Raw genomic sequence first — 57,671 nt, 5'->3', positions numbered from 1 at the left:
GATGACCCCGAAGGCCCGGGCCCGGTTGAGCTGCTCCAGCACGGCCTCGGCAATAGCGCCGCCCAGGCTGGGCTCGGTGCCCGTACCAAACTCGTCAATCAGCACCAGGCTGCGCTTGTTGGCCAGGGTCACGAACTGCTTCATGCTGAGCAGGTGCGAGGAATACGTGCTCAGGTCATTTTCCAGGCTCTGCTCGTCGCCGATGTCCAGAAAGATATCATCGAACACGCCCGCTTCCGACTCTTCACCGGCCGGAATCAGCAAGCCGCACTGCAGCATGTACTGCACTAGCCCTACCGTCTTCATGCTCACCGACTTACCGCCGGCATTCGGCCCTGAAATCAGCAGAATGCGCTGCTCATGGGTTAATTCAATATCGAGGGGCACTACCTCGCGCGGGTCGTCCTTGGCCTGGGCCTGGAACGTGAGGTAAAGCAACGGGTGCCGCACCCGGTGCCACCGAATAAGGGGGCGCGGGCTGAGGGTAGGCCGGGTGGCTTCCAGCTGGCGGGCCAACTGGGCCTTGGCCCGGATGAAATCAAGCAGACCCAGGTACTGGTAGGCCTTGCGCAGGTCCGGAATGTGGGGACGCAACTGGGCCGTGAGCTGGGTCAGGATGCGCACCAACTCGCGCTGGTAGGCGTTTTCCAGGTCTTTGATGTCGTTGTTCAGCTCGAAAACTGCTTCCGGCTCAATGAACACCGTCTGGCCCGTCGCCGATTCATCGTGAATCAGACCTTTCACCCGGCGCTTATGCTCCACAATGACGGGCAGCACGAGGCGCCCGCCCCGGATAGTAGGCTCGGCGCCTTCGGGCACCCAGCCCTCCTGACGGGCGTGGCGCAGGATGCCGGCAATCTGCTTGCGCAGCTGCACCTGGCGGTTGATCAGTTCCTGCCGGATCTGGCGCAGCAGCGGTGAGGCGTCCTCGCGTACGTGGCCTTCGTCGTCGACTACCTTGTCCAGATTGGCCAGCAGATTCCGGTCGACCTGCACGCCGATGCCCAACAGGCGCAACGTGGGGTAGAGGCTCTCCTCGGCCCGGGTAAAGAAAGACAGCGCCTCGCGGATGGTGCGCAAACTCATCTTCACGGCGTAAAAAGCCGCTACATCCAGGTAGGAGCCCGGCAGGTTGGCGCGCACCAGATGCTGGTGCACATCGTGGTAATGCTGGCTGGGAAAATCGGCGCCGCTGTTAAGCAGCTGGCGGAACTCATCGGTTTGCAGCAGGAGCTTCTCCAGCTGGTCGGCCTTGGCCTGAAACGACATCTTGGCCACAAACTGCCGGCCCAGCGCGCTCAGGCACAACTGGTCCAGCATTTCACGTAACTGCGTGAAACCTATTTTTTGCTCAAAATTCTGAGGAAGAATCAAACTAGAAAGGTGCTAGAGAGTATGCGTATGTGCTACGCAGAAAAGGAATGCAAAAGTAAACAGTCGGAACCCCGGGAAAGATTCAATTTATTTAATGTAAAGTGTAGGGTACAGGCTCCTAATTTTTTTGTGCACTACCCCTGCCCTCTGGGAAGCAGAGCCGCTGGCAAGGGGCCCGGCAGCGTCCTCGCTAGCGGCTCCGGGGCCAGGCTGCTCGGAAGCGAATTTGCGGAAAGCTCTGGATCGGCCTCTCTTACTCCGCCCTACATCTCCCCTTCTACCCCCAGCCCGAACAAGGCAAAATCATACTTGGTGGGGTCAGTAGGATCGAAGGCACGCAGGTGACCGGTCAGCTCTTCGGCGGCCAGCCAATCTACCTGCTTACGCGCCAGCAGGCCCAGGCGGCGGGCCACACGCTCCACGTGCACGTCGCAGGGGCAAACGAGGTCGGCAGGTGAGAGGCGCGTCCAGAGGCCAAAATCCACTCCGTGCGCATCAAGACGGACCATCCAGCGCAGAAACATATTTACGCGCTTGCAGGCCGAGCCGCGGGCCGGGGTAGCCACATGCTTGCGCGTACGCTGGGGCGCATCGGGCAAACTAAAAAACAGGGTATGAAAGTTTTCCAGCCGCTCCTTCTGCGTGTTTCCTACCAGGAAAGCGTCCTCTAGGGTTTCGTGTTCTTGGTAAAACCAGCGGAGCCAGTGCACAAAGTACAGCAGGTCGGTGTCGCAGAAAGTTCGGTGGCAGAAGCCCAGCAGGCCCTTCAGGTCGTCGTCGTGGTGCTGGGTGATGAACTGGTGGGGCGCATTGTCCATGCGGTGCAGCAACTCCCGGCACTTGCTGATGATGGTGGGGCGGCGCCCCCAGGCCAGCAAGGCCGCAAACAAGCCGCTAATTTCAATATCGGGGCGCCGGGTGAAGCGGTGCGGGATGCTAACCGGGTCGGCCGCAATAAAGGCGGGCTGGTCGTAGTGACGGTATTTTTCTTCGAGCAAAGCCCGAACCTGGGCGTGATTCACGGGGGCGAAGGAGAATTAGGCAGCTGCTAGTCCCAGGCGGAAGGAGCCGGAACTGCTGATGTGGACTTGACGCGGGCCAGGGCCTGCGCAAGTTGGGGAAGGCGCCGTAGTTTCCGGTTACCAACGGCTTCGGCCCGGCGAAGCGCTTCTGCACGTTGGGCCGGGGTTAGCTGCTCGTGCAACACAGCAACTTTTCGCATGGCTTCACTCCAAAGGATATGGGTGCTGGTTGTGCGCATTTCGTTCATCAGCAGGTACCAGCAGTAGCTTTCCACCGGGTTTGCCTTCAGCCGGTACCCTTTCTGGTACCAGGTGCCCAGCCGGAGGGCCTGCTGCAAGATGGTAGCACTATCAGCCGGGGTAGCAGCCGATGCGCGCGCCGCTATCTGCTTGCTGAGCTGCAAGGGGTAGGCGGCCACGGGTGGGGCGGGGTTGTCAGCATACGTACTGTCGCAGTGGTGTTGCAGGTACACCAAGCTGGGAAAGTCGCCGGCAGTGGCACTGGCCTGCAGCCAGGCGAGCACCTGCTGTTTGCTGATTAGCCCTGAGTACCACAACTCACTGGCCAGGGCCACGTGCGCCGGGGCATACTGCTGCCGGGCTGCCTTGCTTAGCCACGCAACAGCGAGGGTGTCGTTGCGGCTCGTGCCCTGGCCGGCGCGGTAGGCTACTCCCAGCTCGTACTGGGCTTGCGCGCTACCCAGAGTGGCGGCTTGCTCTAGAAGGGGCAACGCCCGTACAAACTCGCCGGCCTGCTGGTAGCGGCGGTCTAGCTCCAGAGGACTGCTGCCCGGCTGGGCCTGGCACCAGGAGGAAGCCAGCGCCAGCAGCACGAGCATACTACCAACACAACGCATTCGTTACGGGACGTAGCTGGTTTCTACCCGGAAGCGCTGGTCGGGGGTAGCCAGGCGCTGCACCGCTTTCTTGGAGAGACGGACCAGAATGTTGGTATTCTCGCCCGTATCGGGCAGGGGCCCAATCACGCGCACGTACACCGACTGCCCGTTCATGATGTTGCGTACCTGCATAATAGTGCCTACGGGGGCGGTTTTGTGCAGGGCCAGGTACTTATCGGAAGCGTCCGTCTGGATAGCGGTGGCAAGGCCGCTTTCCGATACGCGGCGTACAATTTCGCTGGCGCGGGCAGGGGCCCGATCCTTTTCCGCAGCCGTCTCATCTACCGCGCTGGTCGGCGGCGTAGTTGCAGAGTCACGCGCCCGTTCGCGAGTGGCTCGTTCCCGGGCTTCCCGCTCCCGGGTTTCGCGGGCTTCCCGTTCGGCTTCCTCGTCGCGCTCCGGGCGGGCCGTGGGAGCGGGGCGAGCAGCCGCTACCGGGGCTGGAGTGGGACGGGCGGCGCCGGCAGCACTGCCTGTCCCGGCGGCCACAATAACTGTTTCCCCTACGCGCACATTGTAGTTGGCGGGAAAGCCGTTCAGGCGGGCGAGTTCAGCGGGGGTGGTCTGGAAGCGGCGAGCAATGGCAAACAGCGTCACGCCGGGCTCTACTTTGTAGAGGCGGTTGCCGCGGGCGTCAGTTGGCAGGCTGCGCGTGGTGGCCGCGGCGGCGGGCGCGGGAGTAGCCGGGCGACTAAGTACCACCCGGTTGCGGGGCACGAGCACAATCTGGCCCGTTACCAGCGCCCCTTTCTGCCCGGCGTTAGCTTCCACAATCTGCTCCACGGGCACTTTGTAGCGCCGAGCTACCCCGTAAAGGGTTTCGCCGGGAGTTACGCGGTGCTTAATCAGCATTACGTTGTTGCGGTACTCTACCCCAATCGAATCGGGCGGTGCCACTGGCCGGGGGCCGGCCGTAGCCGTGAAACCAATAAGGGCAAGCGCGGTGGTCAGCAACGAAAATCGGAACATACAAGGGGTAGGCAGAAAAGCAGTAAGCAGGGGCGTTACACGACGAGAGAACCTGCTTACATAAAGTTTGCCGAAAGTTACGGATTCGCCCGCAAGCAACCGCTACTATATGACGGCAAGGGTTTTTTGTTGGTCGATTTCAGGACAAACGGCCCGCCCAGTACTTCGTACGGGGTACTACTTCGGGGTTGGCTGGGCAACGCCAGAGCTTTGGGCCGCACCTTCACGGCCGATGTTGCGGCAACGCCAACGACCAAACCTGCCGGTTTTTCCCGTTGTTTGCGACTTGCATCAACTGCTCGTCTTGCTATGCACGCCATCGGCATTATTCCCGCCCGCTACGCCTCCACCCGCCTGGTGGGTAAACCCCTGGTTGACTTAGGCGGCCAGTCCATGATTCAGCGGGTCGTCGGGCAGGCCCGCCAGTCGGGCTTGAGCCGGGTGGTAGTAGCCACTGACGACCAGCGGATTCTGAACCACGTGCACGGATTTGGGGGCGAGGCCGTGCTAACTTCCCCCGACCATCCCAGCGGCACCGACCGGGTCTGGGAGGCCTACCAGCAGCTGGGCACTACCGCCGACTGCATCATCAACATCCAGGGCGACGAGCCATTCATTCACCCCGCCCAGATTGACGCCCTGCTGCGGCTTTTCGACGGTGCTGAACCGCCCCAGCTGGCCACGCTGGTGAAGCCGGTGCTGTCGGCAGAAGAGCTTTTCAGCCCTCACTTGCCCAAGGTAGTCCGCGACGCAGCCGGCTACGCTTTGTACTTCAGCCGCCACCCCCTGCCCTACCAGCGCCAGCACGCCCCGGCCGAGTGGCTACCCCACCACCGCTACCTGCGCCACATTGGCCTGTATGCCTACCGCCCCGATGTGCTGGCCGCCATCACGCAGCTTTCGCCTTCCCCCCTGGAGCTGGCCGAGAGCTTGGAGCAGCTGCGCTGGCTGGAAAATGGCTACCGTATTCTCACGGCCGAAACCGAACTGGAAACCATTGGAATTGATACGCCTGAGGACGTAGAGCGGGCCCTGGCGCACCTGGCCCGGCAGTAGGGCTGGCGCCGGCTTTACTGGTTTGCGGCGCGCTGGGCTACGTGCTGCTCGGCGGCACTCCGGCGCTCATCCTTCATTTCCCGGGACAAAAAGAAGTTCAGAGCGGTGCGGATAACGGCAATGGCCCCAAGCTTGCCGATCTGCTCCCAGCTAGGGGCAATGGCCGTGGACAGAATATCAGCGCCGAGCTGAAACTCCAGGGCCAAAGCCAGGTAGCGGGCCAGCGTCAGGCGGATGGCCGTAAAGTCGGCGGTGCGGCGCGTCAGCAGGGCCCGCAGAAAGAGGCTGCCTGCTACCCCAATGCCCAGCGCGATAATGCAGGCGCCCACCGTTTCCACGCCTAGTTTCAGCCACTGCACGGCGGCAATGACCCATTCTTCGGCCAGGGAGTGAACCGTAGCAACTTCGGGAGCGGGCATAGTTAGCGGGAAAGTGAAGTGGGAGAAAGAGAGGCAGGAGTAAGCCGCGTCAGCAGGTAAGCCGAGCCGCGCTGCAAGCCTACCAGCCCCTCAGCCAACCCAAACCGCAGCAGATTACCCGCCCCGCTACTAGTACTCACCCAAAACACGAAACTACGGGTGGTGGCTACGGCCGGGGGCATAGCAGCCGAACGGTAACGACTATAGCCAGGGCGGGCTCTGAGCTGGCTGGAGCACCTGCCCTAGCGGCGCCCAGTGGCTCGAGGGAAAGTAGAAGGGTGCTGGAAGCCAGAGCCCCGGAGCAGCGTCAGCAGCAGTTTCGGGCGGGGTGGCACGCGACGCCGGCCACTCGCTGGGAAGGTACACGCGGCTCTAACCTGAAGCAACTTATGTAGCTCCGGTTATGCAGTTCCGGGCCGGCAGGGTGCCGGGCATGGCATTAGCCGCCGGCTTTCTTAGCTTTATAGCCCTTTTCCAGCAGCACGGCCAGTACCTTGTCGCGGAAGTCGCCCTGGATCAGGATTTCGCCGTCCTTGACGTTTCCGCCCACGGCGCACTTGGTTTTTAGCAGCTTGCCCAGCTCCTGCAAATCAGCCTCCTGGCCCACAAAGCCGGTAATGAGCGTGACCTGCTTGCCACCGCGCGCCTTTTTATCCAGCTGAACGCGCAGGTTCTGCTGCTGCGGGGGCAGGGTCGTCACGTCGTCACCACCAGACTCCTGGTAGTCGAAATCGGGGTCAGTGGAGTATACCACGCCTTCCCGGCGGTTTTTATTGGCTTTCATGGCAGTGTGAACTTGTGAAATGGGGAGTTTGACGGGCTACCAGCACAAAGAGAACAGCAAACTTCTTATTTCACAAGTTCACTGTTTCCTCCTTATTACACGGCTACCTCCAAAGCCAGCGGAGTAAGCTCCACCTCAAACTCAGCGGCATCACCGACGTAGTCCCCATCGGCGTGGAAGCCCAAGCGGTGCGGGGTCCGGACGCGGATGTGGTGGCTGGTGTGGTACACAGCCCCGCCGGACGTGGGCAGCGTCCCCAGGGCCAGCCCTACCCCTACCCACACGGCTCGCAGCAGCGGTAGCGCGTCGATCAGACACACGTCCAGCAGGCCATCCTGAATGTTAGCTCGGGGCGCGATGTAGGCGTTGTTGCCGTACTGGGCGGCATTGGCAAAGGCCAGCACATAGCAGTTGGTAGCCAGCACCTGCCCGTTCAGCTCCACCTGTACGGGCACGGGGCGGTAGTGGCGGTATTCGCGCAGCGCTACCTTCACGTAGGTACGCAGCCCCCGGGTGCCGGCCTGGGCAAACATCTTACTCACGTGGGCATCAAACCCCAGCCCGGCCGTACAGAAAAACCAGTGCCCATTGATGCGGCCGGCATCAATGCGCTGAAACGTAGGGTGGCAGGCCCGGCGCACGGCTCCCGGCAAATCGAGGGGTAGGCGTAGGTGGCGGGCCAGGCCGTTGCCCGAGCCGCGGGGCACGATGCCCAGGGCCGCCGTACTACCCAGCAGCCCGCGCGCTACCTCATTCACCGTGCCGTCGCCGCCCACGGCCACTACCACCCGGCACCCGTCCGCGGCCGCCTGGCGGGCCAGCTCCTCTCCGTGCCCGGCGTACTGCGTAGCGCGTATCTCAAAATCGGCCCCGGCCGCCGTGGCGTAGCGCGTGAGCAGCGCAGGCACATCCTGGGTGCGGTTAGTGCCGGAAGTCGGGTTCAGAATAAAGCAGATGCGCACGAGCGGTGAGATGGTGAACTAGTGAAATGCGGAGCTAAAGATAGGGCAGCCGTGCTGAGCAGAATAAAACGGGTAGACACGGGCGCGGCCAAAGCATCCGGCGGGGTAGCCCCGGGTGGTAGCCCATCGGTTCAACCCAGATGCTTCGTTCCCGGCTCGGCAGACTACCTTTTACACGTCATCTGTTTACCCCCAAGAAAAACCGCCTGCCCGGTTTCCCAGGCAGGCGGCTTTAATCAGCAGAAAGCCCGAAAGCTTAGCCGTTCATTTTCTCGCCCAGCTTCTGAATGAGGTCGGCGGTGCGGGTAGAGTAGCCGGTTTCGTTGTCGTACCAGCCTACTACCTTGGCCAGCGTGCCGTTTACCGAGGTCAGTTGCGAGTCGAAGATGCAGGAGTGCGTGTTTCCTACAATGTCGATGCTTACCAGCGGATCGGTGCTGTACTCCAGGATGCCTTTCAGTGCGCCTTCGCTGGCCGCCTTCTGGATGGCCTCGTTGATTTGCTCTTTGGTAGCTTCCGTTTTCAGGATTACGGTCAAGTCCGTCGTCGAGCCGTCTGGAATGGGCACGCGCATGGCAATACCGTCCAGTTTGCCCTTCAGCTGGGGCAGCACCAGACCCACGGCCTTAGCGGCACCGGTGCTGGTTGGGATGATGCTGTAGGCGGCGGCGCGGGCGCGGCGCAGGTCTTTGTGGGGCGCGTCCTGCAGGTTCTGGTCGGAGGTATAGGCATGCACCGTAGTGATGTAGCCCTTCTCGATGCCAAAGGCATCGTCCAGCACCTTGGCCATGGGAGCCAGGCAGTTGGTGGTGCACGATGCGTTGGAGAGGATGGTTTCCTCGCCGGTCAGGATGTCTTCGTTCACGCCCAGTACTACCGTCGGGATGTTGCCGGTAGCGGGAGCCGAAATAACCACCTTCTTGGCACCAGCCGTCAGGTGCTGACCAGCCCCGGCCTCATCCACGAAGCGGCCGGTTGATTCCAGTACCACGTCAACGCCCATCTGGCCCCAGGGCAACAGCTTGGGGTCGCGCTCCGCCAGGGCGGCAATGCGCTGGCCATTTACGGTCAGGCTTTCTTCGTCGTAGGCTACAGTGCCATCGAAGCGGCCGTGCACGGAGTCGTACTTGAGCAGGTGAGCCAGCGTCTTGTTATCGGTGAGGTCGTTGATAGCCACGACTTCCACGTTCTCACGCTGTAGCAGCGACTTGAACGTCAGGCGGCCAATGCGGCCGAAGCCGTTAATGGCAACTTTGATTTTAGCCATAGTAGTATGGGGAAATGGGAGGTTTATCGGTCCCGAGGGGCCGGGTAAAAACGCGGAGCGAAGGTAACGGGCTGGGGGTATTCCGCCAAATCAAACCAAAATACCGTACTACCGGCGGCTCCGCCACGGGCAGTACGGCACAAACTACCCGCCCGACTGAACCTAGTGGTAAAAAATTTCCGCTTGACAATCAGCCTATTTGTTCAGCACTGCTGGTTTTTTTCAAAACCAGGTATTGCGCTGAATGTTCGTCTGCCTATCTTTGCATCATCAAAACGGAACAAGGCCGCGTAATCTGGTCCGTTCGTCTAGGGGTTAGGACTGCAGATTTTCATTCTGCCAACAGGGGTTCGATTCCCCTACGGACTACAAGCCCTCCGTTTTGGCTCTCTTCCTTAAAACCCGCTTATCCTCCCCGGTAAGCGGGTTTTTCTTTTACCTCCCCGCCAATAGCCTCTCCCTGAACCCAGCGCCTGCCTTGCGGATGCACAAGGTGTATTCCGAGCGTTTCTCCGGTGCCGGGCCGGGGATGCATCGCGGCAGTGACTCTTGCGCGCCCCTGCATGTACGGGGCCGCTGGTGCTTCCTACCAACGAGCCAGCAGCTAAAGGCCACAGCAATGAAACCCGCCTGTGGGCAGCCCCTGGAGGCGCTCTGGTCGGGCCTGGGCCTGAAGACGCGGCCGGCGGCCAAGGGTGCATTCTCAAGAAACTGTTGATCAGGAATTTGCTTTCTCGGCTGCGGTGCCAGCCGCCCTTTACGGCCGAGTTTACGGCTGTTCCGTAAGCTCTACACTAGGTGCGCAACCCGAAAAAATAATGGCTACCTGCCGTTTTCTCCCGTAAGCAGAGAGTATTCATCATTCTGTAACGGCTCATGTCCCGCACAATTATTGTCTCAAATCGTCTTCCTACCAAAGTCCAGCGCACCGAAGAAAGTCTTACGTTTCAGCCCAGCGAAGGCGGGCTCGCAACGGGGTTAGGCTCCATCTACCGGCAGGAGGGCAACGTGTGGGTGGGGTGGCCGGGGCTTTTTGTGGAGGAAGAGGCCGACGAGCAGCATATCCGCCAAGAGCTAAGCGCTGACAGCATGGCGCCCGTGTTTTTGACGGAGGCAGAAATTCATGATTTCTACGAAGGCTTCAGCAACTCCACTCTCTGGCCTACCTTCCACTACTTCCCGCAGTACGCCACCTATGCGCAAACCCACTGGGATGCCTACGTGGCGGTAAACGAGAAATTCTGCCGCGCGGTGCTGGAGCTGGCTGGCCCCGAGGATACTATCTGGGTGCACGACTACCAGTTGCTACTGCTGCCGGAAATGCTGCGCAAGGCGCGCCCGGAGTGTACCATCGGCTTTTTCCTGCACATTCCTTTCCCTTCCTATGAGCTGATTCGGGCGCTGCCGTGGCGTACGGAGCTGCTGCGCGGCATGCTCGGCGCCGACCTTATCGGCTTCCACACGTTTGGCTACATGCGCCACTTTCTCAGCTCGGTGTCGCAACTGCTAGGGTTGTCCTCGCACAATGGGCAGATTGAAACGACCAACCGCACGGTGCTCGTCGACGCCTTCCCCATGGGCATCGACTATGAGCGCTACGAGCAGGCTGCGGCCTCGGAGCAGGCCCAGCGCCACGAGGCGGAGTACCGCGAGGCCCTGCGCGATACGCGTGTTATTCTTTCCATTGACCGGCTCGACTACTCCAAAGGCATTGCCGAGCGCCTGCGGGCCTTCGAAGTCCTGATTCAGCGCTACCCGGAGTGGCGCGAGCAGGTTAGCCTGATTATGGTGGTGGTGCCCTCCCGCGACCAGGTAGCGCAGTACGCTACCCTTAAGGAGGAAATTGACGAGTTGGTAGGCCGCATTAACGCCCAGTACCGCACCATTAGCTGGACGCCCATTCACTATTTCTACCGCTCCTTTCCCCTGGAAGAGCTGGCGGCCCTCTACCGCTTGGCGGAGGTGGCCCTGGTGACGCCCATGCGCGACGGAATGAACCTGGTGTCAAAGGAGTTTGTGGCCAGCAAGGCCGATAACCGGGGGGTGTTGATTCTGAGCGAGCGAGCCGGGGCGGCCCGGGAGCTGTCCGACGCGCTGATTATCAACCCCACCGATACTGGCCAGCTAGCCGAAGCCATGCACGATGCCCTGGTGATGCCGGCCGAGGAGCAGGTTCACCGCATGGGGGCCATGCGCGCATTGGTGCGCCAGTACAACGTATTTGCCTGGACCAAGCTGTTCATGGACCGGCTGGCTTACAGCAAAATCAAGCAGCTGACCCTGGCCACCGAGATGCTGACGCCTGAGGTTAGTGAGCAACTGGCCGACGACTTCCGCGCCGCCGGACAACGCCTGCTTCTGCTTGACTACGACGGCACGCTCATGCCCTTCCACAACCTGCCCCAGCGGGCCCAGCCCGACCAAGAGCTGCAGCTGCTTCTGCAGGCCCTGACGGCCGACCCACAGAACCACGTGGTCATCATCAGCGGCCGCGACCGAACGACCCTGCAAAACTGGCTTGGTCACCTACCCCTCGATTTCATTGCCGAACATGGCGTGTGGCTGCGGCCTGCCAGTGAGGACTGGCAGCTGTTTCAGCCCCTGAATAACAATTGGAAGCAGGATATCCGGCCTATTATAGAAATGTACGTGACCCGCACGGCCGGTTCCTTTATCGAAGACAAAGAGTACTCGCTCGTGTGGCACTACCGGCGCGCCGATAGTGAACTGGGCGAGGTGCGGGCCCGCGAGCTACTCAATCACCTCACGTTTATGACTTCCAATACGGAGTTGCAGGTGATGGAAGGCAACAAGGTAATTGAAGTGAAAACGGCCGGCATCAATAAAGGAACTGCCGCGGCCCGGTGGCTGACGCAGTATAACCCCACCTTTATCCTGGCCCTCGGCGACGACCGTACCGACGAGGACACGTTCCGCGCCCTACCCCCCGAAGCCTACACCGTTAAGGTTGGCACCGGCGCCCGCTCCCTGGCCCGCTATCATCTCAGGTCTCCTACTGAAGTCCGCAACCTGCTGCGGAGCCTGCTGTAAGTTACGCGGCCGGGCAGGGCGGAGCCGATACCTATCCTGCCCACCGTGGAAAGTAAAGAAAGAAGCCCTTGACGTGTAGTAGCGTCAAGGGCTTCTTTCTTTTTAGGCTTGTCACAGCAGGACGGACGGATGGTGTCGTCTCTGCGTCCTGGCTATGCCACTGTTTTGCGCATGGCTCACCTACCTACTTACTAGATGAAATTGGGCTTCGCCATTTTCTGAGCAATGCGGTAGGCAGCATTCACCAGGCCTACGTGGCTGTAGGCCTGGGGAAAGTTGCCCCACTGCGAGCCGGTTTTGGCATCCACATCCTCGGAAAGCAAGCCCAGGTGGTTGGTGTAGGTAGTCAGCTTTTCAAACTCCTGGATGGCTTCTTCTACCCGGCCCACGCTGGCCAGGGCCTCCACGTACCAGAAGGAGCAAATCAGGAAGGTGGTTTCGGGCGTGCCGAAGTCGTCGGCGTGCCGGTAGCGGTAGAACAGGCCCTCCGGGGTTTTCAGCTCCTTCTCCAGCGCCTGCAAGTGGGTGCGGGCCCGCTCGGAGGCGGGGTCAAGGTAGCCCATCAGGATGAGCTGCATGGAGCTGGCATCGAGGTGGGGAGAGCCAATGGCATTGGTGTAGGCGCCCAGCTCCGGGCTGTAACACTGCTCAATGTGGTCGGCGGCCTGCTGCATGAGCCGCTCGGCCCGGGCCTCCATTTCCCGGTTGCCCAGGGAGCGGGCCACCTTGCGGGCGGCATGGCTGCCGGCCCAGTGAAACAGGTAGGTGTAGCAGTGGTACTGGGCCAGGTTCCGGAACTCCCAGAGCCCGGCATCGGGCTGGTCCATGGTAGCTTCAATCAGGCTTAGCGTCTCAAATACCAGCTTCTCCGGGTTGGGTCGCTCGGGGTCCAGGAAGCGGCAATCGACGTAGAGGGGTAGCAGGGCCACCAGCACCTGCCCGTACACGTCGTTCTGAATGTGCGTGTAAGCGTCGTTGCCGATGCGCACGGGCTGGTTGCCCAGGTAGCCGGCCAGGGGCAGCTCCTGCTCCACCAGCTCCGATTTGCCGCTGATGCCATAAAGCGGCTGGTACTTGCCCTTAATCTTAGTGGAAATGTTGGCGATGTAGTGGAAATAGCGCTCCATCTCCTCGAAGTGGCCGATGTTGTTAAAGGCCGTCAGGATGTAGTACGTGTCGCGCATCCAGCAGTAGCGGTAGTCCCAGTTGCGGGTGCTGCCAGGGGCCTCGGGTAGGGAGGTGGTGCTGGCCGCAATGATGGCTCCCGTATCCTCGTACTGGTGGATCTTCAGGGCCAGGGCCGAGCGAATCACCTGGTCCTGGCGGAAATTACTGATGCTGGTGCTCTTCACCCAAATGCGCCAGTAGTCGATGGTAGAGCGCAAAAACCGCTCGGCGGTGCTTTCCAAGGGTGCTTCCAACGGAGCACCGTAGGTCATCACCAGATACTTCGGCTCGTTAAGCACAAAGTCTTCCTCGTCCAGGACGTAGGTCAGCGGAATGTTGGTGGTGAGCCGGATTTCCTCCTCCAGGCCCAGAAAGGCAATGTGGTTGGAGCTACGGCGGCGGCTTAGTGCCAGCTCCCCGTACTGGCCCACCGGCCGGCAGGCTACGCGCACGCGCGGTGTACCCTCCAGGGGCTCTACCTTCCGGATAAACATCAGGGGCTTGTAGTACCGCTCATACTGCTGAAAGCGCGGGGCAAAATCCGTGACGCGGTAGCGGCCATCGGGGGTGGTGATTTCCGTGCACAGCACATTGGTGTTGGTACGGTAGTACTGCCGCGAGCTGCTGGCCGCGGCCGGGTCGGCGGGGCGGATGCTGTACTCGCCGCCCTTCTGCTCGTCAAGCAGGGAGCCAAATACAAAGCTGCTGTCAAAGCGGGGCCAGCAGAGCCAGCGCACGGCCGTGTCGGTGCCAATCAGGCCCAGGAAGGCACAGTTACCAATCAGGCCGAAGTCATACGTATGTTTTGTCATTGAGCAGGAAGAGAGGTTGCCGGCCATGACGCGCTAGCTGGCCGGATAGGGAGTGTCTAGGAGTAGTACCGCGCTTGCGCCGCTGGGGTTGCCGCAGCTTTTCGGCGGCGGGCTGCGTACGTGTTGTTTCGGGCTCCTCGCCCTTCCCACTTCTTACCTGCTCTGCCCTTGTCAACTGCCGCATTCCCTACCTCCGCCTCACCGGCTAAGCGGGCCAACCATGTGCCGCTCTACCTATCCTTGGGCTTGCTGCTGGGTCTGCTGGCCTGCTGGTTTCTCTGGCCCGAATTTCAGAGGACCGCCCGCGAAGGCTGGGAGGTGCTGCGCAGTGGTGAGCAGCCGCGCATTGCGGCCTGGATGCAGCAGTTTGGCTACTGGGGTCCGGTGGTGGTAGTGGCGGCTATGGTGGCCCAGATGTTCCTGTTCGTGGTGAACGTAGTGCTGCTGATTCTGGTAGCTATTTTGGCTTACGGGCCGTGGTGGGGCTCCCTGCTGGCCCTGGCCGGCATCATGGTGGCCTCCTCGGTGGGCTATGGGCTGGGCCACGCCCTCGGCGAGTCGTTCGTGGCGCGGGTACTGGGCCCGAAGAATGAGCAGAAGGTTCTGGCCATGGTGAAGCGCTACGGCGTCTGGGCCGTCATCATTGCCCGGCTCTCCCCTGCCCTCTCCGACGACGCCATTAGCTTTGTGGCCGGCCTGGCACGCATGGGCTACCTGAAGTTTATGGCTGCCACGGTAGCCGGCGTAGTGCCCCTGATTGCCTTGCTGGCCTACCTGGGCGAAGACAGTGCCCGGCTGAAATCGGGGTTGCTCTGGGTGACGGGCATCAGCTTGGTGCTGTTCGGGGCCTACGTATGGTGGGACCGGAAGCACAATCCGCAAAAAAAACCCACTGATTCTGGTGCAGTTACCGCCTGACGCCAGTTTTTTTCTTTCTTAAGTGTTGCCTTGTATACAGCAGCTATTATCTTTGCACCACCAAAACGGAAAACACTCCGCTACTAGCTGGTCCGTTCGTCTAGGGGTTAGGACTGCAGATTTTCATTCTGCCAACAGGGGTTCGATTCCCCTACGGACTACTAAACGCCTTCTGCATTGCGCAGAAGGCGTTTTTGTTTTGAGGCGTTTCGCCTCTCCTGCGAGCAGCTAATCGAAAAAAACGCACTACGGTAGTGCTACCGCCCTACCCCAGGTCCTACCTTTGCAGGGCTTCCGGTGGGTCGGGAGCAGTTTTCCCTTTTTCTTGCCGTGTTGAACTTCTTCGGGTTCCGCAGGCTGCCGGGCGCGTGGGGCCTGGGCCTGCTGCTGCTCCTCTGTGGCCTGACTGCGCAGGCCCAACAAGCCTCCCTGCTGGTACGCGACCTTAGCCTGCGCACCGATACTACCCGCTACAGCCTCAGCCGCCATACGGTGGCTGTGCAGGGTGAACCCCACCTCTATTTCTTCTACCGGCAGGACGACGAAGCCGCCGAGTTGCTGGTGTACCCCGAAGTAGCTTCCCGCGCCGCGGCCCTGCGCCTGCAACGCTCCGCCGACTTCACCCTGGTTGACTCGCTCACGGCCGTGGACGGCGGGCAATACTACCGGGCCAAGCTGCGGTTTAAAGACCTAGGAGGCAGCAAGTTCCTAAGCCTAACTTTCCGCCAGCCCAATGACTCGGTGGGGCGCCCCGCGCTTACACAGACCATCAAGCTGCTGCCCGTTACGCACACGACCCTGGAGTTCCGGCCCGCGGATACGGAGCTGTTCGTGGGAGAGGAGAAGGTGTTTGACCTGACCAGCAACAACCCGAAGAATATCCGGGTGACGCCGGAGTGGACCCGCGGCCAGGACATCGACTACCGCCTGGAGCAGGAAAAAGGCGTGCTACGCCTGCACGTGCTGCCCAACGCCCTGGGCACCCGCCAGCTTACCCTGCGCCCCCAAACCGAGCGGCCCTTCCTCACCGACAACAACCGGCGCGTTACTTATAGCCTGCCACCGGTGCGCCAGGAGTTTACCGTGAAAGCCTCGCGCCTGCGCTTTCTCAGCGTCGACAAAAAGGAAATTACCTTGGATGAAGCCTCGCGCCGCCGGGGAGTAGAGCTGATTCTGGACAACGGCCGCACCTTTGAGCTGAAGCGCACCTACCGCATTGAGGACCAGGAGGAAGCCGGCGGGGCCCTGATTGCCGAGCTCTTTACCCGTCAGTATCTCACCAATGACCGGGTGCTGTGCTGGCTGCGCGTGTACAACACCCACCGCCAGACGGAAAGCTACCTCTACATCAAGGAAAACGACCAGGCCAAGTACGTTACCAACTTCAACATCTCCCCCAAAACGGCCATCAGCGCGGTGAGCGTGCGCCACCGCGGCGGCGACTGGAGCACGAATACCACCGTGAACCCCGGCGAAACCGTGGACGTGCGCCTGGAGGGCGAGTCGCTGACCCGGGCCCGGTTCCACTTCGAGGACGTGCAGATTATTCCCTCGGACTCCAGCATCCGCTCCGACGCGGCCGTGGTGTACCGCGTGCAGGTGCCCCTGACCATTGACAAGAAGCGCATCACCATCTTCAACTCCGGGCAGCCCACGGGCTATGGCCTCTCGGTACGGGAGTTTCAGCGGCCCCACCCGCTCGACTTTGTGGGGGTCACCTTCGGGGAGGCGCCCCGCCCCCTGACGCGCCTGAACGGGCCGGTGCTTTACAACCGCACCATCAGCGACGTGGTGTTCAGTTTCAACACGGGCGCCATCGACTCGGACCGGCAGCTCTACGGCAAGCAGTACCTGACCTTTGACATCCGGACCCAGAATGCCAAGGGGGAGTTGATTGAGATGCGCACCGTCGACAACATTGTGGTGTGCCCCGACGGCAACTCGGTGCGGGCAGCTTTCTACCAGGACAAGCAGTGCCAGGTAGGCAACATCAGCCTCAACAGCCTACTAAGCTACCGCAAAACCTACGACCTCGACGACTGGAGCACCATCATCATCACGGTAAAGCACACCCAGAGCCAGTACCAAGAGCCTGGCTTCTCGCAAAAGCTGGAACTGGTACTACAGCGCCGCATTAAGTTTGATATTGACGTGAGCTTCCCCGGCGGCCTGCTGACCAAGTACCCGGGCGAGTCCAGCTACACCTCGTTCGGAGGTATTTCGCTGGCCATGCTGGGGCAAATCAGCTTCTACCACCCCGAGAAAATCAACCGCCTCCGGCCCTACAAGGTAGGGGCCGGCTTCGTGGCCCTCAATGCCTTTGACTTAAGCAAGGGCGACGCCAACCGCGACCTGGGCGTGGTGCTGCTGGGCTCCATCTACCCTACCCGCCGCGACGCCAAGCTAACGTTTCCGCTTTACCTGGGTGGGGGTTACCTGCTTTCCAAAGGCAAACCCTTCATTTTGCTGGGCCCCGGTATTGGCCTGCGCCTGTAACGGCCACGCGCACGCTCTGCCACAACCTTTACCAAGCCAAAGGCCCGGAACGCTTGTTCCGGGCCTTTGGCTTTTTCCCACTACTTCCCCGAAACCTCTGCTCCCTGACAGACCGCGAAAACTACGGACCACCCGTTGGCCCCGAACGGAAATAAGACTCAAAACCGCCCTATCGAGCTATTACAGCAGCTAGCAGGTAGTACAGTCTCCTCCTGGTAGGTAAGCAGAACGTACATCTCTGCTGGCAGCGTAGGTACGGACGAGAAAAATACGGAGTAGTATAAATGGTAGTTTATCTGGACTTTTTTCTGGATTACATACCCCAACTTTGTGATGGCGGAGCGCCGGGACTGTGGCTGACAGGATTGGATGTATGGCGCTCAACCAAAAGCCGGGTAGCCTGGCCGAGTATCTGGCGCAGGGCTAGCAACCTGTGCAACCTCCCTTCTTCTACCATCTTTCCACTGTCTGTTTTTGCGTATGCGACACGTCCCAGTTACCTCTGCTCCTGAGCCGGTTGTCTTCAGCATCGATCTGAACACGACTGACCCTGTGGCCCTGGCTCACCAGCTCGTCCGGACCCAGCCTGGTTCCCGGCCCCGGCTGCTCATTGATTGCCAGCATTTGCAGTGCCTGCGCACGCTCGGGGTTAGCCACCTAGTATCTCAGTTGCTGCTCGCCCGGCAGGCGGGCGCCCATGTGCTGCTCAGTAACGTAGGACCAGCCCTGCAACGGGCCCTATGCCTGCTGCGCCTAGATGAAGTGTTCGAGTTGCAACCAATGGGCTCAAACGCTGGACCTTATCTGACGTAGCCTTGCCTATTACGCTTTCTTTCACCCTACCTACTCCTATGAAAACCAACCAAAAAATGGCTACTTCAGCCAATGCTCCCGAAACGCCCAAGCGCCCCCGCGGCTTTGCCGCCATGGACCCTGCCACTCAGCGCCGCATTGCCAGCGAAGGGGGCAAAGCCTCGCACGAGAGCGGGCGCGGCCACCGCTTTACCTCAGAGGAAGCGCGAATTGCCGGCCGTAAAGGTGGTCAGGCCAGCCGCGCCAGTCGTATTATTACTGCATAAGCCTCCCCTTCAGACAGATCGTTGCACCACGAAAGCCCTGGGACTTTGTTCCAGGGCTTTTTGCTAACCTCGCCGCAGGAACGTAGCTGGCAGGGACGGTAAGCGGCGCCGTCGACTTTTCTTTCGTACAAGGCAGCAGCTTGCTTTCTACCCGCTGCCTTATTTCGCATGTCTGCTCCCGCTACCACGGCTCCTGCTCCTACGGCTTCCCCGTTCACGCCCCTGCGTATTCCGTTTTTTAGGATGCTCTGGATTGCCTCTTTCGTGTCCAATATTGGCACCTGGATGCAGAATGTGGGGGCCGTGGGGCTGATGACGGAGCTGACAACCTCGCCCGTACTGGTAGCCCTGCTTCAGACGGCCTCGGCCCTGCCCGTGTTTCTCCTGAGCCTCCCCGCGGGCGCCCTGGCCGACCTGGTGGACCGCCGCCGGATGCTGCTGCTCACCCAAACCTGGATGGCCACCGTGGCCCTGGTGCTGGCTGCCACTACCCTGCTCGGGCTCACTACCCCCTGGCTTTTACTGTTGCTCACGTTCCTGCTGGGGCTGGGCGGGGCTTTGAATAACCCGGTATGGCAAACCGTGACGCCGGAGCTGGTGCCCCGCCAGGAGCTACCCCAGGCCATTGCCCTCAACAGCGTCAGCTTTAACCTGGCCCGCGCTTTTGGTCCGGCTCTGGGGGGGGTGGTTATCGGCTACTTCTCGGCCGGGGCAGCGTTTCTGCTCAACGGTCTCTCCTTTCTGGCCACTATCTACATGGTGTACCGCTGGCAGCGCGAACCCCAGGCCACTTCTACCCTGGCCACGGAACGGGTAGTGGCCGCCATTCGGGGAGGAGTGCGCTACGCCCGGTTTGCCCCGCCGGTGCAGCACATACTGGTGCGCGGGGTGTGCTTTACCTTCGGGGCCAGCGCCCTGTTTGCCCTCATGCCCGCCGTGGTAGCCCGCCGCCTGCACGAACCCACGTCCTTTTACTCCCTGCTGCTTTCCTGCATGGGCCTGGGGGCCGTGCTGGCCGCCGTGACGCTGCCCCGCCTCAACCAGCGCCTGAGCATCGACTGGCGGGTGACCCTGGCTACCGTGGCCTTTGCCGTGAGCTTACTGGGCCTGGGCTACGTCGATACCCACTGGGTGCTCTATGCTCTGCTGACGCTGGTGGGCATGGCCTGGATGCTGGTGCTGAACTCGTTTAGCGTGGGCGTGCAAACCGTGGTGCCCCGCTGGGTGCAAGCCCGCACCATCAGCCTCTACCTGCTCACCATTCAGGGCGGCATGGCCCTGGGCAGCGTGGTGTGGGGCACGGTGGCCGAAAGGGCCGGCCTGCCGCTGGCCCTGGCCGGGGCCGCCGGGTGGCTGGGCCTGACTACCCTGCTGGCCCTGCGCTTCTCCCTGCGCAACTCGCCCGAAACCCTCGACCATACCCCCGCCCGCCCTCGTCCCGAGCCCATCCTGGCCGCCGAGCCAGCTCCTGAAGAAGGCCCGGTGATTATCACGACGACCTACCGGGTTGCTCCTGCCGACCAGCCTACCTTCACCTACCTCATGGAGCAGCTGGCCCGCATCCGGCGCCGGGAGGGCGCCATTGGCTGGGGCCTCTACGCCGATCTGGCCGAGCCTACCCGCATGGTGGAGTACTTCATGACCGAGTCGTGGGAGGAGCACGCCCAGCAGCACGACCGGGGCGTGAGTCGCGACGAGGCCGAGCTGAAAACCAGCATCCGGGCGCTGCACCAGGGCCCGGAACCGCCCGCAGTAGCTCACCTGCTGGCCCAGCAGTACCGCCCCACCGCTACCCCCCCCGTGATGGTGCCCGGTAGCACCCGGTTGGTGGCCAGCACTGCCGGCGAGGCTACCTAGCGCCTAGCTTTTGGAGCTTATTTTTTCAAAATCTAAACATAAGCTCCAACATCCCTCAAAGCTCAGCACCAGCCCCAGGAGACCCGGGCGCTGGCCTTGCCGTGGCCGGCGTAACCGGCCGTAGAGCCACCTTTGGGCCCCGGCCGCAGATTTTTCCGCTCCCCTATCCCACCCCCGGCTCGAAACCTTCCGGCGGCCTTCCGGCTTCTAGCCTCTCTCCCCTCTTCTTTCTATCTGATGAAACTACTGTACCGCTATCTGCGCCACTACTGGGGCTTGCTGGGGCTGGCCCTGCTGCTGGCCGCCATCAACCAGGTGTTTTCCCTGCTCGACCCGTATATTCTGCGGCAGATCATCGACCGGTTTGTGACGCCGGCCGTGCGCAACGCTCAGCACCCCGGCTTCTGGGAGTTCCTGAGCGGGGGAGCAGGGCTGCTGATTTTGCAGGCCCTGGGGGTGGCCATGGTCTCGCGCATCGCCAAAAACTTCCAGGACTACTACACCAACGTCATCACCCAGCGCCTGGGGGCCGAGCTGTACTCCGATGGACTGCGCCACTCCCTGGAACTGCCCTACCAGGTGTTCGAGGACCAGCGCTCCGGCGAAACGCTGGGTAAGCTTCAGAAGGTGCGCACGGACGTGGAAAAGCTGATCCAGAGCTTTATAAATGTGCTCTTTATTTCCCTGGTGGCCATCATCTTTGTCTCGTGGTACGCCATCAGCGTGTACTGGCCCATTGCAGTGGTATACTTTCTAACCATTCCGCTGCTGGGCACGCTGAGTTTGTTCCTGAGCAAGCGCATCAAGGTAATTCAGAAAACCATTGTGGCCGAAACCACGGCCCTGGCCGGCTCCACCACCGAAAGCCTGCGCAATATTGAGCTAGTGAAAAGCCTGGGGCTGGCCCAGCAGGAAACCCAGCGCCTGAATGCTACCACCGAGAAAATCCTGAAGCTGGAACTGAAAAAGGTGCGCTACCTGCGCTCCTTGTCCTTTGTGCAGGGCACCTTCGTGAACCTGATGCGCAACGTGATTTTGCTGATGCTGCTGTTTCTGGTGGTACAGCGCACAATTTCCGTGGGGGAGTTCTTCTCCTTCTTTATTTACTCGTTCGCCATTTTTGGGCCCTTGCAGGAAATGGGCACCATTATCAACGTGTACCGCGAAACGGAGGCCTCCATGGCCAACTACCAGCAGATTCTCGACACGCCCAAGGAAGCCAAGCCGGCCCACCCGCAGGTAGTAAAGCAGATTGAAACGCTGGCCTTCAACGACGTACATTTCCAGCACCTGACGGCCAGCGCCCCGGCCCTCGACGGCATCAGCTTCCAGACCAGGCTCGGCGAAACCATTGCCTTTGTGGGACCTTCGGGCTCGGGCAAAACTACCCTGGTGAAGCTGCTGGTAGGGCTCTATCCTCCCGCTACGGGCCAGATTCTGTACAATGGCATTCCGGGCCCGGAGCTGGATCTGGATGCGCTGCGGGAGCAAATCGGCTTCGTGACCCAGGACACCCAGCTGTTTGCCGGCACCATCCGCGAGAACCTGCGCTTCGTGGCCCCACAGGCCACCGACGAGCAGTGCCTGCGGGCCCTGCACCAAGCCGCCGCCGATTCCTTACTGGCCCGCGCCCCCCAGGGCCTGGATACGGTGATTGGGGAGGGCGGCGTGAAAGTCTCGGGGGGAGAAAAGCAGCGCCTGAGCATTGCCCGGGCCCTGCTGCGCCGCCCTACCCTGCTCGTGTTCGACGAAGCTACCTCCGCCCTCGACTCGCTCACGGAGGAGGAAATCAGCCAGACCGTGCGCGAGTTGTCGGGCTCCCGCCAGCACATTACCATCCTCATTGCCCACCGCCTGAGCACCATCCTGCACGCCGACCGCATTTTTGTGCTGGAGCGGGGCCGCATTGCCGAGGCAGGCCGCCACGAGGAGCTGCTGGCCCAGCGCGGCCTTTACTACGCCATGTGGCGCCAGCAAATTGGGGAGCGGCCCCAGGCTACCATTGCTTCAGGCCGGCAGCCCGCTGCCGTGTAGTGCCCCTCCGCTAGTAGCGTCCCCTAACGCGTACGCCTCCGAAACCTCTGGTTTCGGGGGCGTACGCGTTAGGGGACGGCCTGAAAGCTAGCGCTTTACCAGGCGGGTGCGCTGCACCTGCCCGGCACTTTGCCACTCCAATACATACACACCGGGCCGCAGCTCGGGCGGGGTCAGGGTCAGAAAGGTTTGCGCGGCGGGTACAGCCTGCGCGTATACGCTACGGCCCGTGAGGTCGAGCAGCCGCAGCGTAGCGGTGGCCGCAGCGGGCAGCACCACCTGAATGTCGGTGGTAAAGGGGTTCGGGTAGGCTACTACCTGCGTGCCTACAGCGGGCGTAGCCGTAAGTACTCCGGAGTAGTGCACGGTGCCGTCCAGGTCCTGCTGGCGCAAGCGGTAATAGCGCAGGGTCGTCAGAGGACGGTCATCCAGGAAGGCGTAGCTACGGGGGGTGGTAGTGGTGCCGGCGGCAGGTACCTGGGTTAGCTCGGTCCAGGCCGTAGCCGCCGGGTTGTCGGTTGCCTCCACGGCAAAGAAGCGGCTTTCCAGCTCCGTACTCGTCCGCCAGCGCAGCTGTACGCCGCCCGCCATTACTTCGGCCCCGAAGCCTACCAGCGTAACCGGCAGGGGCACGGGGGCCAGGCGGGAGTACGCTCCTTGGGCGCAGTTGGAAGCCGTCAGGCTGTAGTTGATTTCGGCGTTGCCGCCGGCTACGTCGCTACCTGCACTGAGCACCCGGTTTTTGGTATTGGGACCAATAGCGTAGTGCATCACGGCGCCCGGCTTGATAATGTGGCCGAGCTGAATACCGTGCCCCTGCTCGTGCAGCACCACACTTTCAAAATCAATTTGGCTGCCGGTAGGGTCAGCTGTAGTAAACTGCCAGTTCCGTTCCTCGTCGTAGATGTAGTCTGTGCCGCTGAGCACCCAGTTGATAGTGCCGCCGCTGAAACAGCCTGTATAATAGGAGTAGGTAACGCCGAGCACGCCGGCAGGCAACTCATTCACGTCGTCGAAGCTGACTACATTGACGTTATCCTGGCGGTTTTCGACGTTGATGGCCGTGGTAGCGGCGGCCACTTTGCGGTTGGCTCCTACCCCGTTGCGCCAGGTTAGCAGGGCGCGCTCAAAGGCGGCTTTAGCGGCAGTGTTGGCCGCAAACCGCTGGTTGTAGTGCAAGGTGTAACCCCCTTGCTGATCGGTGCCGACCAGGGCTACGCGGTAGGCATTCAGGGGCGAGTTGGCGTCGGCCTGGTAGCTGACATTGCTCAGGGCGTAGTCTACCGTGAGGTTGTCTACACTCAAGGCGCTTTCGGAGGTACCGTTGGTAACCAGCACAGCACCCGAGCCCGCCGGCCCCGCATTCCCGACGGTAGCCGACGGGACCCGTACCTTGATTTCTGTGTCGGACCAGCTTACGTAGTCCGAAGCCAGCGGCGACACGAACGACTGCCCGCCGTTGTTGCCGTTGCGAAATCCTACGGTGCCGCTGCCTTGCGTAGTGCCAAAGCCCGTGCCGGTAATCGTCAGGACGCTGCCCGTGCCGGCCGTGATGGTAGCCGGGTTCAGGCCGCTGATTTGCGGGGCCGCCCCGGGCCGGGCGGCTTGGTTGAGGCGGGCTTGTAGCGGAGCGTTAGTGCGTACGGGGCGAAACGCCTGCCCGGTTTGCGCTTCCAAGGCAGGATACAGTTCCTCGGTAATGGAAGCGTAGTGCCCAAACGGCTCAGCTGCCGTTGCCAGCCGCAAGTCGTAGCTGATCAGGCCCTGGGGACCAGCGTAGAGGCGGTAGCTGCCGGCTTGTCCGGGTTCGGGCTCCAGCAGGAATACGCCCTGCTGCCCTACAGTTAGCTGGGGCGAGTTGGTTACGTCCTCCCGACGTAGCGCCACGGTGCCCCCAGCCGTGCGCAAGGTCAGATTCTGGCCGGAAGAAAAAGAGCCGCGAAATACTTTAAAGACTTCCAACTCGTTGAGCGTTACGATGTGGGCGCCCTCGTCGAGGCTGCGGGTAGCGGCTACCCGGGCTTCCACAATCAGGCTGGCGGCGGCCACCCGCTGACGAAGTGGCAGGGGTTCTAGCAAACAGGCTTCCTGCGCCAGTGCGGAGCCGGTAGTTGTTGCCAGCAGTGCCAACGCTCCAGCACCCGTCCGGATGAACCAATGTCGGATCAATTGTGTTTTTTTCATGAACCTCAGTAGATATTCCGCCTTCTCCTTCCGCTTTTTCACCTAACAACTGGCGGGTTTAATTGGGAATGCAAATATAGAAACACGGGCTCCAAACTCTGCCTGTACGCATTTAGTTCCTGGGGTTTGTTCCGTAATTTTCGGCAAGGTTCTTGTCTTTCAACCACTACACTTAACAGGATTTTTTCATGAACCACCCTCGCTTCTTCCGCTGCTTCGCAGGCTTGGTGCTTGCCGGGTGGCTCCTGCTTACCGGCTCCGTAGCAGCGCAATCCACTACTGGCCAGCGCGACGTGCTACGTGAAATAACAGATGTAGTAGGCCTGAAGCCCCGCTTCGAGTTGCGCGCTACCACCGAAGTGCAGAACGCCGCGGCCGTGGTGTACGGCGGCAAGCGTTACCTGCTATACAACCCGCAGTTTGTGGCAGCCGTGAACCGCGCCGGCCGCACCGATTGGGCTGGCATCAGCATTCTGGCTCACGAAATGGGTCACCACCTCAACGGCCACACCCTGCGCGCCGGGGGCTCCAACCCGGCCGATGAGTTGGAGGCCGACGAGTTTTCGGGCTTTGTGCTGCGCAAGATGGGCGCCAGCCTGGCTCAGGCCCAGGCCGGTATGGCCGTTGTTTCCGACGATGAAGCTTCTCCTACCCACCCCGGCCGCCGCACTCGCCTCACGGCTATCGGCGAAGGCTGGCAGCGGGCCAACCAGCAGATTGTGGCCAGCACCCGCGTGGCTGCTCCGTCGGCTACCCCCGCCGTACTGGCTGACCGCGCCACGGCGCCTGTGCGCACAGTAGCAACGACCAACAGCGCCGTTAGCGTGCTGGGCAAGATTACCTTCCGCGACAATCCCGACGAACCCTACTACCTCACCAACCGCCTCAGCGTGGTGCGGGTAGACCGGGCAGACCGCACCGCCCAGGTGGTGGGCCGCCTTACCCGCTCGGAAAGCACTGCCTATCCCTACGTACTGGTCGATGGGCAGCAGCGCCGCCTGTATATAAGCCGTACCGGCGGCATTTATGACACGAATGGCCGCCAGGTAGCTATGCTTTCTGATCCGTCGTAAGCCGCAGGCTAGCACTAACCTCTCGGGCAACCAACAATCAGAGCCAGCTTTCTTCGGGAAGCTGGCTCTGGTTGTTTAAGGGGCGCCGTAGTGCGAGAACTGAGCCTGACGCTGGGTGGCTGCCCGGGCCAGACCAGACGGCTGGAGGGGATAACGCCTCCCCGCCGCGCCCGGCCTGGTTAATCAGCCCTACCTTTAGGCCCTCACTCCTGTTTTGCCCCGCTATGCCTACTTACCCCTTTCTACTGGTAGACGCCTTTACCGAAACTGCCCTGGGCGGCAACCCTTGCGCCGTGGTGCTCGACGCCGACGACCTCACCGACGAGGCCATGCAGCGCCTGGCGCGGGAGTTCAACCAATCGGAAACGGCTTTTGTGCGGCGTTCCGCGGTGGCCGAGTTCGGGGTGCGCTATTTTACTCCCAGCGAAGAGATTCCGCTGGCGGGCCATCCTACCATTGCGACCATCACGGCCCTGCTGCACACCGGGCGCCTGGCCCGCCCCACCACCGAAACAACCCGCCTGCACCTGGAATTGCTGCACGGCCCCCTCCTGATTGAGGTAGAGCCATCTACTACCCCCACGGCGCCGGCGCAAGTGCGGATGACCCAGCGCCGCCCCGTATTTGGGCAGATACACGAGGCCGAGACTGTGCTGCCTTTATTCGGTCTTTCGCCCGCCGATATAGTAGAAGGCTCAGTGATTCAGACGGTAAGTACGGGCACGCCCCAGCTGATGGTGCTGCTGCGTGATGCTGCTACCCTACGCCGGGCCTACCTACCCGACCCTGCCGCCTTGGAGGCCTACCGCCGCCGCACCAATTTTTTCAGTTCCCACCTGTTTTGCCTGGAAGGCGCTACCCCAGCCGGCACCACCTTTGCCCGCCACCTCTGCACCCCGCCCGACGTGCTGGAAGACCCTGTAACTGGCTCGGCCACCGGAGGCATGGCGGCCTACCTATGGCACTATGGCTACCTGCCTAGCCCACAGTTTATAGCGGAGCAGGGCCACTGGTTGGGCCGCCCGGGCACAGTAGCCGTGCAGGTATACGGCCCACGGGAAGCCATTGAGGCCGTGCAGATTAGCGGCACGGGCGTGGTAGTAGTGGAAGGACAGCTGCACTTCTAGCTCGGCAACCGCCGGGCACTGCCTACTAAGCGGCTGCGGTCTAGAAGCAGAAGGCAGACCAGGAACGGAGGATAGTGTCGCGCTTGTTAGGGGTAGTAGCTGCTGCCGGAGCGCAGTAAGCTCTTTCCACCTTTTATAGCAGACTCATGCCCGAACTACCGGAAGTTGAAACCTACCGCCGCTTTCTAAACGAAGTGCTTCTTGACCAAACCATTACGGCCCTGGAAGTACAGGATGCCCACGTACTGGCCGTGGAGGAGGATGTGCTGCGCCAGGCTCTGGTGGGACGCACCATCACAGGTACTAGCCGGCTGGGCAAGAACTGCTTTCTGCAGTTAGACAGTGGGCAGGTACTGGTGTGGCACTTCGGCATGACCGGCGACGTGGGTGCTTACCGCGACGGGCCGGATGCGCCGCGCTTCACCCGCGTGGCGCTCCATCTCTCATCCGGGCTGCGGGTGGCCTTCGTTGATCCGCGCAAGTTTGGCCGCATCCGGTTAGCAGAGAGTGTGGAGCAGTACCGGCAAGCCAAGAAGCTAGGCCCTGATGCTCTGGACATTACCGCCGAACAACTGCAGCACAAGCTCAGCAAGCGTAAAACTATCCTAAAACCTTTGCTGCTTGACCAAAGCATCACGGCGGGGCTAGGCAATTGGATTGTGGACGAAGTGCTTTTTCAGGCCCGGATTCATCCCGAGCGGGTAGCGCAAACTCTCTCAACTAGAGAATTTGAAGATTTGCACACCGCTATTCAGCTGGTGTTGCACACCGCAATCGGGCATGAGGCTACGTATCGGGATTTTCCGGCCAGTTTTCTGATCCATGCCCGGGAATGGGACGATTCCGCGACACCCGGCACCGACCAGCATCGGTTCTGCCCACGCCATTCCGATACAGAAATTGCAAAATCGTATGTTGGTGGCCGAGCTACCTACACGTGCCCGCACTGCCAAGCAGCTGACTAGTATCTAGAATAATCCTATTTTTTATCACAAACAGCCGATTGAATTATAGTCGGCTGTTTTTATTTTTCCCAGATATTAACGTCAAATTAATAAGAAAATGCACACAATATTGCATCATAAGGCCACTATGTAGCACGAAATGACTAAATTCACCAAGTGCCTGAACCATCATTAGTTATAATTACCTAGCTTTGTAGCAACGGCAGCCAACAGGGAGTCATGCCGTTGAGAAGTTGGACGTAAAAAGTGAGGCATATGCCGCAAATCTACTACGCCTCGAAGCGTGTTGTTGCACAATCACCAAAACCCGTTTTCATGAAGAAACTGCCCGTATTCCTGAGCCTGCTGGCTAGCACCCTCGTGTTTGCCTCTTGTGAGAAAGAGATTGAGGAGATTAAGGATCCCGCCCAGGAAGTGGCAGCTGCCGCTACAACTGTTCAATCGAAACCGGCGTTGTTAGCTGCAGGCCCTTGGCATTTAACCAGCCTAACGCTGGCCACCGCTACGTCCGGTACCGATGCAACTCCTGCCGTGGACTTGTTCCCGCGGATGAAAGCCGCCCAGCGCGACAATCTGCACCTTTTCCAAACTGGTGGTGCTTATACGCTCGATGAAGCTGCTGTAAAAGCCTACCCCGAAGCGCCGCAGCAACTTTCCGGCACCTGGACGCTGGCCGGCGACTCACTAACGGTAACTCAATCAGAAGTAACCCGCCACTATGCTGTTCAGGAGCTAACCAGCACCACCCTGCGCATAAAGCTAACTCAGGCCAGCGACCAAGGTACTAGCACTTACACTTCGGTATTTTCGCGCTAAGCCAGTTCCCCGCTTCCAGCATTCAAACACAAAGCGCCCTACCTGTCCAGTAGGGCGCTTTGCTTTTCTATGGAAACTGACAGCGGAACACCTCAACCCCCTGCGTTCCAGCCTTGTAGGCGAGGCTTGTCATCTGGCTGCGGCTTATGCTCCAATCTGTTTTCTGCATTCCAGCAACTACCCCATCAACTCCTCTCGGCGACAGTGAGTAAAGGTAGTAACAGCCACTATTTAGTATACGCCACGGCAGGGAAAGTTGGCGTTGATTTGGGCGGGACTCCTCAAGCGCAGGGCTTAATGATTGACACGCAAATTACTGAGGATGAGGGCACAGGTGCCCAGCCCCAGCAGACCCACTACCAGCCCCGATAGTAGTATTACTTTGCCCAACTTGCGGTGCGCGGTGAACAGGAGCGCTACCCCGATTACCAGGTTTAGCACCGGCAGGGCCAGCATTCCGATAAAGCCGCCAAGCCCGCCCAGGACCAGCAGCGCGGCAAAATTTGCTACTACTACCTGGGCCAACAGGTCACTGGTGGATTTTTCGGGTGGTTTCGGTGATTCGGGCGTTTCCATCAGCAGGGGTTAGAGAACCGGAATATCGCGCAGCTGCTGCAGGCGGGCCAGTTTTTCTTCGTCGCGGTACAGCAGGTTCATGGTTTCGAAAGGAATAATCTTCAAATCCTTGCTCACGATATGCACGCAGGACTTCTTGATGGCGCGCACATCAAAGTTCCAGGCATCCATAAACTGCAGGATGATGACTCGGAACAGGTTTTCGTAGCGGAGGTTGGGGGCTTGGATGGAGGGTAGGCAACATAGGAGCTGGTTGAGCTCGGGCGTGATGGTATCCACAGTGTTGGCCGTGCTGAACAGGCGCAGCAGGTGCTGGCGTAGGCGTGGGTCGTGCTCGTACACAATGGTGTTGCCGCTGCTCTGGAGCAGCTCGGCGGGCTGCACGTAGCGCGTGAGCGGAAACACTTCGCCGCCCAGCTTCAGGGCGTAGCCCATCACCAGCGCGTCGGGGTTGCAGGGCACGGGCAGTAGATCTTCGGCGGTAAAGACGGGGCTTTGCTCGATGATGCGCTGGCGGGTTTCGGTGAGGGTGAGGCGGTCGGTGGCGGGGTCGAAGTTCTGGAGGCGGCCGGCTGCCTGGGTAGGCTGGAACGTGACGCCGCGCACGCAGCGCTGCTGCAAGGCGTAGTCGATGATCTGGCCCATTTCGTCGTCGTTGAGTCCTTTTTGCAGGGTCACGACCAGGGTGGTGCTGAGGTTGTATTTGTTGAGGTGGTCTAGGGCTTGGCGGCGCACCTCGCGCAGGTCGCGCCCGCGCAGACTTTCCAGGGCTTCCTTCTTGAAGGAATCAAACTGCAGGTACACCTCAAACGCGCCTTCGTAGGTAGCCAGCCGGGCCACGAAGGCCTCGTCCTTGGCCAGGCGCACGCCGTTGGTGTTCACCATCAGGTGCTTGATGGGCTTGCGCTTGCACATGTCCAGAATCTCCCAGAACTGCGGGTGCAGGGTGGGCTCCCCACCGGAAATTTGCACCACGTCGGGCTCGCCTTCGTTTTCCACCAGCACGTCCACCATGGCTTCTACCTCGTCCAGGGTGCGGTGCCGGCCGTGCAGGGGGCTGCTTTCGGCGTAGCAGGTAGGGCAGGTCAGGTTGCAGCGGTCGGTTATTTCGATGACGGTGAGGCAGCTGTGCTGCTCGTGGTCGGCACACAAGCCGCAGTCGTAGGGGCAGCCGTAGTGGGTAGCAGTGTTGAAGCGGCGCGGCGTTTCGCTGGGCTTCACGTAGTTGCGGATGCTTTTGTAGTACTCAATGTCGGTAGCAATGAGCACCTTCTGGCGGCCGTGGCTGGGGCAGCGCTTGAGCATGTACACACCGCCATCTTCAAAGACAATTTTGGCTTCTACCCGCCGCAGGCAGTGCGGACACAGACTCAGGGTGAAATCGTAGTAGGTATAGGGCCGTTCGGGCATGAGTGATATTAATGAGAAGCAATCAGAAACTATTTATTAATTAGTCTTTCAACTACTTTGAGGATAGCGCTACGGTTTTTAGCCACTTTTATAAAGGTGGGTAAACGCTCTACCATCGTTGTGTACCTTGTTGTTTGCCGCTCTCTTAGTTTCGATTCAACATACTCCTTAATATCTTGAAGGTGTCGCCTATTGTACGCCCATAGCAGGTTTCCTTTTACCTCTGTCTGTAGCCATAAGGGTAAACTAAAAATAGGGTCATTTACTTTACTAGTGCTTTTGTATTGAATTTGATACTGCTCATTGCGAGGTTGTAATTCCTGCAAGGCGCTGCAAGCAGGACACTTAATATTAATTTTATTTATCCTCTCTTTTAACTCAGGAGCAGTATAATCAATTGTTGATCCACAGTTATTACAGTACTTCTTAATTAGAACTCGGTATCGAATTAAGGATTCAGCATGCTCCACATGCGAGCAATTAGCACAGGCTAATTTTCCGTTGCAATAAGAATAAGGATTGTCACAGGTCACAAACGCTGCAGACCGACACTTCGGGCACTCGACAATAAACTCTGTCATGTAAGACCTACGCACAGTAGCTAAGCCGCTGTATCTCAAATGGCTGTTGTGTTCCATAAATTAAGATTCAATTAACTGCTTTTGGGCACTTCCTCGCCCAAACAACCACCCATAGTACCCCAGCCCCGCCACGCAGGCCCATTGAATAGCGGTGAGGCCCCAGCCGGCCGGGGCGGCCGTGGGCTTTAGGAACTCCACCAGCAGCCGGAACAGCAGGTAGCCCGCCAGGAAAAACCGGAAGCGCCAACCGTTCGGGAGTGGCCCGCGTTGCTCGGCCAGCCATAAGCCGGCCGCCGTGAGCAGCAGCCAGCCAATTTCATAGAGGTTGGTGGGGTGGCGCGCTACCCCGTCGCCGAAGTTGAAGCCCCAGGGCAAGGTAGTGGCCGTGCCGTAGGTGCCGTCTTCGAGGCCCGAGAGGTGGCAGCCCAGCCGGCCGATGCACAGGGCCAGCAGGATGGGGTACACCATCAGGTCGCCGCTGGAGGTTGTCACGCCGAGGCGCTTTTTGGTCAGCTCTACCCCTACCAGGCCACCCAGCAGGCCCCCAACGATGGTTTTGTTGGTGAAGTAGTACAGCCAGCCGCCAGGCGGGTGCCGCAGCAGTTCCGGGTGCTCCAACAGGCCCAACATGCGGGAGCCGAGCAGGGCTCCGGCCGCGCAGCCCATGAAAATCCAGAGGCGGTTTTCGTCGGAAATCGGGTCGGGGAAGCGGGTCCGGAGGTGCTGGTAGAAGCGGTAGCCCACGGAATACGCCAGCACCTCCAGCAGCAGATGGATAGGTAGCGTGAGCGGCCCTAACGTGAGGTGAACGGGGTAGGACAAAGGAGTTGCAGGTTACCAGTTGCTGGTGGCAATGATACGCAAAACGCCCTGTTACCCATACTAGGCCAGCCTGAGCTTGGACACAGGACCTCTACACCTGGTTGGCTAATCGAGCAATGGTACCGTAGAGACTGTCTATGATTCCTAGCAAATAAGGAACGTCATTCCGAGCGCCGCCGAGGAATCTTGCGTGCTGACGTTGCAGTGCTACTTCAACACGATTCAAGGGAGATTCCTCGGCGGCGCTTGGCATGACGTTCCAGTCATTTTCCAGACGACTTTTTCCGTAGCGGTCCTGCGGCTCGGGATGACCCGTCGGCTCAGCACCAGCAAGCAATGGCCTTTACCGCTCGTTGTTCTGCCGCTCGGCTTTGCGGGTTAGGGCCGTGAGCCAGGAGCGGCTAACTTCCGATTCGCTTTCGTAGCCCCGGCGCCGCTCGTCGCCGAGGGGGCCGCCGGGGCCGGGCAGGGTGCGGTTCACCCAGCTCAGCACATTGGCGGTAGTGCCGGGAAACAGGCCGTGCAGAGTGGAAAGCACTTTGGCCGGCACGCTCAGAATCACTTCGGCGTCGCCGCGGCGGCAGGCGTTCCAGATTTCGCGGCCGGCGCGGTCGGCATCCATGGAAAGCATGGGTAGGGAGTCGGCAATGATGAAGGCGGCGTATTCCTTTTTGTGCTGGCCTTTGACGATGGCGTGCCGGGCGCTGCCGGTGCGCAGCAGGCCGGGGCAAACGGTGGTTACCTGAATACCATACTGCAACAGCTCGGCGCGGTAGCTTTCTGAGAGGCCCACTAGGGCAAACTTGCTGGCGCAGTACGGGGCCAGGTGGGGCACGGGCACCTTGCCTCCTACCGAGGCAATATTCACGATGCGGCCTTCTCCCCGGCGGCGCATGCTGGGCAGCACAGCCCGCATGGCGTGAAGCGGGGCCCAGAAGTGCGTATCCATCGATTCCTGATAGTCGCGCAGCTCAATATTATCCAGGGGGCCGGCCGTAATGATGCCGGCGTTGTTCACCAGCACGTCGATGGCCCCTAGTTGGTGCTGCACCTCCGCCACCAGAGTTTCCACTTCCTCAGCATTGGTCAGGTTGCGGACCAGAGCCAGCACCTCGGCCCCGCTCTGAGTTAATTCTTGGCGGGCGCGCTCCAGCTCATCGGCGTCGCGGGCGCAGATAGCGACCCTGGCGCCCTCCGCCACAGCTTGGCGGGCCAGGATAAGTCCCAGGCCGCGGGAGCCGCCCGTTATGAGTATTACCCGGCCCGCCAACTCGTAGCTACCGCGGCGGTTAGAGTAAAGCGTAGCGGCCAGCAGGCCAAGGGTGCCGGCCGCAGCCAGCCAGGTAGTTCGGGTTTGTGGTTTCATAGGAGTATCTACAGTAGCACGAGGGCGCCAAATGCGGCCGGATAGATGGTGTATGCAAATGCCCCGGAAAGGTTGCGTGCCGCTCCGGGCAGATTTTCTTAGGGTGGGGGAATACTCCGGCTCGTTTCTGCGTTACCGGTGGCAGATTGCACTTCTGGCATCATCTTTACAGCTAGAAAGCCGCGGATGCTCGAATCCACTTCCTCTACCGCCGCTTTTGGCTTTTTCTTTCGCATGAAAACTACCCTGCTCCTCACGCTGCTGCTGAGCGCCCCTGCCTCCCTGCTGGCCCAGACGGCCGCCAAGCCCAAACCCAAGCCCGCGGCTACGGCCGCTACCCCGGTCCGGGCCGCTGCCCCGAACCCAGCTCAGGTGGAGGCCCGCGCCAATGCTCTCACCGACAACATGCAGAAGGCCCTGGCCCTGACCCCGCAGCAAGTGGAGAAAGTCCGCCAGATTAACCTCGTGAGCGTGCGGGGGGTAGAAACCGCCCGCCAAACTTACCGCCAGGATATGCGCAAAATGGCCGCCGTAGTCGACGATATCGGGCAGTCGCGCCTGGCTATGCTTAAGGAAACCCTCACACCCCAGCAGTTCGATAAGTATCAGCGCAAGCGGGAGGAGAAAATGGGCGTGCCCAGTGGCCAGGGAGCCCAAGGCAACGCCGCCCCGGGCCTGCCCAGCCGCTACCAGGAGTAACGGCAAGCTTGTGAGTTGATTGGCCGGCGGCCTACATCAACTTCGCTTCGTAAAGCCCTGCTCTATAGACTAAGCCCGTATTTCCAGCGTGGAGTACGGGCTTGTTGGCGTTTGCGGGGCAGAGCTTCTGGGAAGGCACCCCTACTTGAGCACCTTACTGAGCGAGCTAGTTTATGCGCTTCACAGCTTCACAGGTTCAAAACCTGACCTCAAACACCTGCAAGCTTAGCTTGATGATGAATGCGCCGACCACTACCAGAAACAGGGTGCGCACAAAGCCGGTGCCGTGGCGCAGGGCCAGGTGGGCCCCAAGGGTGGAGCCAAGGATGTTGCTAACGGCCATGGGCAGGGCCACGCCCCACAAAATCTGACCGGTGTAGGCGAAGTAGGCCAGAGCGGCCAGGTTAGTAGCCACGTTGACGAGCTTAGCCGAAGCCGAGGCCGTAATGAAGTCGTAGCCGAACAGGCCCACGAAGGCAAACAGCAGAAACGAGCCCGTGCCTGGCCCGAAAAAGCCGTCGTAAAACCCGATAACTAAGCCAACCAGCGCCCCATACAAGGCCTCGCGGCTTTTGGGCAGGCGCGGGGCGTGGATGGAACCGAAATCCTTGCGCCAGAAGGTATAGATGGCAATAACCACCAGCAGCCCCAGCACCAGGGGCGGCAGTAGTTCCTGCGGCAGCAGGCTCACCACCCGCGCCCCCAGAAACGAAAACAAGCCCGCCACGGCCGCCGCCGTGCCCACAGCCCGCCACCGAATAGGTACCTGCCCCGCGTAGCGCCGCAAGGCGGCGGCCGTGCCCATCAGCGACGATACTTTGCCGGTCCCCAGGATGGTAGGAACCGGCGTGCCAGCGTCTTTGAGCAGCACCAGCATGGCGGGTAGCTGAATCAGGCCGCCCCCGCCCACAATGGCATCAATCAGGCCGGCCAGAAAGGCGAATACACACAGCAGGGCGAGCGTAAGCGTTGGTATCATGTGGGCGCGAAGGTAGCGCACTAATTTTTGCGGACTTCTACCGGTTACTTGGATCTTGCAAACGACTTGGTGAAGGCCCTAGGAGGTCCCACGGAGAAGCGGGTCGACTCCTGCCGCTGCGCGCACCGCTAACGCACCTACCTTTGAGTCCGCTTTTCGTTTCCTACCCATGCACGGCCCCGACCCCACCACCCGCTACCCCCTGCCCCACCACCGCAAGCTGGTGTTCCTGAAAAATAGCATTACCCGGCCCAACATTATCGTTGGCGACTACACCTACTATGACGACCTGGACGACGCGGCCAACTTTGAGCGGAATGTACTCTACCATTTCGACTTCATTGGCGACCGACTGATTATCGGGAAATTCTGCGCGCTGGCGTCGGGCGTGAAGTTTATTATGAACGGCGGCAACCACGAAACAGCCCCCCTTTCCACGTTTCCCTTCGCCATTTTTGGGGGCGGCTGGGAGCAGCTGATGGCGGGCCTCGACATCCGGGACAAGTACCCGTCGAAGGGGGATACCGTGGTGGGCCATGATGTATGGATCGGGCACGAGGCCACCATACTGCCCGGCGTGCGTATCGGGAATGGGGCAGTGGTAGCCACCAAGGCCGTGGTAACCCGCGACGTACCCGATTACGCTGTTGTAGCCGGCAACCCCGCCCAACTGATCCGCTACCGCTTCGACGAAGACACCATTGCCCGCCTGAACCGCCTGGCGTGGTGGGACTGGCCGGTCGAGAAAATTACCCGCCACCTAGCCCTGCTTAACGCCTCCGACGTGGCGGCCCTGGAACGCGCGGAGTAGCCGGTGCGCCTTTGCAGCCCAAACCAACCAAGGGCCGGGCGGTTATAGAGGCTGTTACTCTTCTGCCATGGAAACTCCTTTGAATATTCGCCTCAGCGTGCTGGACCAGTCGCCGGTGCCCGTAGGGCGCACCCCGCGGGAGGCACTGCAACATACCCTGGAACTGGCCCGCCTCGCCGACCGGCGGGGCTTCACCCGGTTCTGGGTGTCGGAACACCACAATACCAATACGCTGGCCGGCTCGGCACCGGAAGTGCTGCTGGCCCGACTCGGGGCTGAAACCTCGCGCATCCGGCTGGGCTCGGGTGGGGTGATGCTACCCCACTACTCGGCCCTGAAGGTGGCCGAGAACTTCCGTTTGCTCGAAACCCTTTACCCCGGCCGCATCGACCTGGGTATTGGCCGTGCCCCGGGCTCCGACCGCATTACAGCCCACGCCCTTAACCCCCACAACACCTTCAGCGACGAGGATTTTGCCGAGCAGCTCATGGACCTACGGGCCTACCTGCGCGACGAGGTAGTGGAGGACACCATTCATGCTACCGTAAAAGCCTCGCCCTTCGCCGACACCCGGCCGGAGCTGTGGCTGCTTAGCTCGAGTGGCCAAAGTGGGCTGTTTGCTGCCGAAGCCGGCGCGGCCTTCTCGTTTGCCCACTTTATTAACCCCAACAGCGGGCCGAAACTGATGAAGCTCTACCGGGACCGGTTCAAGCCTTCCGCGGAGCTGACGGCCCCGCAGGCCAACGTGGCCATCTTCGTGGTGTGTGCCGATACGGCCGGCCACGCCCAGGCCCTGGCCGACAACCTGGCCCTGCAAATGCTCAAGCTCGAAACCGGCCAGTACTCCCCTATTGATGCGGTGGAGAAAGTAAACGTGGCGAGCTTATCGCCCGATTTGCTGCATCGCCTGGCCTATCATCACCAGCGCATTATCAGTGGCACCCCCGATAAGGTGAAGGCCGAACTCACGGCTTTGGCCGCCGAGTATCAGGTAGAGGAAGTGGTAGCCGTTACCATCACCCATGACTTCGACGACCGGCTTCGCTCCTACGAGCTGCTGGCCGATGCCTTTGCTTTGCCTACCCCTGCAACGGCTTCGGTAGCAGCGGTTAGCGCCTGAAGGTAGAGGTATATCTGTTTTTGTTTCTGTTCAGAAGCCCGGCCCCTAGCCGGGCTTTTTGAGTTTTGCAACACCCAGAAACGCCAGCTACTATAAGCTAAGGCACTCTTATACAAGCCAGTTACTGCATGAGTAGAATTTTTCTAAAGAACTGTTTTGAATCTATCTAAATAGAGCAGAGCTTTGCATTGTTTTAAATCAATCTAAACAAGCTCTCCTCGCTCTTCCTTATGTCCCGACCCCTACCCCTGCTTCTGCTCCTTACCCTTCCCCTCACTGCTGTTGCCACTCCCACGGCAACCGGTGGAGCTACCGCTTCGCTAAAGCACGGAGAAGACGACAACGCGCAGCGGGGCCGCCTGGCCGGGGTAGTGAAGGATGAAAAAGGACAGCCCGTTGAGGGGGTAACTGTGGCCCTGAAAGGCACGTCTTTCGGCACCACCACGGGTCCCGACGGCAGCTTCCGCCTCTCGGCTCCGGCTGGCTCTTACCAGCTGGTAGTCAGCAGCCTGGGTTATACTTCCCAGGAGCAGATGGTAACCGTGACGGGCGGCGAAACCACTACCCTGCAGGCTTTTGCCCTAGTGCAGAACAACCAGCAGCTGAATGAGGTAACTGTAACGGGTAACCGCAGCCTCAACGAACGTCCTACCAGCGTCAGCAAGCTGCCGGTAGCCTCCCTGGATTTGCCGCAAAGCGCCGTGACGGTGGAGCGCCAGGTGCTGGAGCAGCAGCAGGTGCTGCGCCTCTCCGACGCGCTGGTGAACGTGAGTGGCCTGTACGTAACCAGCACCACCGGCGGCACGCAGGAAGAGCTGGGCAGTCGGGGTTTTGCCTACGGTAGCAACAATACTTTTAAGAATGGGGTGCGCTTCAACAACGGCGTAATGCCCGAAGCCAGCTCCCTGGAGCGCATGGAAGTGCTGAAAGGCAGCGCCGCCATCCTGTACGGCAACGTGGCCGCGGGGGGCGTGCTGAACCTGGTAACCAAGAAGCCACAGTTTGAGCGCGGGGGCTCCGTTGGCCTGCGCGTGGGCAGCTTTGGCTTCTGGAAGCCCATGGTAGACGTGTACGGGGCCGTGGGCAAAAGCGAAAGCGTGGCCTTCCGCCTGAACGGCACCTACGAGCAGGGCAACAGCTTCCGCGACGAGGTGAAGTCGGACCGGGTGTACGTGAACCCCTCGCTGCTGTTTACCCTTACCCCTAAAACTACCCTCGTAGTGGAAGGCGACTACCTGCGCGACAACCGCACGCCCGACTACGGCATTGGCAGCATCAACTACCAGATTCCGGAGTCGCGGAGCCGCTTCCTGAACGTGCCCGGCGCCAATAATGCCACCCAGCAAACCAGCACTACCGCTACCCTCACCAGCCGCCTGAACGATACCTGGCAGATCCGGGGGGTAGTCGGCTACCAGCGCTACAACAACGAGCTACGCAGCGCCAGCCGCCCGGTAGCCAGCGGCGCCGCCGCCACTTACGGCGACCTGACCCGCAGCCTGCAGCGCACTGACACGAACGAGAATTACTTTCTGGCGCAGCTGGACCTGACGGGCAAGTTCCGCACCGGCGCGCTGGAGCACACTGTGCTGGTAGGCGCCGATGCGGATCAGTACCTGACCAACACGCTGGCGTACTCGGGCCCGACTTCGCCCACCAACTCCCGAACCAATATCACGGCCTACGACGCCATCAACATTCTGGACCGCAGCAAAGTAGTGGCCCAGCCCAAGGAGCGTATTGGGGGCTTCAATGATCTGGTACGCAACCTTTCTACCCAGAGCAACACGCGCCGCGCCGGCTTCTACGCCCAGGATCTGCTCAGCCTCTCGGAGAAAGTAAAGGTGCTGGCCGGCATCCGCTGGAGCTACCAGGAAACCCCCAGCGACCAGTACTACTACAACACGGCCGCCAACCGCTCGGGCACCAACAAAAACGGCACCCTGGCCGGTCAGCTGGTAAACAACCGGCGCTACGATGATGCCTTCTCGCCCCGCCTGGGGGTCGTGTACCAGCCCATCAAGACAACGGCCCTGTTCGCCTCGTACTCCAACTCCTTTACCCCCCAGAGCAACACCGCCGTCGACCTCAACGGCCAGCCCCTGCCGCCTTCCATCATTGACCAGTACGAGGTAGGCATCAAGAACGATTTATTCAAAGGGGCGCTGTCGGCCAACGTAACGGCCTACCGCATCGTCAACAGCAACCAGATCCAGAGCATACTGCCCAACGACCCGCGCTTTACTACCCAGTATAGCACCAGCCCCCAGGAGCTGGCCGGCGAGGTAACGAGCAAGGGCGTGGAGGTAGACATTCAGAGCAAGCCGATGTTCGGGCTGTCGTTTATTGCCGGCTACAGCTACAACCATACCGCCTACACCAACAGCAACATCTACGAAAACGGCAGCCGCCTGCGCTACAACCCCGCCCATACGGCCAACCTTAGCCTGTTCTATAACTTCGGCAGCACGTTCGGCGACAACGGATTCCTGCGCGGCCTGACGGCTGGCGTAACTACTTACTACGTAGGCGATAAGCTGGCCGGCCGTAACCCGCGCCTGGTTAACCCCGCCGACGGCAAGCCCTGGGCCACCGGCGCCGATGCCAACCAGTTCATCACCATCCCGAACTACGTGCAGCTGGATGCCTCGCTGGGCTACACCTACGACCGGTTCTCGGTGCGCGTGAAGCTGGCTAACCTGCTCAACGAGCTGAGCTACAACATGCACGACGACAACAGCGTGAACCCCATTGCTCCGCGCAACTTCGCGGCTACGCTCGGCTACCGCCTCTAAGAGCGTCCTTGCCAGGAAGTTAAGGAAACCTCTTTCCTGTCCGAAGAACTAGTGAGTGAAGAGAAAACCCGAAAGGTGCTGGCTGCAACTAGCCACCTTTCGGGTTTTCGCCCGACGTTCCGCCTTGTATTTTAGCCCCATGAAAATCTTCTTCCGCAACATTCACCTCTACCTCAGCCTGGTTTCGGGGCTGGTTATTGCCGTGGTCTGCCTCACGGGCGGCGTGCTGGTCTTCGAAAAAGAACTGGAGCAGGCCTGGCACCCCGAGCGGTACTTCGTGACGCCCGCTGCTACCCCGACCCTACCCCTGGAACGCCTCACGGCGGCCGTAAAAGCCTATAAGGCCGACGCGAAGATTACGGGCATGAAAGTGTACGCCGACCCTACCCGCACCGTAGAGTTCAACTTGGCTGGCGCGCCGGGCGGTGAGCAGAAGGGCGAAGGCAAAGGCCGGGGTGAAGGCGGTCAGCGTGGGGGCGAGAGCCGCTCGGAAGCCGGCAAAGGCCCGCAGGCGGCAGGACAACACGCCGAGGGTGGCCGCGCTGAGCGGGGCGGCAAAGGCGGACCCGAGGGCAAGGGCGGCAAAGGTGGCGGAGGCGAAGGCGGCCGGGGCCCGGTGGTGTTCGTGAACCCTTACACCGCTGCTGTAACCGGCGAGCTGAACTACCGCGAAACCTTCTTCTTCACCATGATGGCCCTGCACCGCGGCATGGTGGGTGGCCCCATCGGCAAGCTGATTGTGGGCGTGTGCACCGTTATGTTCCTGTTCATCATCATCACCGGCATTGTGCTGTGGTGGCCCGCCACGCGCAAGGCCTTGCAACAGCGCCTGCAGGTGAAGTGGAGCGGGGGATGGAAGCGCCTCAACCACGATTTGCACATTGTGCTGGGCTTTTACTCGGCCCTGTTTCTGTTCGTGTTTGCGTTTACAGGTCTGGCCTGGTCATTTGAGTGGTTTAACAAGGGCATCTACGCCGTGACCAACTCGCCCATGCAGCGTCCCGAGCCGCCGGTTTCGGTGGTGCCGGGAGCCGCGGCTGCTACCCCCACTACTACTCCCGAAGCAAGTGCGACGCCTACCGCTTCGGCTACCCCTGGGCTTACGCCCGACGCGGCCCTGGCCCGCGCCCGCGAGCTGGCCCCTGCGTCGGTTTCTTACAGCCTGCAACTACCCAAAGACCCCACAGGCAGCATCCGGGTAGCGACGCTGCGCCCCGATGCCAGCTACGAAAACGCTACCGACGAAACCTACCTCGACCAGTACTCCGGCCAGGTGCTAAGCCAGCAAACCTACGAGCAGCGTAGCCTGGGCCAGCGCGTACGCGGCATGTTTAAGCCGGTGCACACGGGTTCCATCTGGGGTTGGCCATCTAAAGTCATTAGCCTGATTGTGTGCGTGCTGGGCTTTACTTTCCCCATCACCGGCACCATCCTGTGGCTGAACCGCCTGCGCAAAGCCAACAAAAAGCAGCGCAAGCTGGCCACGGCCGTCTAATCTGCCTCCGGCAGCATCAGGCACGCTTCAGCCCGGCTCTTTTCCTATCTTCCCTCTCCTTTGCTTCCGCTATGAGTAAAAAGCAGCATCAGTACCGGCTCACCCTGGAACACCAGCAGGCCAGCCAGCCTGATCAGCCACTCCACGAGCCGCTAACTCTGGCCTTCGCCAACCACGACGATGTGTTTGCCATTATCGAGCGCATACAGCAGGCCGATGTTCTGCCGGCCGAGGAAGCGGCTACCCTGGCCGTGGGCTTAAAGCTGCTGGGCAACGTGCTGCTGGCCCACCGCGGCGAGCCGCTGTTTGCCGAGTTCGGGCCAGCCTACGGGGAGTTTCTGAAAAAGCTCAAGGGCCAAACCAAGCCCCAGGAGTAAAAACCTCCGCTGATTACGCCCGTAGAAATCAAGAAGCGTCAGACTGCTGTGGTCTGACGCTTTTATTTTGCCGTTCCATGAGCCAGCCTCCCGTTTCTGCCGTCCCGCCCCGTCCCGCCGAAAACCGTGTAGTTGCCCTGCTCCGCCGGGCAGGCCTGCTCGACTGGTTTCTGCTCGGCCTGATTGGAGCAGTGGCACTGGCCTACCTCATTCCAGGCGTGGGTAGCAAGGCCAGCCCGATTCCGTGGAAAGCCGTTACTACTGCGGGCGTGGCGCTTATCTTTTTCTTCTACGGCCTGCGCCTGAGCCTCGATAAGCTGAAGGCGGGCCTGCGCAACTGGCGCCTGCACGTAGTGGTGCAGTTGATTACGTTTGTGGCATTTCCGCTGCTGGCGCTAGTGGCGCGGCCCTTGTTTGCGGGGCTCAAGGGGGAACAGCTTTGGCAGAGCATTTTCTTTCTGTGTACGCTGCCCAGCACGGTTTCTACCTCCGTCGTGATGGTGAGCATTGCGCGGGGCAACCTGCCGGCCGCCATCTTCAACGCCAGCATTAGCAGCCTGCTCGGCATCTTCCTCACCCCACTCTGGACCAGCCTGTTCCTGCACACTTCCGCCGACGGCGGCCACCTGTGGGGCCTGGCCGTGAGCCTGACCTGGCAGGTAATTTTGCCGGTGGTGGCGGGCGTGCTGCTCAACCGCCGCTTTGGTGCTTTCGCCGAGCAGCACAAAGGCACTCTGCGCATCTCCGACCAGGTAGTGATTCTGCTGATTGTCTTCACGGCGTTCTGCGAGTCGTTTGCCGAGGGCATTTTCCGCAGCTACGCCGCCCAGGATATTGCTCTGCTGGCGCTGGGCATGGTAGGGCTGTACCTGGCCATTTTCGGACTGGTGTGGGGTCTGAGCCGGGTACTGGGCTTCTCGCGCGAAGACCGGATTACGGCCCTGTTCTGCGGCTCCAAGAAGTCGTTGGTGCACGGCAGCGTCATGGCCAGTCTGCTATTCCCGGCTACTGCCGCTACGGGCCTTATTTTGCTCCCCCTTATGCTCTACCACGCTCTGCAAATCATTCTGGCCAGCATGATGGCCCAGAGCATGGGTAGAGCAGCCACCGAGACTGTACCGGCTTAGGCAGGATGGCAGACGTTTTGGTTTTCACACCAAGCAAAAAGCCGGGCCCCTGGGCCCGGCTTTTTGCTTATTATCATTACGACGGCAGTTTGCTACCTCCGGCTTTCTTAGGCAACCTGCACCTGTAGCTTCTGGGGACGGGGCTTTTTGGTTTTGTTGCGCCGGCCCCACCAGATGATGGTGCCAGTTACGGGCAGGCTGGCTGAAATCAGGCTGGCCAGGAAGGCTACCAGCTTCCCCCCGAAACCCAGAATCTGGCCGGTATGGATGTCGTAGTTCATGTCGGTCAGCTTGGTGCCGGCGCTTTTCGTGTCGTGGAAGCTTGCCTGCAGTTCCTGGCCCGAAACCGGGTGGAAGGCGTAGTCGTCGCGGTAGTAGTAGTGCAGGGCCTTGCGGTAAGTCCAGCAGTAGGCGGGCGCTTTGCCGGTGCCAGTGGGCCCTAGCAGAATCATTTCAGCCTGAGGCGAGCGGCGGCGGGCGGTCTGGTAGATAACGTCGCGGACGGGCTGCGCGGCCGCGGCTACGGGCTGTAGCGTGTCTACTTTGGCCGTTATCAGGTCCTGGGGGTAGGTCTTGCCGCCGTTGGCCACGTACGCAATGGGGGTCAGCACCGAAGGAAAAATCATGAGCAGACCTGTCAGGGCCAGTATCAGCCCAATGCTGGCGGCGTAAAAGCCCAGCACGTTGTGCAAATCGTAGTTCACGCGCCGCCACCGGGCACCCCACTTAATGGTGAAGCGCTGCTTGCGCTCCTGCTTGCGCTTGGGCCACCACAGCACCACGCCGGTAATAAGCATCACCACGAAAATCATAACGGCCCCGCCCACTACCCATTTGGCTACCGGCTCGGGCAGCAGCAAGGTCATGTGGATTTCCTGCACAACCGCAAAGAAGTGGGTGCGCAGGTCGTGCTCGTGCAGCACCTCGGCGGTGTAGGGGTTCAGGTACACCTGCGTAGGCGCCCCGGCTTTGGTGGTGAAGAACACCGTAGCCGAGCGCTCGGGCCCGAAGTAGGTTACCCAGGTGTCCTTGCTGTCTATACTGGGGTGGGCGGCCAGGGCGGCGGCCTGCAGGCGCGAGGGCAGCACCGGTGCCGTGGCCTGGGCCTCCACCTTGCGCCAGGGCTCGGTCAGGTCCCGGATTTCATCCTGGAAGACAAAGATGGCCCCCGTGATGCTCACAATAAACACCACTAGCCCGGACGCGAGTCCGAGCCAGAGGTGTAGCTTGCCAACGAGCTGCTTAGCCGTCATAAGCGTGAAAGGGTTAGGTTAGAACTTGTACGCCACGCTACCAATAATGCTGCGCAGCTTCTGCGGGTTCATGGTGGTGTAGCCGGTCCAGTACTGCTGGTCGGTCAGGTTATCTACCTTGGCCGAAATGCGGTATTTGGGCTGGTCGTAGAAGATGCTGGCGTTAAAGATGGTATAGCTGGGCAGGGTAAACACGTTGGTGCTGGAGTTCTGCACGCGGTTTTCGCTGGCGTAGTTGCCGCCGATGCCCGCGCCCAGGCCGCGCAGCGCGCCCTCGGGCTGGCGGTAGCTCACCCAGGCGTTGGCCAGGTAGGGCGAGGAAGCGGTGTTGGGCCGGCGGCCGTTCACGTCTTCGGGCGAATCCTCAAACTTCGAATTGTTGTAGGAGAAGCCGCCGACCACGTTCAGGCCAGACACCGGGTTGGCAGTAAAATTAACTTCCACGCCTTTGCTACGCTGGGTGGCGTCCTGGGCGTTGATGGCTTCAAACGTGGTGGGCGCGTAGCCCAGCAGCCGCAGCCGGTCCTGCACCCGGATGTCGTAGTAGCTCACCGTGGCGCTGAGGCGGCCGCCGGCCGCGTCCAGTTTCACCCCACCTTCCCACTGGTTGGCACGCTCGGGCCGGGCCAGCGGACGGCTGCCGTCTTCGGCCAGGTAGAGGCCCAGGTTGTTAAAGCTGTTCTGGTAGTTGGCAAACACGCTTACCCGCTCCTTCACCGGCTGATACACCAGCCCGAACTTCGGCGAAAAAGTAGTCTGCTTGTAGGCCGCTACGGGCGAGTAGTAGAGCCCGCCTTTGTTGTCGACGTGGTCCACGCGCAGGGCAGCCAGCACGCTTAGCTGCTCGGTCAGGTTCAGCACATCCGACACGAAGGCGCTGTAGGTGTTCGATTTGGTGGTGACCAGGTAGCGCCCCCCGCCGCCGCTAGCGTACACGGCGTTCATATTAGTGCCGTTGAAGCGGTCCAGGATGGGTCGCGGCGAGGCCAGGGCCACCGTGTCGAAGTTGGCACCCACGAAGTTGACGTCCGAGTTGATGCGCAGGAAATCCAGGCCCAGCACCACGCGGTTGCGCATGTTACCCACCTGGAAGTCGCCGTTGAAGAGCTGCTGCACTTCCCACAGCTGGCGCTGGCTGTTGTCCGTCGATTGGTCGGCGCGCACCAGGTAGTTGTCGGCGGCCGGCAACTCGGGGTGGCGGCTGCGGAAATCCGGAGTAGACGGCGTCAGGTAGAAGTACGCCGAGTTGCCGTTCGAGTAGCTGTTGCTGCTGGTCAGGTAGGTGGTGGCCGTGAAGGCGGGCGAAATCTTGTACTGCACCTGCCCGAACAGGTTGGTGCTGCGCGAATCCTGAATCAGGCCCGGCCCCTGGTACGACTGGCGGTAATCAAACGGCGACTTATCGGCCCGGTCAAAGCCCAGTTGGGCCGGCGCGAAATACAGGAAAATGAACTGGTTGCCCGTGCCCCGGCCCTTGTAGATTTCCGCGTCCAGGTTCACCGTCAGCCGGTCCGAGGGGCGCCACTGCAGGCTGGGAGCCACGGCCAGGTTCTTGTTGAAGCCGGTGTAGCCCTTGTTCTGGAAGTTATCCTCGTAGGTGTAGGCCGTGTTCAGGCGGAAGCCCAGCGTTTTGGGCTGGTCGGCGGGCGTGTTCTGGTCCACCAGGTTCACGTCGGCACTCACGCGGTGGAAGCCGTAGCTACCGGCCGCCAGGTTTACCTCGCCGCCGAAGGTGTCGAGCGGCTTTTTCGTGACGCGGTTAATCAAGCCGCCATACGAGGTCAGGGCCGAGCCGAACAGGGTAGCCGAGGGGCCTTTAATGACTTCCAGCTTCTCCAGGTTCACCGCGTCGATGTTGCCGGTTACGTTGCCGGCCACGCCGTTGCGCAACTGGCTTTGCGTAACGAAGCCCCGCGCGGCGTAGAAGGCGCCGCCGTCGCCGCCGCGGCCGGTGGCGTCCCACATTTTCTGCAGGCCCGGGGCGTTGCGCGTCGCATCATCTACCGAAAAAACCAGTTGCTCGGTCAGCAGCTCCTTGCCCACGGTAGCATACACCTGCGGGTTTTCCAGGTTGTCTAGGGGCATCTTATTCACGTCCACCGACTGCTTGCGGGCGAAGCGGTTCACGCGGGCGCCGTTCACGACTACCTCTTTCAATTGCTCCGAGTTTTCAGCAAGGGCAAAGTCGAGGGTTACGCCCTGTCCGCCGCTTACCGTTACTACCCGCTCCTCCGACTTCAAGCCTACGGCCGTCACACTTACTGTGTACTGCCCGTCGCGTACCCGCTCAATTACATACTGCCCCAGGCTGTTGGTAATAGCCCCCTGGCTGCGCCCTTTCAACCCAACCGTAACCGATTCAGCTGGCCGACCATCGGAGGTGGTAATGGTGCCGCGAATCGAGGCGGCTTGCTGTGCGACAGCAGAAAGGGAACAGGCTGTTAAGGTGGAAACCAAACCCAGGCGTTGCAATGTGTTCATGCGAGCTACTTATTTAGAACGTTTCTAAAGCGCAGCAAAGTAAGGGCAGGAATTCCAGGAAACGAAATTTATTTAAAACGATTCTACATAACCCTGCTCTAATCCAAGGAATCTGCTGGGGTAAGGGGCTCAGCTTAAAGCTCCTGAATACCTCCTTTTTTTCTTCTTATCAACTGCCTTAAGCCCGGAGCACCCGGCCGGGTTGCCGGAGTACGCCCTGAGAAAGGGGGATTCCGGCCCGGTATCCCTATATTTGAGTTTGCTTTCTCTCCACCTTTGGATTTCTCGGCATGAAAAAACTTCTTCTCTTTTTTACACTATTTCTCGCCGCTACTACCCTTACGTACGCCCAAACCCCCACGCAAAAGGTGTACGCCGCCGTTATGAAGAATAAGGCTGCCGATGTTGATGCCTTGTTGGCTGCCGGGGCCGATGCCAATGCTGCGGTGGAAATGATGCCCGGCTTCCCGACTACTTTCCTGGTTATTTCGGCCGGCAATGGCCATCTGGACGTGGTAAAGGCCCTGGTGAAAAATAAGGCCCAGGTTGACAAGCCGGATTCGTTTAACACTACGCCGCTGATGGCCGCCGCCGCCGGTGGGCACCTGCCGGTAGTGGAGTTTCTGCTGGCCAGCGGAGCAAACCCCAAGGCCAAGGACAAAGATGGAAAAGACGTGCTAACCAGCGCCAAGGAAGGTGGCAATGCCGAGGTACTGAAGCTTATTCAGGCCAAGACCAAATAGAGTTTATGCCGCTATGCGGCGCAACGCCCGAAGCTCAAAAAATGAGCTTCGGGCGTTTTTCTTTTCGGTCCAGCTTGGTTTTGCTACCCCACCAGCCTACAGTACACCCTGAACTACCGACCCAGACGCCAGAGCTTAACGCAGCTTTTCCTGGAAGAAAGCCAGCGTAAGAGCCCAGGCTTCGGCCGCTGCCTGCGGGTGGTAGCTGGGCCGCTCGTCGCAGTGGAAACCGTGGTCGGCGTAGGAAATTACGGTGTTGATGTAGGGCTTACCGGCCGCATCTACCGCCTCTACTACCTCCGCAATCTTGTCTTTACTGATGTGCTGATCCAGACCGCCCCAGAAGAACAGGTGCGGCGCGTGCAGGTCAGGGGCGCGGTCCTTTAGCAGGTGAGTGCCCCCGCCGTAGTAGGATACGCCGGCCGCCAGGGGTAACACGGCATTGGCCAAAAACGACAGCCGCCCACCTAAGCAGAAGCCTATGCTGCCAACTTTCTCCGTGACATTGTCCTGGGTCTGAAGCCAGTCGTAGCAGGCTTGCACGTCGGCGGTTACACCCTCCGGGGTAATGGCGTTGTAGTGGGGTGCGGCGCTGGCAAAGTCGGAATACGGAATTTCCAGGCCGGGCGCGGCCGTGCGGTGAAACACTTCGGGCGCAATTACTACGTAGCCGGCCTGCGCCAGGCGGTCGGCCACATTGCGGATGTGGCCGTTCACGCCGAAGGCCTCCTGGAGCAGAATAATACCGGCGTGTGGCCCCTCAGAAGTCGGAAACGCGGTATAGGCATTGAACTGGGTGGCGTCGGAAGCAGTCAGCGAAACGGCGTTGGGGTAGCTCATGTACTGGAACGGATGGTTAGAAAACACTGACTTGCTAAAGCAGCCATCCAGGCGTTTTGTTTACACCAGCCTGCCCCTACCCTTGTAGCCTAAGTCAGGCTTGGCAAAAGGGCAAGGCACAGGCTGGCTTATCGACTACCCCGGCATCTGCAGCAAGCGCACGATAAGGCCAGTCCAGCCGGTTTGGTGGTTGGCCCCGAGGCCCTGGCCAGTATCGCCGTGGAAGTACTCGTGGAACAGCAGGTAGTCGCGGAAGTGCGGGTCGGTTTGCAGCAGCTCGTTGTCGCCGAAGGCGGGGCGGCGGCCGTTTTCGTCTTTCAGCAGCAGTTTTGCCAAGCGCCCAGCCAGGGCTTCGGCCACTTGTTTCAGGTTGAGCATGGTTCCCGAGCCGGTGGGGTATTCAATCTGAAACTTCTCATCATAATAGAAGTGGAAACGCTGCAACGACTCGATGATGAGGTAGTTGATGGGAAACCAGATGGGGCCGCGCCAGTTGCTGTTGCCGCCGAACATGCTGCTTTCCGCCTCGCCGGGCACGTAGTGTACCTCAAAGTTCTCCTCCTCGGTGCTGAACACATACGGGTGCGCCAGGTGGTAGCGCGACATGGCCCGGATGCCGTAGTCAGAGAGGAACTCCGTCTCATCGAGCATGCGGGTGAGCAGCTTTTTCAGGCGCGAGCGGCGCAGCAGGCCCAGCAGGTGGCGGGCGCCCTTGCCGGGGTCTTCCCAGCGGGCCACCAGCTTCGCCAGGTGGGGGCGGCTTTCCAGCAGCCACCGGGCGCGCTTGGTAAACTCAGGCATGGCGTCGAGCAGTTGCTGGTCCACGATTTCCACGGCAAACAGCGGAATCAGGCCCACAATGGAGCGCACTTTCAGCTTGATGCGCTCCTCGTCGGGGGTGTGCAGCACATCGTAGTAAAAGCCGTCTTCCTCATCCCAGAGGTTGAACAGGCCGTCGCCGCCGCGGGTCATGGCATCGGCAATGTGCAGAAAGTGCTCGAAGAATTTGCTGGCCATTTCCTGGTAGACGGGGTTGGTGCGGGCCAGCTCCAGGGCCATGCGCATCAAATTCAAGGCAAACATGGCCATCCAGCTCGTCCCGTCCGACTGCTCAATGAAGCCCCCCGTAGGGAGCGGGGCCGAGCGGTCGAATACCCCAATGTTATCCAGCCCCAGAAAGCCGCCCTCGAAGATGTTTCGCTCACTTTTATCCTTGCGGTTAACCCACCAGGTAAAGTTGAGGACCAGCTTGTGAAACACTGCTTCCAGGAAGGGCGTGTCGCCCTGGTCGCCGCGCAGCTTCTTGTCCATCTTGTACACGCGCCAGGTGGCCCAGGCGTGCACGGGCGGGTTCACGTCGGAGAAGTTCCACTCGTAGGCCGGCAACTGCCCGTTGGGGTGCATGTACCAGTCTTTGGTCAGCAGGCGCAGCTGCTGCTTGGCAAACTCGGCATCGACCATCGCCAGCGGAATGCAGTGGAAAGCCAGGTCCCAGGCCGCATACCAGGGGTATTCCCACTTGTCGGGCATGGAAATGATGTCCTGGTTTTGCAGGTGGCCCCAGTGCCGGTTGCGGCCCTTGCGGCGCTCAGGCGGCGGGTTGAGCACGGCCGGGTCGCCGTTGAGCCACTGGGTAACATCGTAGTAGTAAAACTGCTTGCTCCAGAGCATGCCGGCAAAGGCCTGGCGCTGCACGTTGCGGGCATCGGGGCTGGGCGGCAGGTTTTCCTGGAGGCAGTCGTAGAACTCGTCGGCGTCGCGCTTGCGGGCCGCGAAAATGTGGTCGAAATCCAGAAAGGGCTCCGGGCACGCGGGCTGGCGCAGGCGCAGGCGCACACTCTGCGACTGGCCGGGTTGCAGCGTGAGGTAGTACTGGGCGGCCATTTTGGTGCCCTGCTGCTCGGTATTAATAGCCGCCAGGTCGCCCTCCACGATGTAATCGTTGATACCGTCTTTGAAGTGCAGCCCATCGGCGGGCAGGTTGTAGAGGCGGGCGCCGTTGGTGTCGTTTTCGCAGAACAGCAGCTGGGGGGCTTGGTCGCAGTACAGGTGGTAGGGACCCAGCGCGGGATGCTCCGCGAGGGCCGTGCCGGGCTCCAGCTCGCGGATTACGGGCCGGGCGCTGTTGTAGCCCCAGCTCCAGGTGTTGCGGAACCACAGCTGGGGTAGCACCTGCAGGGAAGCGCGCTTGGGGCCGCGGTTGTGCACCGTTATCTGAATCAGAAGGTCATCGGGGCCGGCCTTGGCATAGTCGATGAACACATCGAAGTAGCGGCCTTTATCGAAGATGCCGGTATCGAGCAGCTCGTATTCGGGCTCCTGGCGGGTGCGGCGGGCATTTTCCCGCACCAACTTGCGGTACGGAAAGGCCCGCTGCGGATACTTATAGAGCATCCGCATGTAGGAATGGGTAGGCGTGCTGTCGAGGTAGTAGTACAGCTCCTTTACGTCTTCGCCGTGGTTGCCCTGCCCGTTGGTGAGGCCAAACAGGCGCTCCTTGAGAATCTCATCTTTGCCGTTCCACAGGGCCACGGCAAAGCACAGCAGCTGTTGGTCATCGGAGATACCACCCAGGCCTTCCTCGCCCCAGCGGTAGGCCTTGCTACGAGCCATGTCGTGGGTGATATAGTCCCAGGCGTTGCCTTCGGGGCTATAGTCTTCGCGCACGGTGCCCCACTGGCGCTCAGTGAGGTAGGGGCCAAATTTCTTCCAGGGTGTATGTGTGTTGGTTTCTGCGAGGCGTAGTTGTTCCTGCGTCATACTAAATAGTGTGGCCCGTGAATATACACGCAGCAGCTGCACGAACTGCCGCTTAATGGGGCCTCCCGGCTGAGGCGGGGGGTAGCGCGTAGCCTACCCCGCCTACCGGTCCAGACTTACCAATGAAGTTCTGCCCTACTCTTTTTCGGAGTGGTTGGTTGCTACTGCGGAGGTAGGCACAAGCCCGCGCCTTACCCTTACGTTCTGTTTCACTTTGTTTTCTATGCGCTTTTCTGTGCATCTTACACCCTGGGCCTTGTTCATGCTGAGGGTTGGCCTGCCCTTTCTGGTTCAGCTGTTTAGCAACCTGGCACTGTTCGATCAAACCCCAGATATGCAGCTGCTTATACTTGAGCTTACCATGAGCACGCTGGTAGTTATGGGTGGCTTGTTTAGCTGGCTTTGAGCCCTGGGCACTCCGCTTCTACCCTGCTACCCGACGCTACACTCTTGCCCACGCGGTGGCTGAAGCTGGGTCTGGCGGTGCCAACGCTGTACCTCCTGCTGACTATGGCCGTGTTGAACATGGCGGTGCAAGGAAACCTCTTTACCCCACCGCTGGCAGGCCTGGTTGTACCAGTACATCTGCTGTTGATGGCGGGCATTTTCTCCAGCCGGTATTGGGTAGCCAAAGCCCTGAAAACAGTGGAGCTGCAGCGGCCGGTTACCTTCACCGACTGCCTGGGAGAGTTCTTTCTGCTGTGGTTTTCCTCTATCGGCATCCGGGTTCTTCAGCCGCGCATCAACCGCCTGTTTGCCACGTAGTCCAACGGCTTATGTTTCCCATAAGCCAGCACCTGCCGCCTGGTATAAAAGACTAGCGCCGAGCTTCTCGTTCGGGTTCCACTTTCAAGCTTCTAGCGCGGCCTCACGGGTAGCAACGCCTGCTGCCGCCCATGCATACACCAGCAGACCGCTGGGCTCCCGTTGCGGCGGGAGCCCAGCGGTCTGCTGGTGTATATCCTCATTTGCCTGACTTGGCGCGGCGCCGGGCACCCACCCTCCCCTACTTCGCAGCTTCAATCTCGGCTGCGGCCTGCGCTACCAGCGTGGCTGCTACTGCAGCATTCGGGCGGGTAGACTGCTGCTGCCGGATCTGCTGCAGTAGCGCAAGTAGGGGCGTATCTACTCCGTAGGGCTTGAATTGCACCCCCATATCCTTGATGCGCGTGATGCCTTGGGTGAGGGCCGTGGGGTCGTCGAGGCGGCCCAGCATGGCGCCGAAGCCGGACATCATGTTGAAGCGGTTGTTGGTGTCAGCGGCATCAAACTTGGCCAGCACCGAAGGCCACTGGGCTAGGCTGCCCGCCTGCCCGTACACCAGCACCAGCGCCACCGTCAGGGCGCCTTTGTTATCGGCCTCGAAAGCGGTAGCACGGGCCAGGGCCTGCGTGGGCTGCAAGGCTGCCAAGCCTTGCAGAGCCGCCCCCTGTACCCGGTACGACTTGCTGTCCAGCGCTTTAGTAAACAGCTTGGTGTAGCGCTTCTGCTTCAGGTTGCCCAAAGCCAGCAGCGCCGCCGCCTGCACCTGCACCGACGGGTCGGAGGTGGCGAGGCGGGCCAGGATGGGGGCAGCGGCTTTGCGAAGCGTGTCGTTTTTGAGGTTGAGCTGCTCAATGGCTAGCCCCCGCAGCACGTCCGACTTATCCTGCAGGCCCATGACCAGGGTTTTCTGGGCCAGGGGGTCGGAAAGCTGCGTTTGGGCAGCTACCAGGGCTTCGCGCCGGTCGAGGAAAGTAGGGGCGTGGCGGTACTGGTAGGCGAAATCGGCCAGGGGCTTGTTGTCCTGCTTCTGCCAGACCAGGGTTTTCTGCGCGTCTACGTTTACCAGCTCGGGGCGGGTAGGCGCCGGAAAGTACAGCGTATCGACGGCATGGCGCAGGGTGGCGGGGTAGCGCCGGGCGCGGCCATTGGTGTACACATCCACCTGAAGCGGCAGCACAAAGGGCGCGCCGGGCTGGGTTTGGCGTACCACCACGGCTTGCCGCTGGCGGGCAGCATCCCACTGGTAGTCAATGGTAACAATGGGGTGACCGGCGCGGTAATACCACTGGTTGAAAAACCAGTTCAGATCCTGGCCCGAGGCTTCCTCCAGGGCCAGCCGCAGCTGCTGGGCCTCGCCGGTGCCGAAGGCGTTGCGGGTTAAATAGGTTTTCAACCCGGCGAAAAACACGTCCTCTCCCAAATGGGCCCGCAGCATGTTCAGGATGCTACCCCCTTTCTGGTAGCTAACCCCGTCAAACATATCTTCTTTATCGGCATACTGGAAGCGCACGAGCGGCTTCTGGGAGTTGCCGGGGCCGCGCAGGTAGGTGCGCAGGCTGCGGTAGGCCTGGGCCGCGCCGGCGTCGGGGCCGTATTCGTGCTCGGCCCACAGCACCTCGCTGAAATTGGCAAACGACTCATTTACGGTCAGATTGCTCCAGCTTTCGCAGGTCACGTAGTCGCCAAACCAGTGGTGAAACAGCTCGTGGGCAATTTCGCGCTCCACCAGGGTGTACTCCCAGTCCAGCAGCTCGCGGGCCGTACCTTGCGCGTGCTCTCCAAACAGGGAAGCCGTGGTGTTTTCCATGGCGCCAGCCACGTACTCGCGGCCGACTACCTGGGCGTATTTGCTCCACGGAAAATCTACGCCGAGGCGCTGGGAGAAAAACTCCAGCATCCGGGGTGTTTTGCCGAAAATAGCGCGGGCCTGAGCTGCGTACTGGGGCTCGAGGTAGTAACTGACTTCCTTGCCGCGCCACGTGTCCTTGGTGATCTTGAAGTCGCCCACGGCCAGCATAACCAGGTAGGGCGCGTGGGGCTGGTCCATCTTCCAGGTGTCGCGGCGCAGGCCGGGGCCGGCCGCTGCCTGCGCCACCAGCTGCCCATTGCTGAGCGTCACATACTTGGCGGGCACCGTCAGGCTGATTTCGGTAGTCGTTTTCTGGTTGGGCTTGTCGATGGTGGGAAACCAGGCCGAGTTGGCTTCCGTCTCGCCCTGGGTCCAGATCTGCACCGGCTTGCCGGCCACGGCGCTGTCGGGGTTGATGAAGTAGAGGCCCTTGGCGCCGGCAATGGCGGCGCTGCCCTTCACCTGCAGTTCATCGGGCTTGGCCGTATAGTCGATGTAGACGGTATAGGCCTCGCCGGCCGGCACCACCTGCCCCAGCTGCACCGCCAGCTGCCACCCGTTGTAGCGGTACTTCAGGGGCTGCGGCGTGCCGCCTCTCATCAGCGCTACCGACTTGATATCCATGCCCTTGGCATCGAGGCGGAGCGAGTCGGTGGCGTAGCCGTAGGGCTTAAGCGTCACCCACTCGCGGCCGTAGAGGTAGCGCTTGGCGTAGTCGAAGCGCACTTCCAGCTTGGTGTGCACCAGGGCATTGACTTTGGGCTCAGTAGCGCGGTAAAGGGTAGTAGTGGAGGGTGGGGTAGCAAGCTGCTGGGCCGCAGCAGGGGTAGTAGCCAGAGCCAGGAGTAGTACTGTAAGGTTTCGCATCAGGCACGCAGTATATCGTTTTGCCCGCATAGATGAGGGTAGGCTAAGAAGGGTTGCTTACCACTACTTTCATCCGCCAGTCCTGGCAAATTCCTGCTGCCGGACATTCGGGCTATTTTCGTAGCCTGTCTTTCCGGCCAGCCACCGTGCTGTTGCCTTGGCTTTTCTTGATTAGCCTCCCAATTCTGCAAGGTCTTAGGATGAATAGTAAACTCGTTGATAGGATTTTTATACTATTATGAATTACTTTCAGCCACCTCATCCGGCGGTCCTATACCTTCCCTTTATTACTCTACCCGATTATGGCTTTATCAAGTCGCTCACTTGCCGGGGCTGGCGCAGCCTTGCTGCTCGTGTTCAGCTCCTGCTCAAAAGACCCAGAGGCTCCAGCCCTGAGCGTGACAACAGCCGAGGCCCCTGGCGCGCCCACCGTCGTGCCGCTGACCTTTACCCCGGCCCCGCCCACCAAACCAGCTTCGGCAGACTATGCGTTTGACTGGGACGCCGCCACTGTGATGCCAACCCCGCCCGGCAGCGCGCCCATTCCGGCTCCGTGGGCGCCTACCGCTGTTCGGGCTTTTAGTGATGACCTGCGCGACGACCATCGGAAGGCCGATGGCTGGGAATTACTCTACAACAACTTTTCTTCTGTCTACGCGGCTAACACCCCTACTTTCATACTCTACAATAAGTACCGCGGCCTGGTGCGGTGCTATTATTACCAGCAGACAGATGCCCAGAGCGCCCGCTCGTATCAGGCGTTGGCCTCTACCCCAAAGTTAGGAGGCAGCGCAGCCACCAGTTCTCCCCTGCTCAGCTTCGCGGCCCAATCAGTAGTAGACCCCTTGCAAAACGCCCAGTTTGCCTCTTCACTGGAAATGCAGCCGATAGGCGAAAGAGTATGGTACGCGGTGCAGTCAGAGCTGGCTTATGACCGGAATATTGGGCGGGCTACCCATGAAAGCCTAAGCCTGACATGGCAGCTGAACGGCAGCAAAGTAGACGGAATCCGTTTGGGTACTTCTCAGGTGGGCACCCGCCTTCCGGTTAGCTTCCAGGTGGAAGGAGTTGACCTAACCCGGCCCACGCTATTTAGTACCGCCCTCTCTTATGACGGGCCGGTATGGCTGCGCTTAACGGGCCCCGCAAGCCTGGCTAGCCTGCAGCAGGCGGGGGTATCTACCGCAGAAGCTCAGCAGGCACTCAGCCTCCAACCAGGTGTCCGGGTTTTCAGCGGCGTAGTGCCAAGTCAGAATGCCGGCACGGGTGCCCTAGTTCAGGTACCCGCTCAAATGAAGTTCAACTCAGATGCCAACGTACTTCTAACGAACTTTAACGTTGCGCTGCCGGGGTATGCTAACGGGACGACCGTTGGTTGGGCGCCCCAGTACAACGAGGCGCCGGGGGTATTCTTTCTGGAGAGTCGGCCTACGGTCCTAACCCGGCAGCAAGTTGGTGGCACTCAGCCCTACACCTACACCCTGGACGTGCCCTCGGTGCGCTACCTGTTCAATCCGGCCGTCACCCGCATTGCTGATATCAAAAATATTCGGCAGGAAATTGTCGCCGTAGGCGACACGACGGTACCTGAGCCACCGTTGTACATAGGCTCGGCCCTGGCAGCAAACCGTCCGCTGCATGTGCGGGGCGTGCGGGTATCTTTTGATGTGGTGCCCAAGAATGGCAGCACTACCATACGGCACACCAAAACCTTCCGGGCAAATAGCAAGCCCCAATAACTTCAGAAGGCATCCAAAGCAGGCAGAAAAGCCCCGATGCAGCTCCAGTAACAGAGGCTAATTACCCCCAAAAAAGGCCATTGCAACTCTTGCAATGGCCTTTTTGGGGTAGTAAGAACAGAAGCTGCAATGCCGCCTACCCTTTATCCCACCACAAACGTGCGCATGCTCATGCCCCCGAAGCTGACTTCTTCATAGGCGTGGCGAATGTCGTCGTCGGGCTCGGCCAGGGCCAGACTGTAGAGCAGCGGAATGTAGTGGTCGGGGGTAGGCACGGAAAGCGGGCCACTGGCGCCAGCCTGCTGGTAGTGGGCCAGGGCGTGCAGGTCGCGTTGGTTTATTTTGGCTTTGGCCCACTCGTCGAACTCCACGGCCCAGGCGTGGGGGCGCGCGTCATTCTGCATAAAGCTGGCCATGCTCTGGCGCAGGTTGTGCACGATGTTGCCGCTGCCCAGAATCAGGACGCCGCGGCGGCGCAGAAACTGCAGCTGCCGGGCCAGCTCGGCGTGAAACGTCAGGGGCTTGTAGTAGTCGATGCTGAGCTGGAAGACCGGAATATCGGCCTCCGGAAAGAGGTGGTGCAGCACCGTCCAGGTGCCGTGGTCGAGGCCCCACTCGTCGGTGGGGTGGGCGTCGGGTAGGGCTGCCAGCACCTCGCGGGCCACGTCGGGGGCGCCGGGCGCGGGGTATTGCATATCAAACAATTCCTGGGGGAAGCCGCCGAAGTCGTGGATGGTTTCGGGCCGCTCGTTTACGGCCACGAAGGTGCCGCGCGTAAGCCAGTGCGCCGACACGACCAGCACCGCCCGCGGCGGCTGGAGGTTGCGAATGTCGCGCCCCAGTTGGTGCAGGGTTTGGGTGAACGGGTTATCGGCCAGGGCATTCATGGGCGAGCCGTGGCCGACGAAGAGCACGGGCATCTTGGCCGTTTGCTGGAAAGAGCTGGCGGTTTTATGGAGGTCTTGCAGGGAGTTCATAGCAGAGGCAAAGGGTAGCACGGCCAGGGCTTTGAGGAAGCTGTTGCGGTGCATGGGATTGGTACTTTCTACCTAACAAAAATACCCCAGCTAGGGTAGCGAGGCCTTGATGTAGGATAAGAAATAGTGGGCACCTGTAATAGTTACACATGCTAACTTGCCATGAACCAGTGGGCTTAAACCGACTTAACTACACCATGTCCATTAAGGAGCTAGTATCTGCAATAGCTACTAAACACGAACAGTCAGGAATCACTCTAAATCCTCCAGCTTCTATATCTCAGATTATCTCTTTTGAGCGAAGAATAGGATTTGAACTGCCAGATGATTTTACTGAATTCTATTTGCTCTGTAATGGATTTAGCTGTGAGGAAGACCTATTCACTATGATAGGTCTGGAAGACATTTTGGCCAATAAGAGGCATTATGGCAAACACTGGTTTCATTTCTCAGAATACATGACCTACTGCGGCATGTGGTCCTTGAGAAAAACATCTAAAAACACGTTCGAAATATTCGCCGAAGAAGTTTTGACTTCCTCGTTAGCCGAATTCTTGTCTTGCTTTTTAGAGGGAGATGTATTCGAAGCAGGCGGACTGTACGACTGGCGAGCAGAATAGAGACTTATACTTTCACCTCCCTACCCCCACTATGCACCTCAAACTAGCCGACCTGGAAGACATTGACGGCGTGCTGGCCCTGCACCAGAAATACCAGATTGCCACCATTGCCGAGGAGGACAAGCCCGATGGTTTCGTGACTACCGCCTTCACCCGCGAGCAGCTTACACAACTCATTGAGCAGGAACAGGGCCTGACGGTTGCCACGCACCAGAATCAGGTGGTGGCGTACGTTATGGCCGCAAGCTGGCAGTTCTGGTTGGAGTGGCCCATTTTCGCCTACATGAT

46 protein-coding genes and 2 tRNA genes (2 of these 48 running past the window's edge) are annotated in these 57,671 nt (G+C 60.4%); 26 read left to right on the top strand and 22 right to left on the bottom strand.

All coding sequences use genetic code 11. The features are described from left to right. From K3G63_RS02200 to K3G63_RS02185, 4 genes are all read right to left on the bottom strand, one after another. Positions 1–1,374 carry the 5' portion of an endonuclease MutS2 gene (locus K3G63_RS02200; protein ID WP_220612455.1) on the bottom strand. Its footprint begins 1,044 nt before the window's first position, so the window shows 1,374 of its 2,418 coding nt (coding positions 1–1,374); its start codon is at positions 1,372–1,374; the stop codon falls past the left edge of the window. A 263-nt stretch (positions 1,375–1,637) separates the two neighbouring features. Further along, a complete protein-coding gene (locus K3G63_RS02195) occupies positions 1,638–2,396 on the bottom strand; it encodes a TIGR02757 family protein (protein WP_220612454.1) in 759 nt (252 codons plus the stop codon). Positions 2,397–2,422: 26 nt separating this feature from the next. Next, complete coding sequence (locus tag K3G63_RS02190; protein ID WP_220612453.1) at positions 2,423–3,235, bottom strand: tetratricopeptide repeat protein; 813 nt, start codon at positions 3,233–3,235, stop codon at positions 2,423–2,425. 21 nt (positions 3,236–3,256) lie between these two features. Next, positions 3,257–4,264, bottom strand: a complete 1,008-nt coding sequence (locus tag K3G63_RS02185; RefSeq protein ID WP_220612452.1) for a LysM peptidoglycan-binding domain-containing protein — start codon at positions 4,262–4,264, stop codon at positions 3,257–3,259. Positions 4,265–4,573: 309 nt separating this feature from the next. On the opposite strand from K3G63_RS02185, the gene kdsB reads away from it, so the two are divergent. Continuing rightward, complete coding sequence (gene kdsB / locus K3G63_RS02180) at positions 4,574–5,320, top strand: 3-deoxy-manno-octulosonate cytidylyltransferase (protein WP_220612451.1); 747 nt, start codon at positions 4,574–4,576, stop codon at positions 5,318–5,320. Positions 5,321–5,334: 14 nt separating this feature from the next. Here kdsB and K3G63_RS02175 read toward each other — a convergent pair whose 3' ends face one another. The 5 genes from K3G63_RS02175 to gap all read right to left on the bottom strand — a co-directional run bounded on the left by K3G63_RS02175 (position 5,335) and on the right by gap (position 8,752). Further along, on the bottom strand, positions 5,335–5,739 hold the full coding sequence (locus tag K3G63_RS02175) for a DUF1622 domain-containing protein (RefSeq protein ID WP_220612450.1): 405 nt from the start codon (positions 5,737–5,739) through the stop codon (positions 5,335–5,337). Positions 5,740–5,741: 2 nt separating this feature from the next. Further along, positions 5,742–5,921 carry a hypothetical protein gene (locus K3G63_RS02170; RefSeq protein ID WP_220612449.1) on the bottom strand — a complete coding sequence of 60 codons (180 nt, stop codon included), beginning with the start codon at positions 5,919–5,921 and terminating at the stop codon, positions 5,742–5,744. Positions 5,922–6,178: 257 nt separating this feature from the next. Then, a complete protein-coding gene (locus K3G63_RS02165; RefSeq protein WP_220612448.1) occupies positions 6,179–6,523 on the bottom strand; it encodes a translation initiation factor in 345 nt (114 codons plus the stop codon). Between the two features lie 95 nt (positions 6,524–6,618). After that, the gene (locus K3G63_RS02160) at positions 6,619–7,485 is read right to left on the bottom strand and encodes a YegS/Rv2252/BmrU family lipid kinase (RefSeq protein WP_310794548.1); all 867 of its coding nucleotides are present in this window, start codon (positions 7,483–7,485) and stop codon (positions 6,619–6,621) included. Positions 7,486–7,741: 256 nt separating this feature from the next. Further along, entirely contained in the window at positions 7,742–8,752 is a 1,011-nt protein-coding gene (gap, locus tag K3G63_RS02155) for a type I glyceraldehyde-3-phosphate dehydrogenase (protein ID WP_183403606.1), read from the bottom strand. Between the two features lie 297 nt (positions 8,753–9,049). Here gap and K3G63_RS02150 point away from each other — a divergent pair. Continuing rightward, positions 9,050–9,121: transfer RNA gene (locus K3G63_RS02150), tRNA-Glu, on the top strand. A 507-nt stretch (positions 9,122–9,628) separates the two neighbouring features. After that, positions 9,629–11,803, top strand: a complete 2,175-nt coding sequence (locus K3G63_RS02145; protein WP_220612447.1) for a bifunctional alpha,alpha-trehalose-phosphate synthase (UDP-forming)/trehalose-phosphatase — start codon at positions 9,629–9,631, stop codon at positions 11,801–11,803. Positions 11,804–11,994: 191 nt separating this feature from the next. Here the strand turns inward: K3G63_RS02145 and K3G63_RS02140 are convergent, their stop codons facing one another. Next, positions 11,995–13,782, bottom strand: a complete 1,788-nt coding sequence (locus tag K3G63_RS02140; RefSeq protein ID WP_220612446.1) for a glycoside hydrolase family 15 protein — start codon at positions 13,780–13,782, stop codon at positions 11,995–11,997. 168 nt (positions 13,783–13,950) lie between these two features. On the opposite strand from K3G63_RS02140, the gene K3G63_RS02135 reads away from it, so the two are divergent. From K3G63_RS02135 to K3G63_RS02105, 7 genes are all read left to right on the top strand, one after another. Beyond that, complete coding sequence (locus K3G63_RS02135) at positions 13,951–14,700, top strand: TVP38/TMEM64 family protein (RefSeq protein ID WP_220612445.1); 750 nt, start codon at positions 13,951–13,953, stop codon at positions 14,698–14,700. 89 nt (positions 14,701–14,789) lie between these two features. Then, a tRNA-Glu gene (locus K3G63_RS02130) sits at positions 14,790–14,861 on the top strand. Positions 14,862–15,030: 169 nt separating this feature from the next. Beyond that, a complete protein-coding gene (locus tag K3G63_RS02125; protein ID WP_220612444.1) occupies positions 15,031–17,196 on the top strand; it encodes a hypothetical protein in 2,166 nt (721 codons plus the stop codon). Positions 17,197–17,676: 480 nt separating this feature from the next. After that, entirely contained in the window at positions 17,677–18,009 is a 333-nt protein-coding gene (locus K3G63_RS02120) for an STAS domain-containing protein (protein ID WP_220612443.1), read from the top strand. Between the two features lie 38 nt (positions 18,010–18,047). Then, entirely contained in the window at positions 18,048–18,275 is a 228-nt protein-coding gene (locus K3G63_RS02115; RefSeq protein WP_220612442.1) for a KGG domain-containing protein, read from the top strand. A gap of 168 nt (positions 18,276–18,443) precedes the next feature. Then, a complete protein-coding gene (locus K3G63_RS02110) occupies positions 18,444–20,132 on the top strand; it encodes an MFS transporter (RefSeq protein ID WP_220612441.1) in 1,689 nt (562 codons plus the stop codon). A 237-nt stretch (positions 20,133–20,369) separates the two neighbouring features. Further along, complete coding sequence (locus K3G63_RS02105) at positions 20,370–22,166, top strand: ABC transporter ATP-binding protein (RefSeq protein WP_220612440.1); 1,797 nt, start codon at positions 20,370–20,372, stop codon at positions 22,164–22,166. Between the two features lie 87 nt (positions 22,167–22,253). On the opposite strand, the gene K3G63_RS02100 is transcribed toward K3G63_RS02105, so the two are convergent. Continuing rightward, positions 22,254–24,350, bottom strand: a complete 2,097-nt coding sequence (locus K3G63_RS02100) for a T9SS type A sorting domain-containing protein (protein WP_220612439.1) — start codon at positions 24,348–24,350, stop codon at positions 22,254–22,256. 188 nt (positions 24,351–24,538) lie between these two features. Between K3G63_RS02100 and K3G63_RS02095 the strand changes: the two genes are divergently transcribed. The 4 genes from K3G63_RS02095 (at position 24,539) to K3G63_RS02080 (ending at position 28,331) form a co-directional block, all read left to right on the top strand. Next, a complete protein-coding gene (locus tag K3G63_RS02095; protein ID WP_220612438.1) occupies positions 24,539–25,423 on the top strand; it encodes a membrane-binding protein in 885 nt (294 codons plus the stop codon). A gap of 224 nt (positions 25,424–25,647) precedes the next feature. Continuing rightward, complete coding sequence (locus K3G63_RS02090) at positions 25,648–26,550, top strand: PhzF family phenazine biosynthesis protein (protein WP_220612437.1); 903 nt, start codon at positions 25,648–25,650, stop codon at positions 26,548–26,550. A 146-nt stretch (positions 26,551–26,696) separates the two neighbouring features. Continuing rightward, positions 26,697–27,515, top strand: a complete 819-nt coding sequence (gene mutM, locus K3G63_RS02085) for a DNA-formamidopyrimidine glycosylase (RefSeq protein ID WP_220612436.1) — start codon at positions 26,697–26,699, stop codon at positions 27,513–27,515. Positions 27,516–27,830: 315 nt separating this feature from the next. Beyond that, positions 27,831–28,331 (top strand): DUF5004 domain-containing protein, encoded by a 501-nt coding sequence (locus K3G63_RS02080; protein WP_220612435.1) that lies wholly within the window; start codon positions 27,831–27,833, stop codon positions 28,329–28,331. 294 nt (positions 28,332–28,625) lie between these two features. Here K3G63_RS02080 and K3G63_RS02075 read toward each other — a convergent pair whose 3' ends face one another. The 4 genes from K3G63_RS02075 to K3G63_RS02060 all read right to left on the bottom strand — a co-directional run bounded on the left by K3G63_RS02075 (position 28,626) and on the right by K3G63_RS02060 (position 33,086). Continuing rightward, positions 28,626–28,907: a hypothetical protein gene (locus tag K3G63_RS02075; protein WP_220612434.1), complete on the bottom strand. Its 282-nt coding sequence runs from the start codon at positions 28,905–28,907 to the stop codon at positions 28,626–28,628. 9 nt (positions 28,908–28,916) lie between these two features. Beyond that, positions 28,917–30,317 (bottom strand): radical SAM protein, encoded by a 1,401-nt coding sequence (locus K3G63_RS02070; RefSeq protein WP_220612433.1) that lies wholly within the window; start codon positions 30,315–30,317, stop codon positions 28,917–28,919. A gap of 641 nt (positions 30,318–30,958) precedes the next feature. After that, positions 30,959–31,720, bottom strand: coding sequence for a prolipoprotein diacylglyceryl transferase (locus tag K3G63_RS02065; RefSeq protein ID WP_220612432.1), 762 nt, complete (start codon positions 31,718–31,720; stop codon positions 30,959–30,961). 343 nt (positions 31,721–32,063) lie between these two features. Further along, positions 32,064–33,086: an SDR family oxidoreductase gene (locus K3G63_RS02060; RefSeq protein WP_220612431.1), complete on the bottom strand. Its 1,023-nt coding sequence runs from the start codon at positions 33,084–33,086 to the stop codon at positions 32,064–32,066. A 234-nt stretch (positions 33,087–33,320) separates the two neighbouring features. Here K3G63_RS02060 and K3G63_RS02055 point away from each other — a divergent pair, with 234 nt between their 5' ends. Beyond that, the gene (locus K3G63_RS02055; RefSeq protein ID WP_220612430.1) at positions 33,321–33,785 is read left to right on the top strand and encodes a hypothetical protein; all 465 of its coding nucleotides are present in this window, start codon (positions 33,321–33,323) and stop codon (positions 33,783–33,785) included. Positions 33,786–33,981: 196 nt separating this feature from the next. On the opposite strand, the gene K3G63_RS02050 is transcribed toward K3G63_RS02055, so the two are convergent. After that, positions 33,982–34,764 (bottom strand): TSUP family transporter, encoded by a 783-nt coding sequence (locus K3G63_RS02050; RefSeq protein WP_220612429.1) that lies wholly within the window; start codon positions 34,762–34,764, stop codon positions 33,982–33,984. Positions 34,765–34,933: 169 nt separating this feature from the next. Here K3G63_RS02050 and K3G63_RS02045 point away from each other — a divergent pair, with 169 nt between their 5' ends. The 6 genes from K3G63_RS02045 (at position 34,934) to K3G63_RS02020 (ending at position 42,489) form a co-directional block, all read left to right on the top strand. Next, positions 34,934–35,575, top strand: coding sequence for a CatB-related O-acetyltransferase (locus K3G63_RS02045; RefSeq protein ID WP_220612428.1), 642 nt, complete (start codon positions 34,934–34,936; stop codon positions 35,573–35,575). 67 nt (positions 35,576–35,642) lie between these two features. Continuing rightward, entirely contained in the window at positions 35,643–36,695 is a 1,053-nt protein-coding gene (locus K3G63_RS02040; RefSeq protein WP_220612427.1) for an LLM class flavin-dependent oxidoreductase, read from the top strand. Positions 36,696–36,925: 230 nt separating this feature from the next. Then, entirely contained in the window at positions 36,926–39,490 is a 2,565-nt protein-coding gene (locus K3G63_RS02035) for a TonB-dependent receptor (protein WP_220612426.1), read from the top strand. Positions 39,491–39,629: 139 nt separating this feature from the next. Further along, positions 39,630–40,985: a PepSY domain-containing protein gene (locus tag K3G63_RS02030; protein ID WP_220612425.1), complete on the top strand. Its 1,356-nt coding sequence runs from the start codon at positions 39,630–39,632 to the stop codon at positions 40,983–40,985. Positions 40,986–41,056: 71 nt separating this feature from the next. Then, complete coding sequence (locus K3G63_RS02025) at positions 41,057–41,362, top strand: DUF3861 domain-containing protein (protein WP_220612424.1); 306 nt, start codon at positions 41,057–41,059, stop codon at positions 41,360–41,362. A gap of 77 nt (positions 41,363–41,439) precedes the next feature. Then, complete coding sequence (locus K3G63_RS02020; RefSeq protein WP_220612423.1) at positions 41,440–42,489, top strand: bile acid:sodium symporter family protein; 1,050 nt, start codon at positions 41,440–41,442, stop codon at positions 42,487–42,489. Between the two features lie 107 nt (positions 42,490–42,596). On the opposite strand, the gene K3G63_RS02015 is transcribed toward K3G63_RS02020, so the two are convergent. Together K3G63_RS02015 and K3G63_RS02010 are read right to left on the bottom strand one after the other, a co-directional pair. Further along, entirely contained in the window at positions 42,597–43,742 is a 1,146-nt protein-coding gene (locus tag K3G63_RS02015; protein WP_220612422.1) for a PepSY domain-containing protein, read from the bottom strand. Between the two features lie 18 nt (positions 43,743–43,760). Then, positions 43,761–46,223 (bottom strand): TonB-dependent receptor, encoded by a 2,463-nt coding sequence (locus K3G63_RS02010; RefSeq protein ID WP_220612421.1) that lies wholly within the window; start codon positions 46,221–46,223, stop codon positions 43,761–43,763. Positions 46,224–46,513: 290 nt separating this feature from the next. Between K3G63_RS02010 and K3G63_RS02005 the strand changes: the two genes are divergently transcribed. Continuing rightward, the gene (locus tag K3G63_RS02005; protein WP_220612420.1) at positions 46,514–46,966 is read left to right on the top strand and encodes an ankyrin repeat domain-containing protein; all 453 of its coding nucleotides are present in this window, start codon (positions 46,514–46,516) and stop codon (positions 46,964–46,966) included. 135 nt (positions 46,967–47,101) lie between these two features. Here K3G63_RS02005 and K3G63_RS02000 read toward each other — a convergent pair whose 3' ends face one another. Together K3G63_RS02000 and K3G63_RS01995 are read right to left on the bottom strand one after the other, a co-directional pair. Then, positions 47,102–47,806, bottom strand: coding sequence for a dienelactone hydrolase family protein (locus K3G63_RS02000; protein WP_220612419.1), 705 nt, complete (start codon positions 47,804–47,806; stop codon positions 47,102–47,104). A 135-nt stretch (positions 47,807–47,941) separates the two neighbouring features. Then, on the bottom strand, positions 47,942–50,566 hold the full coding sequence (locus K3G63_RS01995; RefSeq protein WP_220612418.1) for an MGH1-like glycoside hydrolase domain-containing protein: 2,625 nt from the start codon (positions 50,564–50,566) through the stop codon (positions 47,942–47,944). Positions 50,567–51,016: 450 nt separating this feature from the next. On the opposite strand from K3G63_RS01995, the gene K3G63_RS01990 reads away from it, so the two are divergent. Next, positions 51,017–51,331 (top strand): hypothetical protein, encoded by a 315-nt coding sequence (locus tag K3G63_RS01990; protein ID WP_220612417.1) that lies wholly within the window; start codon positions 51,017–51,019, stop codon positions 51,329–51,331. A gap of 241 nt (positions 51,332–51,572) precedes the next feature. On the opposite strand, the gene K3G63_RS01985 is transcribed toward K3G63_RS01990, so the two are convergent. Next, complete coding sequence (locus K3G63_RS01985; RefSeq protein WP_220612416.1) at positions 51,573–54,047, bottom strand: M1 family aminopeptidase; 2,475 nt, start codon at positions 54,045–54,047, stop codon at positions 51,573–51,575. A gap of 302 nt (positions 54,048–54,349) precedes the next feature. Between K3G63_RS01985 and K3G63_RS01980 the strand changes: the two genes are divergently transcribed. Continuing rightward, entirely contained in the window at positions 54,350–55,786 is a 1,437-nt protein-coding gene (locus K3G63_RS01980; protein ID WP_220612415.1) for a hypothetical protein, read from the top strand. Positions 55,787–55,929: 143 nt separating this feature from the next. Here K3G63_RS01980 and ygiD read toward each other — a convergent pair whose 3' ends face one another. Beyond that, positions 55,930–56,763 carry a 4,5-DOPA dioxygenase extradiol gene (gene ygiD / locus K3G63_RS01975; protein WP_220612414.1) on the bottom strand — a complete coding sequence of 278 codons (834 nt, stop codon included), beginning with the start codon at positions 56,761–56,763 and terminating at the stop codon, positions 55,930–55,932. 197 nt (positions 56,764–56,960) lie between these two features. On the opposite strand from ygiD, the gene K3G63_RS01970 reads away from it, so the two are divergent. Further along, positions 56,961–57,383 carry an SMI1/KNR4 family protein gene (locus K3G63_RS01970; protein ID WP_220612413.1) on the top strand — a complete coding sequence of 141 codons (423 nt, stop codon included), beginning with the start codon at positions 56,961–56,963 and terminating at the stop codon, positions 57,381–57,383. Between the two features lie 31 nt (positions 57,384–57,414). Then, positions 57,415–57,671: the beginning of a GNAT family N-acetyltransferase gene (locus K3G63_RS01965; protein ID WP_220612412.1), read on the top strand. 316 nt of this gene lie beyond the right edge of the window; the window shows 257 of its 573 coding nt (coding positions 1–257); it begins with the start codon at positions 57,415–57,417; the stop codon falls past the right edge of the window.

The sequence above is a fragment of the Hymenobacter sp. HSC-4F20 genome, assembly GCF_019599275.1.
GTDB lineage: Bacteria > Bacteroidota > Bacteroidia > Cytophagales > Hymenobacteraceae > Hymenobacter.
Note: the sequence above shows the minus strand (reverse complement) of the source record. Positions and strands in the feature narration are given on the sequence as shown.

What these genes read in the sequence shown, in the direction of transcription:
- K3G63_RS02190 (WP_220612453.1), bottom strand. Translation starts at nt 3,235, where the DNA reads ATGCTCGTGCTGCTGGCGCTGGCTTCCTCCTGGTGCCAGGCCCAGCCG.
- K3G63_RS02185 (WP_220612452.1), bottom strand. Translation starts at nt 4,264, where the DNA reads ATGTTCCGATTTTCGTTGCTGACCACCGCGCTTGCCCTTATTGGTTTC.
- kdsB (WP_220612451.1), top strand. Translation starts at nt 4,574, where the DNA reads ATGCACGCCATCGGCATTATTCCCGCCCGCTACGCCTCCACCCGCCTG.
- K3G63_RS02175 (WP_220612450.1), bottom strand. Translation starts at nt 5,739, where the DNA reads ATGCCCGCTCCCGAAGTTGCTACGGTTCACTCCCTGGCCGAAGAATGG.
- K3G63_RS02170 (WP_220612449.1), bottom strand. Translation starts at nt 5,921, where the DNA reads ATGCCCCCGGCCGTAGCCACCACCCGTAGTTTCGTGTTTTGGGTGAGT.
- K3G63_RS02165 (WP_220612448.1), bottom strand. Translation starts at nt 6,523, where the DNA reads ATGAAAGCCAATAAAAACCGCCGGGAAGGCGTGGTATACTCCACTGAC.
- gap (WP_183403606.1), bottom strand. Translation starts at nt 8,752, where the DNA reads ATGGCTAAAATCAAAGTTGCCATTAACGGCTTCGGCCGCATTGGCCGC.
- K3G63_RS02145 (WP_220612447.1), top strand. Translation starts at nt 9,629, where the DNA reads ATGTCCCGCACAATTATTGTCTCAAATCGTCTTCCTACCAAAGTCCAG.
- K3G63_RS02140 (WP_220612446.1), bottom strand. Translation starts at nt 13,782, where the DNA reads ATGACAAAACATACGTATGACTTCGGCCTGATTGGTAACTGTGCCTTC.
- K3G63_RS02120 (WP_220612443.1), top strand. Translation starts at nt 17,677, where the DNA reads ATGCGACACGTCCCAGTTACCTCTGCTCCTGAGCCGGTTGTCTTCAGC.
- K3G63_RS02115 (WP_220612442.1), top strand. Translation starts at nt 18,048, where the DNA reads ATGAAAACCAACCAAAAAATGGCTACTTCAGCCAATGCTCCCGAAACG.
- K3G63_RS02110 (WP_220612441.1), top strand. Translation starts at nt 18,444, where the DNA reads ATGTCTGCTCCCGCTACCACGGCTCCTGCTCCTACGGCTTCCCCGTTC.
- K3G63_RS02105 (WP_220612440.1), top strand. Translation starts at nt 20,370, where the DNA reads ATGAAACTACTGTACCGCTATCTGCGCCACTACTGGGGCTTGCTGGGG.
- K3G63_RS02100 (WP_220612439.1), bottom strand. Translation starts at nt 24,350, where the DNA reads ATGAAAAAAACACAATTGATCCGACATTGGTTCATCCGGACGGGTGCT.
- K3G63_RS02095 (WP_220612438.1), top strand. Translation starts at nt 24,539, where the DNA reads ATGAACCACCCTCGCTTCTTCCGCTGCTTCGCAGGCTTGGTGCTTGCC.
- K3G63_RS02090 (WP_220612437.1), top strand. Translation starts at nt 25,648, where the DNA reads ATGCCTACTTACCCCTTTCTACTGGTAGACGCCTTTACCGAAACTGCC.
- mutM (WP_220612436.1), top strand. Translation starts at nt 26,697, where the DNA reads ATGCCCGAACTACCGGAAGTTGAAACCTACCGCCGCTTTCTAAACGAA.
- K3G63_RS02080 (WP_220612435.1), top strand. Translation starts at nt 27,831, where the DNA reads ATGAAGAAACTGCCCGTATTCCTGAGCCTGCTGGCTAGCACCCTCGTG.
- K3G63_RS02075 (WP_220612434.1), bottom strand. Translation starts at nt 28,907, where the DNA reads ATGGAAACGCCCGAATCACCGAAACCACCCGAAAAATCCACCAGTGAC.
- K3G63_RS02070 (WP_220612433.1), bottom strand. Translation starts at nt 30,317, where the DNA reads ATGCCCGAACGGCCCTATACCTACTACGATTTCACCCTGAGTCTGTGT.
- K3G63_RS02060 (WP_220612431.1), bottom strand. Translation starts at nt 33,086, where the DNA reads ATGAAACCACAAACCCGAACTACCTGGCTGGCTGCGGCCGGCACCCTT.
- K3G63_RS02055 (WP_220612430.1), top strand. Translation starts at nt 33,321, where the DNA reads ATGAAAACTACCCTGCTCCTCACGCTGCTGCTGAGCGCCCCTGCCTCC.
- K3G63_RS02050 (WP_220612429.1), bottom strand. Translation starts at nt 34,764, where the DNA reads ATGATACCAACGCTTACGCTCGCCCTGCTGTGTGTATTCGCCTTTCTG.
- K3G63_RS02045 (WP_220612428.1), top strand. Translation starts at nt 34,934, where the DNA reads ATGCACGGCCCCGACCCCACCACCCGCTACCCCCTGCCCCACCACCGC.
- K3G63_RS02040 (WP_220612427.1), top strand. Translation starts at nt 35,643, where the DNA reads ATGGAAACTCCTTTGAATATTCGCCTCAGCGTGCTGGACCAGTCGCCG.
- K3G63_RS02035 (WP_220612426.1), top strand. Translation starts at nt 36,926, where the DNA reads ATGTCCCGACCCCTACCCCTGCTTCTGCTCCTTACCCTTCCCCTCACT.
- K3G63_RS02030 (WP_220612425.1), top strand. Translation starts at nt 39,630, where the DNA reads ATGAAAATCTTCTTCCGCAACATTCACCTCTACCTCAGCCTGGTTTCG.
- K3G63_RS02025 (WP_220612424.1), top strand. Translation starts at nt 41,057, where the DNA reads ATGAGTAAAAAGCAGCATCAGTACCGGCTCACCCTGGAACACCAGCAG.
- K3G63_RS02020 (WP_220612423.1), top strand. Translation starts at nt 41,440, where the DNA reads ATGAGCCAGCCTCCCGTTTCTGCCGTCCCGCCCCGTCCCGCCGAAAAC.
- K3G63_RS02015 (WP_220612422.1), bottom strand. Translation starts at nt 43,742, where the DNA reads ATGACGGCTAAGCAGCTCGTTGGCAAGCTACACCTCTGGCTCGGACTC.
- K3G63_RS02010 (WP_220612421.1), bottom strand. Translation starts at nt 46,223, where the DNA reads ATGAACACATTGCAACGCCTGGGTTTGGTTTCCACCTTAACAGCCTGT.
- K3G63_RS02005 (WP_220612420.1), top strand. Translation starts at nt 46,514, where the DNA reads ATGAAAAAACTTCTTCTCTTTTTTACACTATTTCTCGCCGCTACTACC.
- K3G63_RS02000 (WP_220612419.1), bottom strand. Translation starts at nt 47,806, where the DNA reads ATGAGCTACCCCAACGCCGTTTCGCTGACTGCTTCCGACGCCACCCAG.
- K3G63_RS01995 (WP_220612418.1), bottom strand. Translation starts at nt 50,566, where the DNA reads ATGACGCAGGAACAACTACGCCTCGCAGAAACCAACACACATACACCC.
- K3G63_RS01985 (WP_220612416.1), bottom strand. Translation starts at nt 54,047, where the DNA reads ATGCGAAACCTTACAGTACTACTCCTGGCTCTGGCTACTACCCCTGCT.
- K3G63_RS01980 (WP_220612415.1), top strand. Translation starts at nt 54,350, where the DNA reads ATGGCTTTATCAAGTCGCTCACTTGCCGGGGCTGGCGCAGCCTTGCTG.
- ygiD (WP_220612414.1), bottom strand. Translation starts at nt 56,763, where the DNA reads ATGAACTCCCTGCAAGACCTCCATAAAACCGCCAGCTCTTTCCAGCAA.
- K3G63_RS01970 (WP_220612413.1), top strand. Translation starts at nt 56,961, where the DNA reads ATGTCCATTAAGGAGCTAGTATCTGCAATAGCTACTAAACACGAACAG.